A 56552-nucleotide genomic window follows, 5' to 3' on the forward strand; every position below is an offset into this window, starting at 1 on the left:
TGAGATGTTCCTGCGGGTCGAAGAACATCTCGGCATAGAGCACGTTCTGCGAGGCGGCCTTGCTCAGGTAGCCGTAGGCGAGATCGTAGAAATCCTGCTCGGTCAGCAGCACCTGCATGCCGTCGTAGTAGATCTTCAGGAAGCTGGGCAGGTCGTGGTAGATGTAGCTGCGCTTCATCGCCTCGACATCCGCATAGGGCAGCGACAGGTTGTTGCGCTTTGCCAGCGCGAATTTCATTTCCGCTTCGAGCGTCCCTTCCAGATGGACATGGAACTCCGCCTTGGGCAGCCCGGCGATGAAGCGTGCCATGGCGACATCATCCGTGGGCGGTGTCGCCGCGCGAGCCCATCCCGGCAGGGCGCAGGCCAGAGGAGCCGCGATGGCGGCGCGGATGATCTGTCGTCTGTCGTGCATGAGCGATCCCCGTTTGTGCCGGAATTCCGCCGGGCGGTCCGATCCGCGGCACTATCCGGTTTCGCGAGGGGGGATGTCCATCGACGAAAAGTCTACGCCGCGTTCCAGAAATTGCAGCGGTCCGAATCTGGTGTTTATTCGTCCCGTCAGGGGTTTTCCGTGCGTTTTCCGGCTTGCGGGATGGGGGGCGTCCTTGCCATAATGTTGCGATGCACAATTCTACCGATGCCAAAGCCTCTCCGGAGCGCACGATCATGGAGGCCATCGTTCGCCGGCGAACGATCTGTGCCGAATACAACGGCGGCGAAATGCTGCTGGCGCCGCACCGGATGTTCACCCGGCATGGCGATCTCTTCGTCAGCGCGCTCAACCTGCGCAAGAACTGGCGCAGCGAGGAGGAGCGGCGGCTCGGCCATTTCAAGCTCGACGGTCTTTCGAACGCCGCGCTGACCGCCGACGAGTTCGAGCCGCTGCCGGCCAACGAAAACTGCCTGCCTCGCGAGACCGACCAGGAAGTGCTCTCGGTCTACGCCTGACGCCTGTCAGGCGGCGGTTTCGGCCGGCTCCATGCCGTCGAGCGGAGTCTTTCGGCCGGGGCCGCCGCGCACCTTCACCGTCATTTCGCCAAGACCGTCCATTGCCGCATGCATGACGTCGCCGGGCACGACCGGCCCGGTGGAACGCGGCGGCGTGCCGGAAAAGATCACGTCGCCCGGGTGCAGTGTCATCACCGAGGCGGCATGTTCGACGAGGTCGGCAATGCCGAGCACGAGACTGGCGGTGCTGTCGACCTGCCGCTCCTCGCCATTGACCTTGAGGCAATAGGACAAGGCGTCGGGATCGGCGATCTCGTCGCGCGTGGTGAGCCAGGGCCCCATCACGCCGTAGGTGTCGAAGCTCTTGCCGAAGCTGGGAAATTCGCTCCCCTGCATCGTCATGTCGAGGCCGATGCAATAGCCCGCCACGTGGTCGAGCGCCTCGCTTGCCGGGATTTCGGTGCCTTCCTTCCCGATGACGATGGCGATTTCCATCTCGTGGAAGGTGGTCCGCTCGGGCCAGCGCAAGGTGACGCCGTCGGCGGGACCGGCGGCGGCATTGGTCATCTTGAAGAGCAGCCCCATGCGGCGTGGATGGCCGCCCATGTCGAGGACGATCTTGTGGTTGCCCGCCCCGCACAGGAACTTGCCCGGATTGGCCACCGGACATTTCAGCCGTACCGAGTCCGCGGGAATTCCCGGCGCCATGTCGGCAAGGTCCTCCATCGCCGGCCGCAGACGGTCGAGATTGGCGATGAACAGGTCGCCCGGCGGGTAGGGCCAGCGCACACCGGGCAGCATGTCGGTGACTGCCGTCACGTCATGGACCCTGTCGTTGCGCACGACCCCGAGCCTGACCGGGCCATCGGGCGCGTCCTGGTAGCGGCAGATCTTCATGCGGCATCCTCTCCCAATATGTTTGGGGAGGATCATCGGCGCTGCCGGTGCCGGCTGCAAGAACCGGCTGTCCGGCAGGATTGCCCGAGCGTCCAGCGAGGATCCCTCGCCGCCGAAATCAGACCGGATTGATGCCCATGCAGAGGTACTTCACCTCCATGTAGTCATCGAGACCGTAGTGCGAACCTTCTCGGCCAAGGCCAGACTGCTTGACGCCGCCGAAGGGGGCGACCGCGGTCGAGATCAGGCCGGTGTTGATGCCCACCATGCCCGCCTCGATGGCTTCGGCCACGCGCCACACGCGCGACAGGTCGTTCGCGTAGAAGTAGCTGGCAAGGCCGAACTCGGTGTCGTTGGCCATGCGGATCGCGTCGGCTTCGTCGGTGAAGCGGATCACGCCGGCGAGCGGGCCGAAGGTTTCCTCGCGCGCGAGCTTCATCTCGGGCGTCACGTTGGCGACGACGGTCGGGCAGAAGTAGGTGCCGCCAAGGTCGCTGCGCTTGCCGCCCGCGAGCAGGGTGGCGCCGCCGCCGAGGGCATCCTGAAGGTGTTCCTCGACCTTCTCGACCGCCTTCTCGTCGATCATCGCGCCGATCTGCGAGCCCTCGTCCATCGAGTAGCCGACCTGCATCGCGCTGACCCGCGCGGCCAGCTTGGTGACGAACTCGTCGTAGACGCCGTCCTGCACGTAGAAGCGGTTGGTGCACACGCAGGTCTGTCCGCCGTTGCGGAACTTGGAGATCATCGCGCCTTCGATCGCGGCGTCGACATCGGCATCGTCGAACACCAGGAACGGCGCGTTGCCGCCCAGTTCCATCGAGCACTTCTTGATCGTCTCGGCGCATTCGCGCAGCAGGTCGCGGCCGATCTCGGTCGAGCCGGTGAAAGTGACCTTGGCGACCTTCGGGTTGCGGGTAAGTTCAGAGCCGATCTGGCCCGCGCTGCCGGTGACGACGTTGACCACGCCCGCCGGAATGCCCGCCATCTCGCACAGCCGGGCGATGGCGAGGGCCGAATAGGGCGTGGCCGAGGCCGGCTTGATCACGGCGGTGCAGCCCGCCGCCAGCGCCGGGCCGAGCTTGCGGGTGATCATCGCATTGGGGAAGTTCCATGGCGTGATTGCGGCGACCACACCGACCGGCTGCTTGAGCACGACGATGCGCTTGTCGCCCTGGTGGCTGGGGATCACGTCGCCATAGGCGCGCTTGCCCTCTTCGGCGAACCATTCGATGAAGCTGGCGCCGTAGACGATCTCGCCCTTGCCCTCGGCGAAGGGCTTGCCCTGTTCGCGGCTGAGCAGTTCGCCCAGTTCGTCCTGGTGTTCCATCATCAGGTCGAAGAGCTTGCGCATCATTCCGGCACGTTCACCGGCCGTCTTCGCGCGCCACGCGGGAAGCGCGGCTTCGGCGGCGTCGATCGCACGCGCGGTTTCATCCGCGCCCATCTTCGGAACCGTGCCCAGCACCTTGCCCGTGCCCGGATCGGTGACGTCGAAGGTCGCCCCGGAATCGGCATCGCACCACTTGCCGTCGATGTAGCACTGCTGCTTGAGGAAGTCGGTGTAGGCCATTTCTTGAGGGTCCTCTTCTGATTCCTGCCGGGCCACCTCGTTGGGATGGCGGTTCCGCAATTGGCATAGGGATGACCCTCTGCCCTGACAACTGCCCAACTGGCGCGCGCCGCTGCTCCTGTATCCTCGCACAAGCGTGAGGTTCGTCGATTGACGTGCGGTTGCTGCTAGGCTAGTCTCAAAATAGAATAAAAATTCACAATAACGAATTATTGTGGGAGAGGACCTCTGGACTACGCAGCCTATATCGACGGCGCCTTCCTCAAGGGCGAGGGTGCGCGCTTCATGGTCGAAAATCCGTCGGATGAATCGGTCGTCGCCGAAGTGCAGGGCGTGTCCGCCGCGCAGGCCGACGCGGCGATCGGCGCCGCCCGCCGGGCTTTCGACGATGGCGGCTGGTCGGGCCTGTCGATGAAGGAGCGCGCGGCCTACATGACGCGCTACGGCGAAGCGCTGCGCAAGCGGGCCGACATGCTCAGGGAATGCGCGATCAACGAGGCGGGGTGTCCGGCAAGCTCCACGGTGATGGGCGCGCAGGTCCACGCACCGCTGCGCATGACCGACGAGATCATCGAGCTGTTTCTGCGCCTGCCCGAGCAGGAGGAAAACCCGCTGCCGATGCACGAGCGGGTAAACCCCTATTTCGTCGTCCAGAGCCTCAAGCGCTGGTCGCCGCTCGGCGTGGTCTCGGCGATCAGCGCCTACAACGTGCCGTTCTACACCGCGTTCTGGAAAGTCGTGCCCGCGCTGATGGCGGGCGACACGGTGATCCTGCGGCCCAATCCGCTGACGCCGATTTCCTCGATGGTCTTTGCCGAGGCGGCGGACGAGGCTGGCCTGCCCAGGGGCGTGATGAACGTGATCGTCGAGCAGGGCCTTGAAGGCGGCCTTGCCATGACCACCGACGAGCGCGTCGACATGGTCAGCTTCACCGGATCGTGCACCGTGGGCGCCAGGGTGGCCGAGCAGGCTGCGCCCACGCTCAAGCGGCTGGTGCTCGAACTGGGCGGCAAGTCGGCGCAGATCTACCTGCCCGATGCCGTGGCGCGCGCCTCCTCGGCGGCCTTTACCGTGTGCACCTCGCACGCCGGGCAGGGCTGCGTGCTGGGCACGCGCGTTTTCGTTCCGCAAGAGAGCAAGGCCGAAGTGCTCGAAGGCATGGCCAGGATGCTCTCGGGCGTAAAGATCGGCCCGGCGAGCGATCCGGCCACCCAGCTCGGCCCCGTCATCAGTGCCGCCCAGCGCGACCGCTGCGAGCATTTCACCAGAGCCGCCGTAGAGGCGGGCGGCAAGGTGGTGTGCGGCGGCAAGCGGCCCGAGGGCATCGACAAGGGCTTTTACTGGGAGCCCACCGTGCTCGACCTGCCCGACAACAGGAACCCCGCCGCGCAGGAGGAGATCTTCGGCCCGGTGGTGGGCGTGATCGGTTACCGCGATCTCGACCATGCGGTGGAGATGGCCAACGACAGTAAGTTCGGCCTGTCCGGCTGGGTCCACGGCGCGGACAAGGTGAAGTCGCTCGAAGTGGGCCTGAAGATCCGCAGCGGCGCGGTCAACGTGAACGGCGCGGTGATGTCGAGCTACGCCAGCGGCGGGGGGATCAAGATGAGCGGCATCGGCCGCGAACGCGGGATCGAAGGCCTGCGCGAATTCCAGATGATGACGACCCTCAATATCGGGGGCTGAACACCGGCGGGTGAATGTCATGAGGTTCGTCATTGCGAGCGCAGCGAAGCAATCCAGGGCGGCTTGAACCGGCTCTGGATTGCCGCGCAACCTGCGGTTGCTCGCAATGACGAAACGGAGGTGAGAGAGGAAAGAACATGGAAGGACTGGTTCAAGGCAAAGTGGCGCTCATCACCGGCGCGGGCTCGGGCGTGGGGCGTGCTGCCTGCCTGCTGTTCAGCGAGCATGGCGCCAAAGTGGTCGCTGCAGACATCAACGGCGAAAACGCGGAAGAGACCGCCGCAATGGTCCGCGATGCCGGGGGCGAGTGTATTGCGGTTGCCTGCAACGTGGCCGATCCGGCCTCGGTGGATGCTGCCGTAGCCATGGCGGTCGAGACGTTCGGACGGCTTGACGTCATCTACAACAATGCCGGCATCACCATCAATCCGATCCCCGGCAAGGGCATGAAATCCCTGGCCGAATGCGAACCGGACGAGATGAAGCGCGTCGAGGATGTCAACATCAACGGCGTGATCTACGGCAGCCAGGCGGCGATCCGTCAGTTCGAGAAGCAGGCCGAAGAAGGCAAAGGGCTTGGCGGATCGATCGTCAGCACCGCCTCGGTTGCCGGGCTCATGGGCTACGGCGGAGTGCTCTACGGCACCACCAAGGGCGCTGTCGTGCAATTCACCCGCGCGCTTGCCATCGAGGTGGCCGACAAGGGAATCCGCGTCAACGCGGTCTGCCCTGCGGGCATGCTCACCCACTATGCGGGCATGAACCCGGACAGCGAGCACCGCGAGCGCATCCTTCAGGGCATGGGCGCGGCCCATCCGCTCGGCAAGGCGATCGACCCGCGCGATACGGCATCGGCGGCGCTGTTCCTCGCATCCGATCTCGCATCGAACATCACCGGCGTGAACCTGCCGGTCGACGGCGGTCTCTATGCCGGCCGCAAGGTAGGAGGCTGACGTCATGGCAAGCTGTCCGGTAACGGGAGGAAACTCCAACGCTCTCGCCTCGCTGATGAGCGACAATCCGCGCTATGCGGAAATGTTCGACGTCAACAACGAGGCGGCCAACGCGGGTGTCGACAACAATCGCGACTACACAGACGACATGAACGCATTGCGCGACAAGGCGGCGGTGCAGAAGGGATCGCTGCGCGAACTGCTGGGCGTGCCCGAACTGCCGATGTCGATGGGCACGGCGCGTGATTCGATGACGTTCTTCTCCTATCGGGCCTGCGAGATCGGCTTTCGCGAGAACCTGATCTTCTCGTCCGAAGGCTATAACGAGAGCCCGGGGGTGCGCACGATCGGCACGACGATCCTGTCGATGGTCGGCAAGCCGCACAAGCGCCTGCGTTCGGCCGCCCAGCCGCTGTTCAAGCGCCCCAAGGTGATCGACTGGTGGAACAAGCGCTGGATCGAGGGGACGGTGGATGCCCTGCTCGACCGCCTGCTGGAAAACGAGACGGCCGATCTCAACATCGAACTGTGCGCCCGGCTGCCGATGGCCACCGTGACCCGCGCCATCGGGCTCGAGGGCGAGGACGTGATCGAGTTCCGCTACCAGCTTACCCGCGCCACCTTCGGCGCCGCCAAGCTGCCCCCGGAGGAAGCGGCCGAATCGCGCGCCATTGTCGACAGGACGCTGCGCGACCTCATTGCCGAGAATACCCGCACCCCCGGCGACAACCTGATCGCGGGCCTGATCGCGGCCGAGATCGTCGACGAGGACACGGGCGACAGGCGCCCGCTCACCGAGGACGAGATCTTCGGCTACTGCAAGCTGGCGATCTTCGCGGGCGGCGGCACCACCTGGCGGCAGCTGGGCATCACCATCGATGCGCTGATGACGCATTACCATTTCTGGGAGGCCTGCCGCGAGGACCGCTCGCTGGTGGAGGCCGCCGTCGAGGAATCGCTGCGCTGGCGCTGTACCGATCCGATGATGCCGCGGCTGTGCGTCGAGGACTACGTGGTGGAAGGCGTGATGGTCCCGGCAGGGACCAGGGTTTACTTGTGCTTCGGTGCGGCGAACCACGATCCCGCTGTCTATGAACGGCCCGAGGAATACGACATCTTCCGCAAGAAGAGCGCCGCCAACATGGGCTTCGGCTTCGGCCCGCACCGCTGCCTCGGCATCGAGGTCGCGCGGCAGGAAATGATCGTTGCCATCAATGGTCTGCTCGACCGGTTCCCGAACATGCAGTACGATTCCACGCGTCCGCGGCCCGAATTCCGCGGGCTGGAACATCGCGGCATGACGTCGGTTCCGGTCATTCTCAAGTGACCGGAACGATGAAGCAGGTCGTCCTGGCCTCCTATGCAAAGGGCAATCCGAAGCCGTCCGACTTCCGCATCGAGGACGTGCCCGTGCCCGAAGCCGGCGCGGGCGAGATCCTGCTGCAAACGCTCTACATCGCCGTCGACCCGCTGATCCGCTTCTCGCTCGATGAAAAGCTGCTCTCGGGTGCGAGCCGGATGGAGCTGGGTGCGACGATGGTCGGGCCGACGGTCAGCAAGGTCGTGGCTTCGAACCATCCCGACTATGCACCGGGCGATTTCGTGGAAGGCCGCACGTTCTGGGCGGAATATGCCGTCGTCGCGCCGGACCGGTCGGACTATCGCGGTCCGCCGCGCAAGCTCGATCCCGCGCTGGCACCGGTTTCTACTGCGCTGGGCGCGCTCGGCGGGCCGGGCCAGACCGCCTACGAGGGCGTGGTCAATGTCGGCCGGCTCAAGGCGGGCGAGACCATCGTCGTTTCCGCCGCGGCAGGCGCCGTGGGCTCGATGGCGGGGCAGATCGCCAAGGCGCTCGGCGCACGCGCGGTCGGCATCGCCGGGGGCGAGGCCAAGTGCAGGGCCTTGCTCGATCTCGGCTTCGATGCCGTGGCCGACTACAAGGCGCCGGATTTCGCCGATCAGCTCAAGGCCGCCCTGCCCGAAGGCGCGGACGTCTATTTCGAGAATGTCGGCGGCGATGTGACCATGGCGGTGCTGCCGCTGCTCAAGCGCGGCGCGCGCATGCCAATGTGCGGCTTCATCGCCTATTACGGCATGGGCATGGAAGGACCGGGGCCGGATCACCTGCCCGGCTTCTACCGGCACATCATGTCGAAGGGGCTCGAGATCAAGGGCTTTGCCGGCATCTTCGCCGGTCCCAAGGCGCTGGAGGACATCGCCGGGTGGATGAAAGAGGGCAAGGTGCGCTTTCCCGAATCCGTCGTCGAAGGCATCGAAGCGGTCCCGCAAGCCTTCTCCAGCGTGTTTTCGGGGCATGACCATGTCGGCAAATTGCTCGTGCGTGTCGCGCCCGAGACTTGATTGACCCTCGTCTAGGGGCCAGCTTGGCACCATGGAAATCGAGACTCTGCCCCCACCGCCGCGTTCGACGGCCAATCCGGCGCCGAAAAGGCCCGCCAATTCGGTGCGCCGCACCACCAGCATCGACGTGTCCTGGCCCGACGGGATCGAGGGGCAGCGTCTCTTCGTAGGCGCCGCGCGCGACGTGGTCACCCCGGCAGACGGCGGCGCACCGCGCCTCGTTGCCGAGGGCAGCTACCGGGCGCGGCTGAAGGAAGACAAGACGATCACCGAGATTTCGGCCGATCTCGAACCCGAAGGCTTGTCCAAGCTGGTCGGTGCAAGGGCGGGCGGCCACTTGCGCATGCTGCTGGGCGAGGTCATGCCCGATCTCATCGCGCAGACGCATCCGCTCTATCTCGTGCTCGACGATCTTTCCGGATCGGCGCTGGTTTCCGCTTTCGCATGGTCGCAGTGGTATCCCGACTGGGCCGAGAAGCTGCGCCAGCGCATCGGCGAGGAAGAGCATGCCAAGCTGATGACCCAGCGCGTCAACGTGTGCTGGGGCCTGCAGGAAGGCCATAGCGGCCTGCAGCCCGGTGGCCCGCCCTCCAATGTCGCCGATGCCGATGCGGGTGACGTGCGTAACCCGGAGGATCCGCACGGCTGGCATGCACTGCCTGAGCACGAAGGCCCAGGCTTTCGCCGCGCGCGCCGCATCGACGTGGTGCGTGACGAGGCGGCGGGGGTGATCCGCATCGATTCCGCCTTCCAGGACAGCGCCTCGAAGCCCGACGGCGGGCGCATCGCCATCCACGAATACCTGCTGCGCGCGACGGCCGACATCGACACGCTCGAAGTGCTCTCGATTGAGCCGGAAGCGCGCATCCTGCCGTTCTCAGAATGCCCCGGCGCGATTGCCAACACTCAGCGCCTCGTCGGTCGCAAGCTGCCCGACATCCGGGCCGAGGTTCTGGCGCAATTGCGCGGTCCCGAAGGGTGCACGCATCTCAACGACGCCCTGCGCGCGCTGGCGGACGTGCCGGAACTGGTGGCCGAACTGGCGGCATAGCCTTCTGTCCTCCTCGTCCCGGGGAGGACAGAGACCCGTCCCGCACCATCGGCAACCGCAATTGACCGCTGCGGCGCAAGCGGCGCGCAGCGCTTGCACGTGGCGGAACCATCTGAAAGGCCCCAGGAGAACCAGAAACATCCGGGGGAATGCGTTGACTAGATCGGTCGTCACGCTCGATGACAAGTACACGCAAGGAGCGGGGCAGGTCATGCTCTCGGCGCTGCAAGGCGTGGTGCGTCTGTTGCTTGATCAGGCGCGGCGCGACAAGGCGGCGGGGCTGAACACGGCGGGGTACATCACCGGCTATCGTGGTTCGCCGATCACCACGCTCGATGCCCAGCTCTGGGCTTCGGAAAAGCTGCTCATCCAGCACGGCATCCGCTTCGAGCCCGGTCTCAACGAGGAACTGGCGGCAACCTCGGTGCGCGGCACCCAGCAGCTCGACTGGTACGGCAAGCCGCGCGTCGATGGCGTCTTCGCGCTCTGGTACGCCAAGGGCGTAGGCGTCGAGCGCGCGGGCGAGGCGATCAAGGCTGCCAACTTCGAAGGCACGCACAGGAACGGCGGCGCGCTGCTGCTGTGCGGCGACGATCACGCCGCCAAGTCCTCGCTCACCGCGCACCAGTCCGAACACGTGCTGGTCACGGCGATGACGCCAGTGCTCTATCCAGCGACGACCGACGAGATTCTCTCCTTCGGCCAGTACGGTTGGGCGCTCTCGCGCGTCAGCGGGCTCTACGTCGGCATGAAGACGGTGACCGACACGCTTGACCTGACGACCACTGTCACCCTGCCGGGCTACCAGTTCCCGATTGCGCTGCCCGAACTGCCCGCCGGCACCGCGCCCAACCTTCGGCTCGCGATGTCGGCGCTGCAGCAGGAGCAGGCGGTGATCGAGCAGCGCCTGCCGATCGTGCCGCTGTTCACCGCGCTCAATCCCATCGACCGAGTGAGCCACGACGCGCCCGAGCGCAAGCTGACGGTGGTGAGCGCGGGCAAGGCCTGGCTCGACTTGTGTCAGGCGCTCGCCGATCTCGGGCTGGACGAGGAAAAATGCCGCGCGATCGGCCTGCGCGTGGTCAAGCTCGGCCTCGTCTGGCCGCTCGATGTGGCCTTTGCGCGGCAGGCCTGCGGCGGCAGCGCCGAGATCATGGTGGCGGAGGAAAAGCGCGCCTTCATCGAGGAACAGCTTGCGCGGATCTTCTACGGCACGGTGAATGCCCCGGCGATCTCGGGCAAGCATGAGCCGGACGGTGCGAAGTTGCTCTCGGAAATCGGCGTGCTCGATCCCGGCTCGGTCCGCCGTGCGCTGGTGAAACGGCTGGCCGCGCTCGACATCTTGCCCGACGAGGCGGCGGCGCGCGATGCGGCGCTGCGCGATCTGGAGGGCAGCGCCAAGACGCTGGCCATCACCGCGATCCGCCCGGCCTATTTCTGCTCGGGCTGCCCGCACAACACCTCGACCGTGGTGCCCGAAGGCTCGGCGGCGATGGGGGCGACCGGGTGCCACGGTCTCGCCCACTACATGCCCGAGCGGCACACGATGCAGACCGTCTCGATGGGGCAGGAGGGCATGCCCTGGGTCGGCGCGCAGACTTATGTCGATACGCCGCACATGTTCCAGAACCTGGGCGACGGGACCTATACCCACTCAGGCCTGCTGACGATCCGCGCGGCCGTGGCGGCGAAGAGCAACGTCACGTTCAAGATCCTCTACAACGATGCCGTCGCGATGACGGGCGGGCAGCCCGCCGAAGGCTCGCTGACGGTCGAGCAGATCGTGAACGAGCTGGTGACCGAGGGCGTTTCGCCGGTGGTGCTGCTGAGCGAGGACCCGGACCGGTTCTCCGCCTCCGATCTGCCCAAGGGCACGCGGGCGCTCTACCGCGACGAACTCGATGCCGTGCAGCGCGAACTGCGCGAGCTGAAGGGCACGACGGCGATCGTCTACGACCAGACCTGCGCCAACGAAAAGCGCCGCCGCCGCAAGAAGGGCAAGTTCCCCGATCCCGACAAGCGGCTCTGGATCAACCCGGCGGTGTGCGAAGGCTGCGGCGATTGCTCGGTGCAGTCGAACTGTCTCTCGATCACCCCGATCGAGACCGAATTCGGCCGCAAGCGCGCGATCGACCAGTCGACCTGCAACAAGGACTATTCCTGCATCAAGGGCTTCTGCCCCAGCTTCGTCGAGGTCTCCGGTGCTGCACTCGCCAAGCGCAGCATGGACGATGCGGTGCTGGCGGACATGGTGGCGAAACTGCCGGTGCCGCCCGTGCTCGACGTGTCGCAGGCGCCGCGTGCGATGCTGGTGACGGGCATCGGCGGCACCGGCGTTCTCACGGTTGGCGCGATCCTCGCCATGGCGGCGCACATGGAGGGCAAGGCCGCCAAGGTGCTCGACCAGACCGGCATGGCTCAGAAGGGCGGCGCGGTGACCAGCCACTTGCGCATCGGCGCCGATACCGATGCGATCCCCTCGGCCCGTCTCGGCACCGGGCAGGCGGACGTCATCATTGCCTGCGATCTTGTCGTCGGTTCGGGGCCGGACGTGCTGGCGATGGCGCGGTCCGATACGCAAGTACTGGCGAATGAGGATGTCGTTCCCACCGGCGAATTCCAGCGCAACCGCAATCTCGATCTCACCGCCACGCGTTTCCTCTCGGCTATCGGCAAGCGTGTCGATCCGGCCAATATCGCCTCGCTGCGCGCCGGGGCGCTGGCGACGCGGTTGCTGGGCGATTCGATCTTCACCAACCTGATGATGGTCGGCTTTGCTGCGCAGAAGGGGCTGCTGCCGGTCGGGCTCGATTCGATCGAGGAAGCGGTGCGCCTCAATGGCGTTGCCGCGAAGGCGAACCTTGCCGCGCTCTCGCTCGGGCGGCTCGCGGCGGCGGGGGCTGACGATCTCTTCGCGCTGGCCGATGCCTCTGCCGAGGGACCGGCCGTGCCGCATTCCTACGCGGAGATCGTCGAAAGCCGCTCGCGCTTGCTGACGGCTTGGCAGAACGAAGCTTATGCTGCGCAATATCGGGCGTTCCTCGATGGCGTTGCGGGCAAGCTGCAAGCGCGCGGCCTGGGCGACAGCGAGCCGCTGATGGCGGAGATTGCGCACGGGCTCGGCAAGCTCATGGCCTACAAGGACGAGTACGAGGTCGCCCGGCTCTACACCGATCCGGCCTTCCGCAAGGGGCTGGCCGATACCTTCACCGGAAGCCCCAAGCTCAAGCTCCACCTCGCGCCGCCACTGCTGGCTTTCCGCAAGGACCACAAGACCGGCCGCCCGCGCAAGATCGCCTTCGGTTCGTGGATTTTCCCGGTCTTTACAGTGATGGCAAAGCTCAAGGGGCTGCGCGGCACGCCGCTCGATCCGTTCGGCTATACGGCGGAGCGCCGCATGGAACGGGCCCTGATCGGCGGATACCGCGCGCTGGCTGAGGAGATCGCCGACAAGGTCACGCCTCAGTCCATGCCGGTCGCAATCGAACTGGCCGCTGCTGCCGATCTGATCGCCGGGTACGGCCCGGTCAAGGACGCGGGCGTGGAGGCCTATCGCGCGCGGGTGGCCGAACTCCTGCCCCGGTTCTCCAAAGCGTCCATCGCGGCCAAACGAGTCACCGAACGGGCCTGAGCACAAACCTCTCCGCGGGGGCGGTATGTGGGCGGACGGGTTTGTCCGCCGCGCAAATTTGCCTCACCCTTTTCGGGAAGCGGGCGATTCCTCAACGATCGCCAGACTGGGGAGAGACGATGGACAAGGCGCAATTCGCACGGCGTTACGGCCCCTGGGCGCTGATAGCCGGGGCCTCGGAAGGAACCGGGGCGTCGTTCGCAAGACAGCTTGCCGAAATGGGCCTGAACCTCATTCTCGTCGCGCGCCGACAAGGCCCTCTCGATCGGCTCGCATCGGAACTGCGCGGGGCCCATGGCGTGGAATGCGGGACGGCCTCGATCGACCTTTCCGCTGAGAATGCTGCGCAGCAATTGCTGCAGGTCGCGGGCGATCGTGAGGTCGGCTTGCTCATCTTCAACGCCGGGGCCGATCCCAACGGATCAATGTTCCTCGACAACGCGGTCGCCAACTGGGACGCGCTGGCCATGCGCAACGTCATGACGGTGATGCGCGCGCTCCATGCCTTCGGTGCGCCCATGCGTACGCGCAAGCGCGGCGGGTTGATGGTGGTGGGTTCAGGCGCCTGTTACGGCGGGCTTCCCGGCATCGGCGTCTACGCCGCGACCAAGGCTTTCGATCTCGTGCTGTGCGAAGCGCTCTGGTCCGAGCTGGAGCCGCACGGGGTCGATGTGCTCAGCTTTGTCATCGGCCGTACCGATACGCCGGCCCACCGCGAACTGATGGAAGCGCGCGACATGCCGATCCCGGAGGGACTCGCCGATCCCGACGATGTTGCGCGTCTCGGCCTCGAACGCCTGCCTTTCGGGCCCATCTGCAACTGGGGCGAGGGGGACGAGGAAGCGATCATGTCCGCTTCTTCCGCCGCGCAGCGCCGCGAGCGCATTCGCCAGATCGCCGCCGTATCCGCCGCCTACGCGAAGAAGGGATAGCGCCATGACCGACAGCAGCTTCGAACAAATCGCCGAGAAGTTCGCGATCACCGAGCAGATCTACCGCTATTGCCGCAGTGTCGACCGGCTTGACGTGCCGCTCGGCCATTCGGTGTTCCACGAGGACGCCACCGCCGATTATGGTCCGACCGGCTATCGCGGCACCGGACGTGGCGCGATTGACTGGATCTGCGAGGCGCACAAGTACCTGCTCGCCCATTCGCACCAGGTCACCAACATCAACATTGTCCTCGATGGCGAGCGCGCCGGGAGCGAGGCCTATGTCACCGCCACGCTGCGCATGGAGCGCGAGGGCAAGATGATGCTCATGGAAATCTGGGCGCGCTATTGCGACCGCTGGTCGAAGCGCGACGGCACATGGCGCATCGATCACCGCGACACCGTGATCGACTACGATTCCATCCGCGAAGTCACGCCCATGAACCGCCACGAATGGGCGCGGCGTGATCCGCAGGATCCTTCCTACGCTGCCCTGGGAGCCGGCCGGTGAAAGACGTCACGATTTCCGTCTCGTTCGACATGCGCTCGCCCGACTGGGCCGCGCCGACGCCCGATCTCTATCGCGCGGCTACCGCAATGGCGGCGCATGCCGACCGCATCGGCGTCGACCAGATCGGCCTGATGCAGCATCACGGCTCGGACGACGGCTATCTGCCGCAGCCTTTCGTGCTGGCGGGCGGCATGGCGGCGGTGACCGAGCGTATCCGCTTCCTGCTCGGAGCGGTGATCCTCCCGCTGCACGATCCGGTCGAACTGGCCGAGCAGATCGCGGTGCTCGACAACATGTCGGGCGGGCGGCTCAGCGTGATCTTCGGGGCTGGCTATGTGCCCGGTGAATTCGCGATGTTCGGCAAATCGCTCAAGGACCGCGCGAAGCTGATGGACGCCGGACTCGAGATCATGCTGCGCGCCCTGAAAGGCGAGCGGTTCGAATACGAGGGACGCCCGATCTTCACCCGGCCGCTGCCGGTGCAGCAACCGGAGGACATCATCATGGTCGGCGGCGGCGTGCCTGCCTCGGCGAAGCGCGCGGCGAAGTTCGGCGTCGGTTTCGGGCCGATGAAGGGCGAACTGGTCGATCTCTACCTCTCCGAATGCGAACGTCTCGGCCACGCGCCGCGCCGGCACTTCCGCCCGGTGCCCGGCATGCCCATGGCGATCCACTTGTGCGAGGACCCGGACGCGGGCTGGGATGCCATCGCGCCCCACGCCGTCCACGTCATCACCGAATATGCCAAGTGGGCCGAGCAGGAAGGCAAGGCTTCCAATTCGCCGTTCAAGGGCCTGACCGATCCCGCCGTGCTGCGCCAGGCCGGGCTGTTCGCGGCCTGGACGCCGGAGATGCTGCTCGAGAAGGCGCGCAGCATGCAAGGCGGCAATATCGGGTTTCAGCCACTGCTCGGCGGGTTGTCGCCGGACGAGGGCTGGAAGAGCCTCAAGCTGCTCGAACAGGTCATGCCGGAGCTGAAAGCTGCTATTTCCGGCGAGACACTCATCCTCCCTCGTTCGTCATTGCGAGCGTAGCAAAGCAATCCAGAGGCGGTTAGTGCTCACTCTGGATTGCCGCACGGCTTCGCTGTTCGCAATGACGAAGAATAGGATCCTCAGTCCGCCGTCACGCCTGCATCGATATTGATGCACGCACCGTGATAGGATCGCGCGGCCGGGGTGGCGAGGAAGGCGACGGTTTCGGCCACGTCCTCGATCTCGCACAGTCCGCGCGGGGAGCCGATGCGGCCGATCAGGTCGCGGTCGCATTCGGCAAGGGCCGCCATGCCGCCGACGAGGCCGGTCATCATCCCGCCCGGGGCCACTGCGTTGATGCGGATCGGGGCCTTCATGTATTCCATGGCCAGTGCCTTGGTCATGTTGGTGAGGCCTGCCTTGGTGGCGCAGTAGGCGGCGAAATAGGCCTGCCCCTGGAAAGCCGCGCAGGACGTGACGTTGACGATGGCGCCGTGGCTTTCGAGCAGATGCGGCAGGCTCGCGCGGATCAGGAAGAACGGGGCCTCCAGATTGACCTTCATGGTGAGGTCCCAGGCCTCGTCCGTAAACCTGTCGCTGGGCCCCGGCTTCATGACGCCGGCCACGTTGCACAGGGCGTCGATCCGTCCGAAGGCCTTGATGGTCTCTTCCACCGCCTTGGCGCAATTGCTGCGCACCGACAGGTCGAGCGGCAGGACAAGTGCCTCGCCGCCTGCCGCACGGATGGCCTTGGCGGCTTCTTCCAGCCCTGCCTCGACGACATCGACCAGTGCGACTTTCGCGCCCAATCCGGCCAGCCTCTCGGCAGTGGCGCGTCCCAGACCCGCCGCGGCGCCGGTGACCAGCGCGACTTTTCCGCTCATGTCCGAAGGTTGCAACGTCTCTCTCCTCGCATCTCTCTTCGCGCGCTTCATGCCTTGCCGTAGTGGCGGCGGACAAGGCCGATGAAGGGGCTGGCGAGCGCCGGAGCGATATGCGCTTCGCTGGCGTGGAGCAGGCCTACGTCGCGGGTCAGCTCGAAGTCCTTCACCGGCACGAAGCGCACTGCGGGTTCGGCGAAGCATTCGGGCATCATGCCCACCCCGGCCCCGGCGCGCGCGACCGCCAGCACGCGCTCGTCGCTGGTGGTCTTGAGCACGAAGCGCGGGCGCACGCCGCGTGCGATGAAGAAGCGGTTGATCTCCGGCAGGCCCTCGCAGTGGCGGCGCAGCGCCATGCGGTCGCGCGCGAGCTGTTCGGCCATCACCTCGTCCTCGTCCGCCAGCGGATGATCGAGGGGCAGCACCATCATGTAGCGTTCGCGGGCCATGACTTCGGGATGGAAGCGGGCGTGCTGCGGGCGCACCACGGTGAGCGCCACGTCGATGCGGCCGCGTTCGAGCCGCTCGGTTATGTCGCGTTCGTTGCCGTCGAGGATTTCCAGCGCCTCGCTGGAGCCGAGCGCGCGGTGCTGCTGCAGCAGGTCCTCGATCATCGGCGTGGGGATCGTGCCGAGCACGCCGATGCGCAGCAGGGTGGGGTCGGAGACTTCGGAGAGCTCCACCAGCGCGTGCTCGTATTCCGCCGCGATTCGCCGCGCGCGCACGAGGAAGCGGCTTCCGGCGGGCGTCAGGGCAACGCCCTGGCGATCCCTGTCGAAGAGACGGGCGCCCAGTTCGCGCTCCAGCTTGGCGATTCCGGCGGAGAGCGAGGGCTGGGTCACGCTGACCCGCTTGGCGGCACGGCTGAAACTGCCGGTTTCGGCGACGGCGAGGAAATAGCGCAGCTGGTACTGGTCGATCATAGAGATTGTCTATGACGTACCGACGAAACTTTCAATTTCCTCTGGTCGCGCGGCTTCGTTAGATAGGCGGTGTAAATCGAACTCCTGCGGGATGAGGCTGCGGCACAGTGCGGCCGGAAAGGAATTGAGGGCATGAGCGCGCCGGTGCTCCAGACCAACGTAAACCTCGAAAGCCCCGAGGCGAAGGCGCGCGATGCGCACAACCGCGCTCTGGCGAAGGAACTGCACGACAAGGTTGCGCAGGCCGCGCTGGGCGGCAACGAGAAGTCGCGCCAGCGGCACATCAGCCGCGGCAAGCTGCTCCCGCGTGACCGCGTCGAGCGCCTGCTCGATCCCGGCTCGCCGTTCCTTGAGATCGGCCAGCTTGCCGCCGATGGTCTGTACGGCGACGAAGTGCCCGGTGCGGGCATCATCGCCGGCATCGGCCGTGTCTCGGGCCGCCAGTGCATGATTTTCGCCAACGATGCGACGGTGAAGGGCGGCACCTACTTCCCGTTGACGGTGAAGAAGCATATCCGCGCGCAGGAGATCGCGGCGACCAACCGGTTGCCCTGCGTCTATCTCGTCGACAGCGGCGGCGCCAACCTGCCCAATCAGGCCGAGGTCTTCCCCGATCGCGACCACTTCGGCCGGTTCTTCTTCAACCAGGCACAGATGTCGGCGCAGGGTATCCCGCAGATCGCCAGCGTCATGGGCTCGTGCACCGCGGGCGGCGCCTATGTGCCGGCGATGAGCGACGAGACCGTGATCGTGAAGGAACAGGGCACGATCTTCCTTGCAGGCCCGCCGCTGGTGCAGGCCGCGACTGGTGAAGTGATCTCGGCCGAGGATCTGGGCGGTGGCGACCTCCACAGCCGCAAGTCGGGCGTAACCGATCACCTCGCCGACAACGACGAGCACGCGCTGACGATCGTGCGCGACATCGTCTCGTACCTCGGCCCGGTCCACCAGCATGGCTTGCCGCTGCAGGAACCGCGCGCGCCGAAGTACGATCCCGAGGAACTCTATTCGATCATCCCCGAGGACGTGCGCGCGCCCTACGACGTGCATGAAGTGATCGCGCGCATCGTCGATGCCAGCGAATTCCACGAGTTCAAGGCGCTCTACGGCACCACGCTGGTCTGCGGCTTTGCGCATATCCACGGGATGCCGGTGGCGATCCTCGCCAACAACGGCGTCCTGTTCTCCGAAAGCGCGCAGAAGGGCGCGCACTTCATCGAGCTCGCCTGCCAGCGCAAGATCCCGCTGCTGTTCCTCCAGAACATCTCGGGCTTCATGGTCGGCGGCAAGTACGAGGCGGAAGGGATCGCCAAGCACGGCGCCAAGCTGGTCACTGCCGTGGCGACCGCGCAGGTGCCCAAGCTGACCGTGCTGATCGGCGGCAGCTTCGGCGCCGGCAACTACGGCATGTGCGGCCGCGCCTACGACCCGCGCTTCCTCTTCACCTGGCCCAACAGCCGCATTTCGGTGATGGGCGGCGAACAGGCCGCCAGCGTGCTTGCCACCGTCCACCGCGACGCGGCGAAGTGGGACGAGCGCGAGGCCGAGGCCTTCAAGGCGCCGATCCGCCAGAAGTACGAGGACGAAGGCAACCCCTACTACGCCACCGCGCGCCTGTGGGACGACGGCGTGATCGACCCGGTGCAGACTCGCGACGTGCTGGGGTTGGCTCTGGCGGCGGCGCTTGAGGCGCCGATTCCGGAGGCACCCCGCTTCGGGGTGTTCAGGATGTGATGAGGGTGAAGACGGTGTCTTCCTCATTCCTCCCCGAGCTCGTCTCGGGGAGGGGGACCGCCCGGCGCAGCCGGGTGGTGGAGGGGCAGCCGCGCCTGCGCTTCGGTAACGATCAAGGTCGTGACCGCCTCAAGGTCATCCAGAACCGCGCGCGCCGGAATGCGCAAGGTCGCAATGCCCGCGTCACTAAACCATCGGTCCCTGGCCTCATCTCGGGCCGGGTTGTCACCCATGCCGTGCGCCATGCCATCCACTTCGACGGCAAGCCGCGCATCGGCGCAGTAGAAATCCAGAACATAGGCGCCGCTCGGATGCTGACGGCGGAATTTCAATCCACCCGGGCGCTTGCGCAGCTCGCGCCAGAGCAGGCCTTCCGGCAGCGACATTGCGCTGCGCAGCTTTCGCGCTCGGGCGATTCCGCCGGCTTTCGGCTTGGGTGCCACGTCTTTGAACATCGCATTTCCCCCTCCGTCTCGCTTCGCGAGCCACCTCCCCGAGACAAGCTCGGGGAGGAATGGGTTTCCGGCATTCGGGTGGGGATTGGGAGTTAAATCATGATCAAATCCCTCCTTATCGCCAACCGTGGCGAAATCGCCTGCCGGGTCATTCGCACCGCGCGCAGCCTCGGCATTCGCACGATTGCCGTCTATTCCGATGCCGACGCGCAGGCGCTGCATGTGCGCGAGGCCGACGAAGCCGTGCACATCGGCCCGGCGCCAACGCGCGAGTCCTATCTTGTCGGCGAGAAGATCATCGCGGCCGCCAAGTCGACCGGCGCCGAGGCGATCCACCCTGGCTATGGCTTCCTGTCCGAGAATGCCGCGTTCGCGCAGGCCGTCATGGATGCCGGGATCGTCTGGGTCGGGCCGAATCCCTCGTCGATCACAGCGATGGGCCTCAAGGATGCGGCCAAGAAGCTCATGGCCGATGCCGGGGTGCCGGTGACGCCGGGCTACATGGGTGAGGACCAGTCGCCGGGCGTGCTGGCCGACGAGGCGGGCAAGATCGGCTATCCGGTGCTGATCAAGGCCGTCGCGGGCGGCGGCGGCAAGGGCATGCGTCTTGTCGAGAGCGAAGAGGACTTCGCCGACGCGCTGACCTCGTGCAAGCGCGAGGCGGCATCGTCGTTCGGCAACGACCACGTGCTGATCGAGAAGTACATCGCCTCGCCCCGCCACATCGAAGTGCAGGTCTTCGGCGACAAGCACGGCAATGTCGTTCATCTCTTCGAGCGCGACTGCTCGCTGCAGCGCCGCCACCAGAAGGTGATCGAGGAAGCCCCGGCACCGGGCATGAATGCGGCGACGCGCGAGGCGCTTTGTGCTGCGGCCGTGCGTGCGGCACAGGCGGTCGACTATGTCGGCGCGGGCACGATCGAGTTCATCGCCGATGGCTCGGGCAAGCTTGCGGCGGACAAGATCTGGTTCATGGAAATGAACACCCGTCTGCAGGTGGAACACCCCGTTACCGAGGAGATCACCGGGGTCGATCTGGTCGAATGGCAGCTGCGTGTCGCCAGCGGCGAACCGCTGCCGATGAGCCAGGAAGACCTGACCATCGACGGCTGGGCGATGGAAGCGCGCCTCTATGCCGAGGACCCGGCCAAGGGCTTCCTCCCCAGCATCGGCACGCTCGAATTGCTGCAGTTCGGCGATGCCGAGGGTGGGCGCATCGACACAGGTGTTTACGAAGGCGCGGAAGTTTCGTCGCACTACGATCCGATGATCGCCAAGGTCATCGCCTGGGGCGAGGATCGCGACGAAGCGCGCGAGCGCTTGGGCGAAATGCTGCAGGACAGCGCGGTCTGGCCGGTGAAGACGAACGCCTCGTTCCTGGTGAAGGCGCTGGAGCATCCGGACTTCGCGGCGGGCAAGGTCGATACCGGCCTGATCGGCCGCGACGGTGAAGCCATGGGCGAGCCGCCGGTCCCGTCGGACGATGTGCTGCAGCGTGCCGCCGATGCGCTGGTTCCGGTCACCGACATGGCGGGCTTCCGTCTCAACGCCGCGCCCCGGCGCGCTGCGTGGTTCCTGCTCGATGGCGAGAAGGTCGAGATCGAACTGACCGGCGAAGGTTCAGAAGAGCCCGCCACCGGCGTGCTGGTCACCGAGCAGGGGCAGGCCTGGCTGCTCTCGTCCTGGCGTCACGACGCCGCGCATGGCGCGGCCGATGGATCGGGCGCGATCGTCGCGCCGATGCCGGGCAAGGTCATCTCGGTCGAGGTCGAGAAGGGCGACACGGTCACCAAGGGCCAGAAGCTGCTCACGCTCGAGGCGATGAAGATGGAGCACACGCTGACCGCGCCGTTCGACGGCACGGTGGCCGAACTCAACGCCAGTGCGGGCCAGCAGGTGCAGGTCGATGCGCTGTTGGTGAAGATCGAGGAAGACGCCGAACAGGAGGCGTGAATGAAACAAGAGCCGGAGGCATACGCCCATCACTATGCCGGCCGTTGCCACTGCGGCGACGTCCGTGTTGTCCTGCATAGCGACAAGGCGCCCGACACGTTCACACCGCGCGCCGACCAGTGCGGCTTCTGCGTGCGGCATCGCGTGGCGGCGGTGTCCGATCCCGCGGGGCTGGTGGAGCTGAGCGCGCCGCGCGATCTGGAGCCTTATCGCTTCGGCCTCGGCATCACGGATTTCTTCGTGTGCGGGCGATGCGGTGTCTTTGTTGCGGCGGTCTGGCACAAGGACGGCGGGACATGGGCAGTGGTCAACATGCCCGCGCTTGATGATCGCGACGGCTTCTCCGCCGAGGCCGTGCCGATGGATTTCGATGGCGAGGATGTCGCGGCACGCGAGGCGCGGAGGCGGCGCAGCTGGACTCCGACACGGCTGACGCTGACGGCGCCGGAGGCGCGCGCGTGACGGGCCTCGTCATGCGCGATGCGCGCGAGGAGGATCTGCCGGCCATTGTCGCGATGCTGGCCGACGACGAATTCGGCCGGGCGCGCGAGGATGCCTCGCTCCCGCTCGATCCGGGCTATGTTGCGGCCTTCCGCGCCATCGACGGGTCGGACCGGCAGCGGCTGATCGTCGCGGAGCTGGATGGCCGGCTCGTCGGCACGCTGCAGCTCGGTTTTCTCGCGGGCCTTTCGATGCATGGCGCTTGGCGCGGACTGATCGAGGCGGTGCGCATCGATGGCAGCCTGCGCGGCCGGGGGCTGGGTTCGCAGCTCGTCGAATGGGCCGTCGGGGAATGCCGCGCGCGGGGCTGCATGCTGGTGCAGCTGACGTCGCACCGTGACCGCGCCGACGCACACCGTTTCTACGAACGACTGGGCTGGGAGCAGAGCCACGCCGGCTTCAAGCTCAAGCTCGATTGACAGGTAAAGGATGCAAGGATGCCCGGAAGGTTTTTCGACGAATGGAACGTGGGTGACAGGCTCGTCCATCAGCCCAGCCGCACGGTCACTGAAACCGATAACCTGATGTTCTCGGCGATGACGCACAACATGCAGCCGCTGCACCTCGATGCCGAGGCGGCGAAGGCCAGCGAGTTCGGTCAGATCCTGGTGAACTCGACTTTCACCTTCAGTCTTGCGGTGGGCCTGTCGATCGCGGACACCACGGTGGGCACGCTGGTCGCCAATCTCGGTTTCGACAAGGTGGTTACACCCAAGCCGACCTTCATCGGCGACACGCTCACCTGTTCGAGCGAAGTGGTGGAGATGCGCGAAAGCAAGTCGCGCCCGACGCAGGGCATTGTCGTGTTCAAGCACGAGCTGACCAACCAGCGCGGCGAAACGGCGCTCTCGATGCTGCGCACCGTGCTGCTGAAGAAGAAGGGGGCGTAAGGCCCTCTCAGAGACCGGACGCAAAACCTCCCAATCGTCGCCCCAGCGAAGGCTGGGACCGCTTTCGGCCTCGCGCCATGCCCGCAACGATCCCAGCCTGCGCTGGGATGACGCTTTTTCCTAGATCCCGCCTCGCTGCTTACCCCGACATCTGCTCGCTGAGCATGCGCGCCGCGTTCTGCAGCGCGGCTTTCAGGCGCGGCAGGTTCTCGCCGCGCACCCCGGCGCCGAGGCCGATTGCGACGAGTGCGTGACTGGGGCGGACACCGTCCTCGCGCCCGCCTTTCCAGACTGGCGCGGCGATCACGGTGACGCCCGAGATATAGTGCCCGGCATCGACGGCCACGCCCGTCTCGCGGGCATCCTCGACTTGCGCCTTCCACTCTTCCCAGCTGGGCGCTTCTTCCCAGCGCAGCTTCTCGAAGCGCGGCTTCAGCTCGCTGTCCGGGTAATTGCCGAAGGCCGCGATGCAGCGGCCGGTGGCGGAAACCAGCGCGGGAAAGCGGCTGCCGACTTGTGTGGAAAGCTGAAAGTTCTGGTTCGACTGCGACATGGCCGTCACGATGATGTGATTGAGGCCGAAGACCTGCACGCCCAGCGTGGTCAGGCCGAATTCCTGGCTGATGCGGTCGAGCGCGGGCTGGGCGAGATCGTTGAACCGGTCGCGCCGCAGCCAGTTTCGCGCCAGCGTCAGGACCCCGGAATCGAGCGTGTAGCGCTTGGTCGAGGGATCGAAGGCGACCAGTTCCTCCGCCACCAGCGCCCGCAGGACATAGAGACAAGTGCTCGGCACCAGTCCGAGCTCGCGGGCGATGGCCTGTACGCCGAGTGGCGCGTCGTTCTTTCCCAGCAGGCGGAGGACGGCCGCTGCGCGCGAAATGGCAGGGGCCTTGCTGGCCTTCACGGGGTCCGTGGGCAGGGTGTCGGGCGTGTCGATCATTCAATATGTTGAATAGCATTCAATATTTGCAATAACAAGCCGAATATGCCATTGCGCCCTCCAACAAGTGGACAGGGCGCGAATCGTTCACCGCGGTGCGCTCCGAAACGGGAGAGCCTTTGGTGAAGCTGACCGATTACACGAGCTATGCCGACGCGCAGGCGCACGCCTCTTCGGCCGCGCTCTGGGAGCTGTTCGACGGCGATCGTGAACACCTGAACATCGCGCACGAGTGCATCACGCGTCATGCCGATGGCTCGGGCCGTCCGGCGGTGCGCATTGCCCATGCTGATGGCCACGACGAGATTCTGAGCTTCGATACGATTTCGGCCGGCGCCGCGCAGTTCGCGCACTGGCTCGATGCCGAAGGCGTGAAGCCCGGCGAGCGGATCGCCTTCATGCTCGAGCCTTCGCTGCCTTTCTATGTCTGCCTGTTCGGCGCGATGCAGACGGGCGCGATCTCGGTGCCGCTGTTCACGCTGTTCGGCCCCGATGCGCTGCGTCTGCGCGTGGGCGACTGCAATCCCTCGATCCTGATCACCAATGCCGAGAAGGCGGAGCTTGCCCGCTCGGTCGCCAACGAGGACGGCACCCCGCGCGTCATCGTCGCGGACGAGGCGTTCCTCGCCTCGCTGAAGGATCTGCCGACGACCTACACGCCGAAGACCAAGGCCAGTGACATGGCCGTCTTCCAGTACACCAGCGGCACCACGCGCGAACTGCCCGAGGCGGTCAAGCACTCGCACAAGACGCTCGTCACGCTGATGTTCGCCGCGCTTTACGGCACCGGCATCCGTCCCAAAACGGCCAACAGGGCGGGTGACGAGTTCTTCTGCCCGTCCTCGCCGGCCTGGGGTCATGGCCTGTGGCACGGCACGCTCGCGCCGCTGGCGATGGGCGTGACCACCGGCACGTTCGCGGGCCGCTTTGATCCGGTCCGCCTGATGAAGGCGCTGGACGACTTCAAGATCACCAATATGTCGGCTGCCGCCACCCACTACCGCATGATGAAGAACAGCGGGAAGGGCGGCGACTTCACGTTCCATTTCAAGAAGCTGTCGTTCACCGGCGAGCCGATCGATCCGGCCACGCTCGAATGGATCGACGAGTACTTCAAGGTCCCGGCCTGCTCGATGTACGGCACCACCGAAATCGGCGTGGTGCTGGTGAACTATCCGGGCGCCGAGGATTTCATGGTGAAGCCCGGCTCGCTGGGCAAGCCGGTTCCCGGCCAGAAGCTGGAGGTCCACCGCCCCGACGGCACTGTGTGTGATTCGGGCGAGATCGGCGAACTGATGCTCTGGCGCGGCGGCGGCTGGATGACCACCAAGGATCGCGCCAAGTCGGACGAGGACGGCTACCTCTATCACTGCGGCCGTGCCGACGACGTGATCATCTCGGCGGGCTGGACGATGTCCGCGGTCGAGATCGAGAACACCATGCTGCGTCACGAGAACGTGCTCGAATGCGGCGTGATCGGCGTGCCCGACGAGAAGCGCGGCCAGGTCGTGAAGGCCTTCGTCGTCGCCAATTGCGAAGGCAGCGATGCGCTGACCAAGGAATTGCAGGAATTCACCCGCGAGCGGCTTGCCCAGCATGAATTCCCGCGCATCGTTGAATACGTTTCCGAACTGCCCAAGAACCCGGCGGGCAAGGTCCACCGCAAGAAGCTGCGCGACCTCGAAGCCGAGCGCGCGGGGGTGGCACAATGAATTTCGTCATTGCGAGCGTAGCGAAGCAATCCAGGGTGGTTTGCCCGTCTCTGGATTGCCGCGTCGGCTTCGCCTCCTCGCAATGACGATTGTTTGAGATCGATCGAACCTGGAATTTCAAAAGTTTTTGAGGAGCCAAGAAAAATGTCAGCCAAATTCCCCAAGATCACCGAGGAAGGCCTCGACGATCTGCGCAGCCGCATCGGCGTGAAGATCGAGAACACGATCGAACCGTGGAACTACGAAGCCACCCGCGACGCGATCCGTCACTATGCCCACGGCATCGGCGACGATAACCCGCTGTGGTGCGATCCCGAGTACGCCGAGAAGACCAAGTACGGCTCGGTCGTGGCGCTGCCTTCGTTCCTGTTCACCACCAGCCGTATCGTCTCGGGCTACTGCGGTGGTCTCTCGGGCGTCCACGCGATGTGGGCCGGTGCCGACTGGACCTGGGAAAAGCCGGTCCTGCGCAACGACACCATCCGCGCCGAGGCCTACCTCAAGGATCTCGTCGAGCACCAGACCAAGTTCGCCGGTCGCTCGTTCCAGCAGATCTATCACGTCGACTTCTTCAACCAGAACGGCGACAAGGTTGCCGGCGCCGACAGCTGGGTGTTCCGCACCGACCGTGACGAGGCCCGCGAGCGCGGCACCAAGTACACCGAGGCCCGCGGCCGCGTTGAGCCCTTCACCCAGGAGCAGCTCGACGAATTCTACGACATCTACGACCAGGAAGAGATCCGCGGCGCCACCCCGCGCTACTTCGAGGACGTGAACGTCGGCGACAAGCTGCCGCCGATCATGAAGGGCCCGATGACCGTCACCGGCTTCATCTGCTACGCGCAGGGCTGGGGCGGCCTCTATATCCGCGCCAACAAGCTGGCCTACAAGATGCAGAAGGCGCACCCGGGCCTTGGCATCCGCAACCGCTTCAACGTGCCCGACTGCCCCGAGCGCGTGCACTGGGACGAAGCCTTCGCTCTCGAGGTCGGCGCGCCGGGTGCTTACGACTACGGTCCGGAGCGTTGCTCGTGGCTGACGCACCACATGACCAACTGGATCGGCGACGACGGCTTCCTGCACAAGTCGAACTGCCAGATCCGTCGGCACAACCCGGACGGTGACGCCATCGTCATCACCGGCGAAGTGACGAAGAAGTTCGAAGAGAACGGCAAGAAGTACGTCGAGGTCGAGCAGAAGGCGACCACCCATCGTGGTGAGCTTTCGGCCTTCGGCACGGCCGTTGCGGAACTGCCCAGCAAGGGCTGATCGCGCACCGGCGATCTTCGCCGGTACCGGCCTAAAAAAGGGCAATGCGATTTCGGCCCGGGCCTTTACCCAAGGTCCGGGCCGTGTCGTAAATGGCCTGCCAGAAACGTCCGGAGGAGAGGGCATGGAACAGACCGCGCCAGCCAAGCCGCAATTCGAAGCTAACGGGGACGTTCGAGTCCCGGCCTTCGTGTTGCCCGTTTCGGGCCTCGTCAGCGAGCCCGCCGCCGAGGCGCAGCGCCGCCGTGCGGCCATGCCCGCGTTCGATACCGTGGGCGAGAACGTCGATGCCGCCACGCGGCGCGAACAGATCAACGCCTTCATGGCCCCGCAGATCGCGCGTCTGCGCGAGATGTTCGCGGTGAACATCGAGCGCACCGAGATCGGCGGCGTGGAAGTCCTCGACGTGATGCCTGCCGATGGGAGCCACGATCCGGGCCGCGTGCTGATCAACCTGCACGGCGGTGCCTTCACGGTCGGCTGGGATGGCGTGGCGCTGGTCGAATCCATTCCGATGGCGGTGCTGGCCGGATACCGCATCGTCAGCGTCAACTATCGCATGGCGCCCGAGCACAAGCACCCGGCGGGCGTGGAAGATGTGGCGGCCGTCTATGCCGGACTCCTCGAAGACTATGCGCCCGGCCGGATCGGCATCTATGGCGGCTCGGCCGGCGGTGCGCTCACCGCGCAGGCGGCGGCCTGGCTACCCGCGCATGGTTTGCCGCAGGCAGGCGCGATCGGCATCTTCGGGGCAGGCGGCGTGCCGTTCCATGCGGGCGAATCCGCCTGGACCACCGGTTACATCGATGGTTCGTTCCCGCCGCCGCCCGCCGATGGCAGCGAGCCGGAAGACATCACCCGCGGCTATTTCGACGGCATCGACGAACGCAATGATCCCAGTGCCTGGCCCGGCTATCACCTCGATACGCTGGCGACCTTTCCGCCCACGCTGATCATCACCGGCACCCGCGCGCTCGATCTCAGTCCCGCGATCTATACCAATTCGCAGCTGCTCAAGGCCGGCGTGCGTTCGACGCTGATCGTCGGCGAGAGCATGGGCCACTGCTACCACTATCAGGTGACGATGCCCGAGGGCCGCGATGCGGTGGACCAGATCATCGCCTTTTTCCGACACAACCTGAACTGAGCTTATGCCCGAGACAGAAGAAATCGTCTGGAAAGGCCCGCTCGCCGGTGTGCGCGTGCTCGATTTCACGCGCGTGCTGGCCGGGCCCGCGGCCAGCCTCGCACTGGCCGATCTGGGCGCGGAGGTGTTCAAGATCGAGCCGCCGGGCACCGGCGACGAGACCCGCACCTTCCCGCCCACGCGCGACGGGGAAAGCCACTATTACCTCGCCGTCAACCGCGGCAAGAAGTCGATCGTCGTCGACCTCAAGAGCGAGGAAGGCCTTGCGCTGATCAAGGACCTCGCCGCGAAATGCGACGTGGTGGTCGAGAACTACCGGCCCGGCGTGATGGACCGGCTGGGGCTCGGCTACGAGACGCTGAAGGCGATCAATCCGCGCCTGATCTACTGCTCGATCTCGGGCTATGGACAGACCGGGCCGCTGAAAGACCGCCCCAGCTTCGACATCGTGCTGCAGGCGATGAGCGGTGCGCTCTCGATGAACGGCGAGCCCGACGGCCTGCCGATGAAACTGGGCATTCCGCTCGGGGATCTCGTCGGCGGGATCAATGGCCCGATCGGCATCCTCTCCGCGCTCTACGAGCGTGAGCGGACCGGGGTGGGGCGGCATATCGACGTCAGTCTGATGGACGGGCTGATGGGCATGCTCGGCTATATCGCGCAGCTTGCTTTCTTCACCGGCAGGGATCCGCAGCGGGTCGGTTCGCAGCATCCCAATCTGGTACCTTACGGCATCTTCCCGGCCGCTGACGGCTCGATCGTCATCGCCTGCCTGACCCCTGCTTTCTGGGGCAAGGTATGCCATTCGATCGAGCGGCCAGAGCTGACCGGCGATCCGCGCTACGACACGCTCGAAAAGCGGCGCGACGCGCGCGAGGAGGTCAACGCGATCGTCTCCGCCTTCACCGAGCAGCACAGGGTCGACGATCTGGTCGAAATCTTCACCCGGCATGAAGTGCCGCACGCGCCGATCCTGGGGGTGACCGAGGCGCTCAGTCAGCCGCAGGCTGTCGCGCGCAATATGGTGGTCGAGACCGAGCACGAAACGCTCGGTTCCATTCCCATCGTCAACCGTTCGATCCGCTTCACCGATGCCGAGCAACCCGTGCCCGAGGCGCCGCCCGTGCTGGGCCAGCATACCGATGCTGTCCTGGGCGCCGTGCTCGACCTTTCGCCCGAGCGGATTGCGGCGCTGCGGGCGGCGGGAGTGATTGCGTGAAGCCCCAACCTTCGTCATTGCGAGCGTAGCGAAGCAATCCAGAGCGGTTTGCCAAACACTGGATTGTCGCGCCGGCTGCGCCTCCTCGCAATGACGAAGAGGGGGGACGAAGAGGGAAAGTACAGGAGAGAGCCAATGACCGACCTGCGTTTTGATGACCGCGTTGCCGTGATCACCGGCGGCGGGCGCGGGTTGGGTCGGGCCCATGCGCTGCTGCTGGCGAGCCGGGGCTGCAAGATAGTGGTCAACGATCCGGGCGTTTCGATGGCGGGCGATGCCACCGGGGAAGGCCCTGCCGAGGGGCTTGCCGTCGAAATCCGCGCGATGGGGGGCGAAGCGGTCGCCAATACCGATTCGGTTGCGACGCCCGAAGGCGGCAAGGCGATCATCCAGAGTGCGCTCGATGCCTTCGGCCGCATCGACATCCTGATCCATTCGGCAGGCAACGTGCGGCGCGGCAAGCTGACCGAGCTGGCCTACGAGGACTTCACCGCCGTGCTCGATGTCCACCTCAAGGGTGCCTACCACGTCGTGCGCGAGGCGTTCCCGCTGATGATGGCGCAGGACTTCGGCCGCATCGTGCTCACCAGCTCGATCAACGGCCTCTACGGCAAGTCCGACAATGTCACTTACTCGATGTGCAAGGCCGGGTTCATGGGCCTTTCCAACACCGCCGCGATCGAGGGGCAGAACAACAACGTGAAGTCGAACCTGATCGTCCCGGCAGCGGTGACCCGCATGTCCGACGGGATCGACACCAGCCAGTTCCCGCCGATGACGCCCGAACAGGTCGCGCCGATGGTGGGCTACCTGTGCCATGAGAGCTGTGCGGCGACCGGCGAGATGTACGTGGCGATGGGCGGGCGTCTGGCGCGGGCCTGGGTGGCCGAGAATGCCGGCGTCTATCAGCCGGACTGGACGCTGGAAGATGTCGCGGCGCAGATCGATGCGATCCGTACCGGCGGCGAGGAGCTGGCCTTCCCGCCTGTTCCCGACGGGCAGCTCGAACACCTGCTCCATGGCTTCGGCATGATCCGCAAGGCGCAGGAGGCCTGAGGCGGCTTATTTCGTTTCCGGCGCGACGGTGAAGCAGGCGCCCTTCTCTGACGGCGCAAGGCGTATTTCCAAGTGGTGGCGTTCGGCGATGGCGCGGCACAGCGCCAGCCCCAGCCCGGCGCCTTCGGCCTCGGGATGCCGTTTGCCGCGGCTGAACTTCTCGAAGATCTTCGCATGCTGTTCTTCGGGAACGCCGGGCCCGTCGTCGCTAACGATCAGCGTGGGGCCTTTGCGCAGGACGAGCCAGACCGTGCCGCCGGCTGGCACGAACTTGAAGGCGTTGTCGAGCAGATTGGTGATCAGTCGCATGAGGGCCATTTCCTCGCCCTCGATCCTGACGCCCGGCTCGATATCGCGCTTGAACGTGTGCCCCGATTCCTCGGCGCTGTCGGCATAGAGTTCGCACAGGCGCGCGGCCATGACACTGAGGTCGACTGGCGCGAGGCCGTGCCTGTCGCCGCGCCGGGCCTCGCTCGCGGCGATGTCGAGCAGCGATTCGAGCATGCGGGTGATGCTGCGGATCTCTGTGCGGGCATCGGCGATGCGCGATGCGGTCTCGGAATCCGGAGTGGCTGCGAGTGCTTTGACCAGCCGGTTGTCGAGATGCATCAGCGGCGTGCGGATCTCGTGCGCGACATGGTCGGTAGTGGCGCGGTGTGCGGCGGCGAGTTGCTTGAGTTGGGCCAGGGCATTGCCGGAATGCCTCGTCAGTTCGTCGATTTCGTCGCGGTCGCCGGAGCCCCGGGCCAGCCTTTCGAGGGCGGCGTCGTCCGGCTGGCGGAAGGCGGCATTGATGCTCTCGATGCGACTGGCCAGCCGGTGCGCGGCCATCCAGCCGCCGAGGGCCACGGCGAGCACGGCGAGCATACCGCCGATGAGGAACGCAAGGGCGACCTGTCGCAGCAGGACGTCGAGGTCATGGTGTTCGTGTGCGACCAGCAGCCGCAGGTTCGGCCCCAGTTCGGTAGCGCGCACGAAGGCCTTGGCGGCGTTGTCCAGCTCGATCTCGGTCGCTTCGGAGGCATCGGCCTTTATCTTCGGCCATTTCCCGATGTCGCCGGCGATGCGGTTGCCGTTCGCGTCGGCAAGCAGGTAATGGGCCGAGTTGCCGTTACGCGGCTGCAGCGCCAGGCGGTCTTCGATGCGACTGGCCAGCTGCTCTGCGCCACCGCTCGCATAGATGTCGACCATGCCGGCCAGATCGAGGTCGATGGCCCGTTCCAGCGCAAGGTGATTGGTGCGCTGGATCGTGGCGTCGGTCAGCATCCATAGTCCGAACGTGATTTCCGCAGCCGTGAAGATCGCCCAGAGCACGATCTGGGCGAAGATCGAATGGCGGATTGCCCCCAGGCGGATCACTGGCCATCCAGCAGCCGATAGCCCGATCCCCAGATCGTTTCGAGCGCGGGCCTGTCAAAGCCCTCCTCGAGCTTGCGGCGAAGGCGTCCGATGTTGACGTCGACGACATTGGTCTGGGGGTCGAAATCCATTTTCCACACATCGCGCAGCAGCATTTCGCGGGTCAGGACTTCGCCTCCGTTCTCCATGAAATAGCGGAACAGGTCGAATTCCTTGGGGCTGAGCGAAAGGTGCCGGTTGTTGCGGAAGGCAGTGCGTGCCTTAACGTGGCATTCGAAGGCGCCGTAGAGGATCACGGCGCTGTGCGTGCGGCCCGAAGCGCGGCGATGGAGCGCCCGCAGGCGGGCGAGCAGTTCTTCCGCCTCGAACGGCTTGGCAAGATAGTCGTCGGCGCCGGCATCCAGTCCTTCGGCGCGATCGCTCGTGCGGCCAAGGGCCGACAGCATGAGCACCGGCGTGCCGACCCCGCTTTCGCGCAGGCGCGACAGGATGGTGAGGCCGTCGAGATCGGGCAGCATGCGGTCGAGGATGATGACGTCGAAGCATTCCGTCCCCGCGCGCATCAGGCCGGCATTGCCGGTGGCGGCCCAGGTTACCGTGTCGCCGGTCTGGAGGGCCAGTTCCTGAACTCGCGATGCCGCGCGCGCATCGTCCTCGATATAGAGGATGTTGAGCCCGCTCATGTCACCAATTGCCCCCTAGTGAATGCCTGCAAAACGATTGCAGCGCGCCTTGTCGTCAACTCTATGTGGAGAATTCCCCGCCCGCAATCCGCAACGGACCGGCCCTTGCGCATCGCGGGCAGGGCTGCCTGTCGCGGATGGCGGAGCTGCCCGGCTCGCACGTCCTCCCGAAGACGAACCCTGCAGATCGGTAACCCGCTACGAGGCGGGGGTCACGGGGCGCCACCGAAGGGGACTGGGATGGGGGCGTCCGTTTCCCCGAACCGACTGGTGAGTATGCGCGGCGGGTCTTCGGGACGAACCGGACCTGCGCTTCGTGCCATGGCACGGATACGCAGCATTCCGTTTCGAAAATCTCACCCCCGGACGCGCGATACGCGACAGATCGATCGGTTCCGGGAATAGAGAGAGGGCTGGAAGAAGTCGCCTGACAATAGCTGTTAGGCTAGAGCAAGTCATCTTGCACAAGATCCGGTTTCGAAAAGACAGGCGGGTGCTGGGCCCCGCCCGCCGTCAATCTTGCCGGTTCGTCAGGCCGCGGGCCTTTCCGTGTGCATCACTTTGCTTCCGGTGCGGCAGCCGCTGCATCTTCGGGCAGGCCGCCGAGCTGGGTAACCAGCTTAGTATAGGCGTCGAGATAGGCCAGCACGATGATCTGGCCGATCTCCGTATTCTGGTAGCCGCCGCCGCCAACGCCGCCGAACGTGCCGCCGAAGAAACCACCGCCGCCGGCGCCGAAGCTGACATCGGACTTACGGGCATAGCCTTCGACCAGCGCTTCCTCGACGGTCGTGCGGGCATTGACGATCGAGAGCGTCACGTTGGCTTCGCCCTTCTTGACCTTGATGCCGCCGGCAATGGCGCCGAACCCGCGACCGAACAGGCCGCCACCGATGCCGCCGAGCACGCCACCGACGCCGCCGCCGCCCGAATTGTTGTTGGTCGAGACGATGTCGGGCTGGAGGAAGTAGTCCGCCGCCTTGATCTGGCCCTTGCCGATGTTCGAACCGGCCTGCAGTTCGCCCTGTTCCGCGAGCGCGCGTTCCATGGCGCTGCTCTGCAGCGAGCGTCCGCGGTTGACGAGCGTAAAGCAGCGGGAGCGCTGGACGAAGACGCGCAGGATCGCTTCCGGGCTGCCGAGGTTGAATTCACGCCACCACTTGGTGTCGGGCTCGACGATGGCCACCGTGCCCAGGTTCTGCGTGCAGACGGGGATCTCCCGCATGCCGCTTTCCTGCTGCTTGCGCGCGGAGGACTTGCTTTCGGCAAGCGCAGAACTCGCAGTCAGCGATACTGCCAGCGCGCCGAGCACGCATGCGAATTTCTTCATGAAGAGTAACCCTCCTTCTGCCGCACGAGGATGTGCGGACTACCCAGTCCCAGGACGCGCAGGACCCTAATTCGTGAACGAACTTGGGGCAAATGACGATTTCTGTGAGTTTATTTAGCAGGTTCGGGGCGTCACTGCCATGTTATCTATCAAGCGGGCCTTGCCGATACGGGCGGCGACGAGCAGGCGCATGGGGCGCGCCGCAGGCCGGTCGAGCGGGGTGAGATTTTCCGCGTCGCGCAGCTGTGCATAGTCGATCGCGGCGAACCCGCCGGCAAGCAGGGCCGCTTCCAGTGTCGCCAGGGCATCGTTCACGGGCTCGCCGGCCTCGATGGCGGCGATGGCCGTTTTCATCGCGGCGGGCAGGGCCACGGCCTGCGCGCGCTGTTCGGGCGTCAGGTAGGCGTTGCGCGAGGACATCGCGAGGCCGTCGGCTTCGCGGACAGTGGGCACGCCGATGATGTCGTCCGCGCAGGGGCGGGTCAGGTCGAGATCGCGGGCCATGCGGCGAATCACCGCCAACTGCTGCCAGTCCTTTTCGCCGAACAGGGCGATATCGGGCAGCACCTGGTGGAAGAGCTTGCATACGACCGTGGCGACACCGTCGAAGTGGCCCGGCCGCGCGGCACCGCACAGCCCTTCGCTCACGCCGGTCACGGAGATGTTGGTGGCGAAGCCCTGCGGATACATGGCATCGACGGTCGGCGCCCAGATCAGGTCCACGCCCTCGGCCTCGAGCAGCGCGGAGTCGCGTTCGAGCTGGCGCGGATAGGCGTCCAGGTCCTCTCCGGCACCGAACTGCAGCGGATTGACGAAGATCGAGACGGCGACATGCGCCGCGCGCGCCCTGGCTTCGCGCACCAGTGTCAGATGGCCTTCATGCAGGGCCCCCATTGTCGGGACGAGAGCCAGCGTACCCGTCTTGCGCAATTCGGCGACTGCACTGCGCAGTGGATCAAGGCTGTGGACGGTTTGCATTGCGGGTTACTGCTCCGATATGATGCGGCTTGACCGGCACATGCGCCAGCCATTAGCCGCGGCGCGCCCTGTGCGGCAACGAGTTTGAACATATAGGGGGCCGGTGAACGGGCCCAAAGCAGGAAAGCGATCACAGTCCGTGGCAGCGCATCGTATCGTCTTCGCCAATGAAAAGGGTGGCACCGGCAAGTCCACCACCGCCGTGCATGTGGCCATCGCACTGGCCTATCAGGGGGCGAATGTCGCCGCGATCGATCTCGATCCGCGCCAGCGCACCTTGTTCCGCTATCTCGAAAACCGTGTCGAGACCGAGCGGCGGCGCGAAATCGCCCTGCCCGGGGCGCGTTTCGCGGTCTACGACGGCGACGACATCGCCGAACTCGACGATCTCGCTGAGCAGATCGCGGACGGATACGACTTTCTCATCTTCGACACGCCCGGCCGCGACGATGCCTTCGCCCGCCATGTCGCGACGACCGCCGATACGCTGGTGACGCCGCTCAACGACAGCTTCGTCGACTTCGACCTGATCGGCCAGGTCGAGGGCGAGAGCTTCAAGGTCAAGAAGCTGTCCTTCTATGCCGAGCTCATGTGGGAAACGCGCAAGAAGCGTAGCATGAAGACGTTGAACGAGGGCCGCCGCGAAATGGACTGGGTGGTCGTGCGAAACCGCGTGCAGCATGTCGAGGCACGCAACATGCGCCGTCTCGAGGGGGCGCTGAAGGAGCTGTCGCAGCGGGTCGGCTTCCGCGTGGCGAGCGGTCTTTCGGAGCGCGTTATCTATCGCGAGCTGTTTCCCTCGGGGCTGACCCTGCTCGACAAGGGCCATCTGGGCGAGCTGGGCACCAGCCACCTCGTGGCCCGTCAGGAACTGCGCGGCCTTGTTGCCGGGCTCAACCTGCCGGTGCCGGCGCGTGGCCAGCAGGACCTCGCCTTCGCGGCGGAATGACGATGTCCGCCGCATGAAGCTGATCTGGCTGATCGTGCTGGCCTGCGTGGCCTGGCGCGTGTTCATGGGCCGCTGGCCCTGGCAGAAGAAGCTGCGGGTTCGCCAGACCTTCGCCCTGGCCCACGCGCGCGAAGTGCTCGGCGTGAAGGCTGGCGCGGACCGCAAGGACATCCTGGAAGCGCATCGTCGGCGCCTCGCCGCCGTCCACCCCGACCGCGGCGGCAGCAACGAGCAGGTGCACGAGGCCAATGCCGCGCGGGATCTGCTGCTGGCGGAGCTGTCGCCGGAATCCTCTACCTGAGACGGGCATGAGCGTCGGCCATGGCTTCGATCCGTCGATCCTGCGCGAATACGACATTCGCGGCGTGGTCGGCCAGACGCTGGGGCCGAAAGACGCCTATGCGCTTGGCCGCACCTTCGCGACGGTTCTGCGCCGTGGGGGCGGCAGCAGGATAGCGGTCGGCTACGATGGCAGGCTCAGTTCGCCGGTGCTGGAGGAGGCACTGGTTGAAGGGCTTCTCGCCAGCGGGATTGACGTCGCGCGGATCGGGCTGGGGCCGACGCCGATGCTCAACTTCGCCGAGGCTTCCGCGCAGGACGTGGATGGCGGAATCCAGGTCACCGGCAGCCACAATCCGCGCGACCACAACGGATTCAAGATGGTGGTCGGCGGTCGTCCGTTCTTCGGGGCAGACATCCAGCGGCTCGGGGCCATGGCGGCCGTGGGCGACTGGGAGGAAGGAAGTGGCCGGTGCGAGAGCCGCGCGGTGTTCTCCGCCTATGTCGACAGGCTGGTCGAGGGGCTTGCAGGAATCGCGGACGGGGATCTTGCCGGGCTCCGGATCGGCTGGGATGCCGGGAACGGCGCCGGCGGCCCCGCGGTCGAACTGCTGACATCGAAGCTGCCCGGCGAACACCATCTGCTTTTCACCGAAGTGGACGGGTGCTTCCCCCATCATCACCCGGACCCGACGATCGAGGCTAATCTGGCCGATCTCAAGGCACTCGTCGCGCGCGATAAGCTCGATTTCGGCGTGGCCTTCGATGGCGATGCGGACCGGATCGGCGCGGTCGACGGTACCGGGCGGGTGATCTGGGGCGACCAGTTGCTGTCGATCTTCGCCGAGGACCTGCTGCTGCGCCATCCCGGCGCCACGGTCGTTGCCGACGTCAAGGCATCGCGCACGCTGTTCGACGGGATAGCCCGGCTCGGCGGCTACCCTGTCATGTGGAAATCGGGGCATTCGCTCATCAAGTCGAAGATGCAGGAAACCGGCGCGGCGCTTGGCGGCGAGATGAGCGGCCACGTGTTTTTCGCCGACGACTATTTCGGCTTCGACGATGGCCTTTACGCCGCGGTGCGGCTGATGGCGGCTACCGTGCGGCTGGGCAGATCGCTGACCGAAATGCGCAGCGCCATGCCCGCCATGTTCGACACGCCGGAACTGCGCTTCCCGGTGGACCCGGCCCGCAAGTTCGCGGCGGTCGAAGAGGTGCGCATGCGGCTGACCGAAACCGATGCGCGGGTGGTCGATGTCGATGGCGTGCGCGTCACCGACGACGATGGCTGGTGGCTCCTGAGGGCCTCTAACACGCAGGACGTGCTCACGGCCCGCGCCGAAAGCGATACGGCCGAAGGGCTGGAACGGCTGGTCGGTCGTATCGACGCGCAGCTGGCGCTCTCGGGCCTCGCGCGCGCCTAGTTTCAGAACGCCATCACCAGGGCGCCGGCGGTCACGACGGCGGCGCTGGCTGCAAGGGGGAGGGCGCCGTGCTTGCCCTTGCTCCAGCCGCCCACGCTGGCTGAAACGAAAGCCTTGAACAGCGTGTTGAGCGTGACCGAGACGGCCAGCACGATCGCCGCGGTGACCTGGTGCAGCGTACCGGCGGGCAGGTTGCCCATGGTGATGATCGTCGAATCGACATCGACCGTGCCGGAGACCGCAAGCACCAGCGCCAGTTCCTTGTCGCCGAACTGTTCGAGCACCCACCGCGCGGCGACGGTGAGCGCCATCACGAGGCCGGTGAGCAGGAAGGCGGGGCCGAGGTCGAAGGGGTTGCGCATCGGCATGTCGCCCTGCGGTTCGGAAGGTGGGCCATCGGGCACCTTGCGCAGGTACCAGGCGGTCAGCGCCAGGCTGACCAGGAACCCGGGCACGATCAGGCGCACGAGCGGGCCGAGCGTGAAGGGGGCAAGGGCCGCTGCCAGCACGATGACACGCAGGTACATGACGACCGAGGCCGCAGAGATCCCGGCGGCAAGGATTGCCGTGCTTTCGGTCCCCTGCTTCATCCGGGTGGCCAGCGAGGCCGTGACTGCCGTCGAGGAAACCAGCGAACCGGCCGCCGCCGTCGCGATCACCGCGCGTGTCGGCCCGAGCAGCCGTGCCGCGAAGTAGCCGACGAAGGAAAAGCCCGAGACGAGCACCACCACCATCCACAGCTTGCGCGGGTTCCACGCTTCGTAGGGGCCATAGGGGTGGTCGGGCAGCAGCGGCAGGATGACGAGCGCTATCAGGGCGAAGCGCGCGATCGAGAGCATTTCCTGTTCGCTGAGATGGCGCACCCAGCGGTGAAGCTGCGCGCGCATAGCCAGCAGCAGCACCATGACGACGGCCACTGCCGTGCCGGTCAGGCGTTCCCCGCTGCCGACCAGAAAGCCGGCGGCCAGAGTCAGCAGCGCGACCATGCCCGAAGTGCCGTCGATTCGCCCGCTGGTCCGGGAGGTCCGTTCGTATCCCAGCAGGACCAGCACCATGGTCGCGGCCAGAAGGCTTGTCGCCGGGCCGCGCGCGTCGCTGTAGAGCACGCCGGCGATGCCGCCCGCGAGGCCCATCAGCGCGAAAGTGCGGATGCCGGCGAAGCGGGAGCCCGCGGCCTGCTCGCGCAGCGCCCAGCCGCGCTGCAACCCCACCAGAAGCCCCAGAGCCAGGCCCATGGCGATGTTGATCAGGTGAGCATATCCGGCAAGCGCGTTCATCGGGCCCTTCGCAATGTTTGCGTTTCGCGCTCTTCGGACATGGCGGGTGACACTGCAAGGTCCGACAGCAGTGTGGCGGTGCGCGCGACCGGACTTTTCCCGCGCGCGATGCTATGCTCCGCCGCACCCATGGTCTTGTTCTCCTCTTTCTCCATCAGGTCCTGCCGATGACGGATCGGGGCGGTGTTCCCCCAGAGATCGCCGCGTGGTTCGACGCGCGCGGATGGCGCGTGCGGCGCCATCAGGCGGAGATGCTCGCGGCGGCCGATGCGGGACGCCACGCGCTGCTTGTGGCCGATACCGGCGCGGGCAAAACGCTGGCGGGGTTCCTGCCCACGCTGGCGGCGTTCTGTGCGTCGCGGTTGGCAGGGGGCGGGCCGCCCGAGGGGCTGCACACGCTCTATGTCTCTCCGCTCAAGGCGCTTGCGCATGACGTGCAGCGCAACCTGATTGCTCCGATTGAGGACATCGGTCTGCCGATCCGCGTCGAGACGCGAAGCGGCGATACGCCCTCGGATCGCAAGGCCCGCCAGCGCGCGCGGCCGCCGCACGTGTTGCTCACGACGCCCGAATCGCTCTCCTTGCTGCTGAGCTATCCCGAAGCGCCGGATCTGTTCGCCGGTCTGCAACGGGTCGTCATCGACGAGGTTCATGCCTTCGCCACCGGCAAGCGCGGAGACTTGCTGGCATTGTCGCTGGCGCGCCTGCAGGCGCTCAGTCCCGGCCTCCGGCGCGCCGCTCTGTCGGCCACGCTGGCCGATCCCGATGCCTATCGGGGCTGGCTCGCACCATGGGGAGAGATCGACACGGTCGCGCTTGTCGAGGGTGAGCCCGGCGCCGATCCGCAAGTCGACATCCTGCTGCCCGTAGAGGAGCGCATTCCCTGGAGCGGCCATGCGGCGACATGGGCGATCCCGCAACTGATCGAGCAGATCAGGGCGCACCGCACCACACTCGTCTTCACCAACACGCGCTTTCTGGCCGAATATATCTTCCAGGAGCTGTGGGATGCCAACGACGACAATCTGCCGATCGGCATTCACCACGGTTCGCTCTCGAAAGAGGCGCGCCGCAAGGTGGAAGGCGCGATGGCGCGGGGAGAGCTGCGCGCGCTGGTCTGCACCGCCAGTCTCGATCTCGGCATCGACTGGGGCGACATCGATCTTGTCGTGCAGATGGGGGCGCCCAAGGGTTCCTCGCGCCTGTTGCAGCGTATCGGGCGCGCCAACCACCGGCTGGATCAGCCCAGCGAGGCCTTGCTGGTGCCGGGCAACCGTTTCGAATTCCTGGAAGCCTTCGCGGCTCGGCAGGCAGTGCGCGAGGGGCAGCGCGACGGCGAGGCATTCCGTCCCGGCGGGCTCGACGTGCTGGCCCAGCACGTCATGGCCGTCGCCTGCGCCGGGCCGTTCCGCGAGAGCGTGCTTCTCGCGCAGATCCGGTCTTCGTTTGCCTATGCCTGGGTGGACGAGGCGATCTTCGCGCGCGTGCTCGATTTCGTCGCCACCGGCGGGTACGCGCTGCGGTCCTATGACCGGTTCCGCCGGATCGTGCGCGAAAGGGATGGCGGGGCGGACGACGTCTGGCGGCTGACCCACCCCGAACATGCGGCGCGCCATAGGATGAATGCGGGGATCATCGTCGATGCCGAAATGCTCGACGTGCGCTTCCGCAACGGCCGTTCGCTCGGCAAGGTCGAGGAGGGGTTCGGGGCCAGCCTGCAGCCTGGCGATACCTTCCGCTTTGCCGGGATGGATCTTGAGGTCGAATCGCTCAAGGATCTCGAACTGGTCGTGCGGGCGGCCAGGCGCTCGGCGACGATTCCCAGCTACATGGGGCAGCGCATGCCGATCTCGACGCACCTTGCCGATCGCGTTCGCGCCATGCTTTCCGACCGCGCCGGCTGGGCGCGTTTCCCCGACGACGTTCGCGAGTGGCTGGAGGTGCAGGACTGGCGCTCGCACCTGCCGGCGCCGGGACGGTTGCTGGTTGAGAGCTTCCCGCACGAGAAGCTCGCCTATACGAGCTACTTCACCTTCGAGGGATGGAACGCGAACCAGTCGCTGGGCATGCTGATCACCCGGCGCATGGAAGACCGCGGACTGGGGCCGCTCGGCTTCGTCGCCACCGACTATACGCTGGTGGTCTGGGGGCTGAAGCCGGTCGAGGACCCGGCCGCGCTGCTTTCACCCGATATCCTGACGCATGAATTCGTCGACTGGGTGCAGCAAAGCTATCTGCTGCGCCGGGCCTTTCGCGAGGTGGCGGTGATTTCCGGCCTCGTCGAGCGCCAGCATCCCGGCAAGCGCAAGTCGGGCCGCCAGGTGACCTTCTCGACCGACCTGATCTACGACGTGCTGCGCAAGTACGAGCCTGATCATCTGCTGATACAGGCTGCCTGGGCGGACGCCCGCGCGCGCATGACCGACGTCGCGCGCGTCGCCGACGTGCTCGATCGGGCCGCGCGCGAGATCGATCATGTATGGCTGGACAGGATCAGCCCGCTTGCCGTTCCGGCCTTGTCGATGATCGGGCGGGAAAGCCTGCCGTCGGGCGCCGCGGACGACGAACTGCTGGTGGAAGCGGAAAGTCTCGCGGCCATGGCGATGCGGATCGATGCGCCGGAAGAGGAAGGAGAGGGGGACTGATCCCGGACGGCGGCGCCCGGGATCACGCGGGCCCTGTTTCCCGAAATTCCGGTGCCTCTCGGTTCCGACGAGCCCATGTGGTTCTTCCGACAACGAAAAAGGGGCGGATTTCTCCGCCCCTTTGCTGGTTCCCTTACGGGACCCGATCGGTTTTCGGCTTACTTGCCGAATTCCGAGAACTGTTCGTTGCCGACGAAGCCGAACTTCGTGACCTTCGAAGCCTTGATCAGCTGCAGCACCTGTGCCGAGAGATCGTAGCTTGCGTTCGGCTCGGGCTGGAACTGCAGTTCCGGCTCGACTGCATAGCTCAGGGACTGCTGGAGCAGGTCCCTCAGCATCGGCCCGCCGATCGGCTGACCGTTCCAGAGGATCTGGTTGTCGACAGTGAGCACGATCTTGTTCTTGATCGGGTCGACCGGCGGAGGCGTGTCCGTCGGAGGAGTTGCCACCGGCAGGTCGATATCGATCGAGTGGGTCGCAACCGGGATGGTGATGATGAACATGATGAGGAGAACGAGCATGACGTCGATAAGCGGCGTCGTGTTCATTTCCATCATCGGCGAGCCATCATCCTTGCCGCCTGACATTGCCATGGAAGTTTACTCCTGTTCCTGCCGTAACGTCACGCGTTCGGATCAACGGGGTTGGTGATGAAGCCAACCGTCGGATAGCCCGAAATCTGGACGTTATAGATCGCACCGGCCACACAGCGCCAAGGCGCGTTGACGTCGCCACGGATGTGAACCTGCGGGATCAGTTCCGGGTTCTGCATCAGGGCTTCCGGGCCACCCGCGCGCTTGACGATCGCGTCGAGACGCTTGAACGCCATCTTGCGCAGTTCTTCCGAAGTGACTGGCGTGATGTTGTTGAAGTAGATGCGGCAGTCGCCGCCGCGTGATGCCCCCGTGTAGCCGGGTTCGCCGGCACTGCGTCCAGCTTCGTCGGTGGTCGAGACGGTGAGGAGAAGGTTTTCGACCTTGTCCTTCGATTCGATGGCCTCGATAACCGGAATGCGCAGCTTTTCGATCGTCTGGATCGCGACAGGGACTGCGATGAGGAAGATGATCAGAAGCACCAGCATGACGTCGACGAGCGGCGTCGTGTTGATGTCGGACATCGGTGTGTCGTCACCGCCTCCGCCCGTGGATATCGCCATAGTCTTATCCTAATCCTTGCATTGCCTTGGGGTGGGACGGCGGCTTGCGCATGCGTCGTGCCGCCGCCCGAAACCCATGCGGGGGACGGATCCGGAAGCCCGGCTCCGTCTTGCCCGCGCTCCTTACGACTTGGCCGGAGCGGCAGCCGGCTTGGCGGGAGCGGTCGGCTTGGCCGGAGCAGCGGCGGGCTTGACGGCGCCGCCCGAAGCGATGTTGGCCAGCACGTCGGTCGAGAAGCCGGTCAGCATTTCGCCGATGCGCTTGTTGCGCGACTGCAGGTAGTTGTAGGCAAGCACGGCCGGAACGGCGACGAGCAGGCCGAGCGCGGTCATGATCAGAGCTTCACCGACCGGGCCGGCGACCTTGTCGATCGAGGCCGAACCGGCAACGCCGATGGCGATCAGGGCGCGGTAGATGCCGACGACGGTACCGAACAGACCGACGAACGGAGCGGTCGCGCCGACGGTGGCGAGGAAGGGCAGGCCACCAGCGAGACGGGCGTTGATGGTCGCTTCCGAGCGAGCCAGCGAGCCGTGCAGCCAGTCGTGCGATTCGGTGGGATCCTTCAGCTTGCCGGCTTCTTCTTCAGCCTGCAGGCCGTCTTCGGCGATCTGGCGCCATGCGCTGTTCTTCTCGAGCTTGGCGGTGCCTTCCTTCAGGGTCGGGGCCTTCCAGAAGCTGGCGCGCATGTCGCGGTACTGGCGCATGATCTTCGACTGTTCGAACCACTTGGTGAACAGAATGTAGAACGAGCCGAACGACATGGTGCCGAGGATCACGACGGTGGCGTAGGCAATGAAGCCGCCCTGTTCCAGAGCTTCGGCAAAACCGAATTTGTTCTGCGGCGCGGCTTCGCCGGCGGCGGCAAGGATATCAACGATAAGCATGCGATTTACCTCTCAAGAAGAATGCAGGATGGTGGCCGGGTCACGCAGGTCCGGCCGAGGCCGTCGGTTTAGTTAAGTCGGTACACGATCGCGGTCGCGTAGCTCCCGGAAGTCGGGTTGCCCGCTGCGTCCAGAGCCGGGTCGAAACGGGCGTAACGGGTCATGCCGTCACATGCCGCCTCGTCCAGGTCGGGACTGCCGCTCGAACTGGTGACGGAGCAAGCCGCCACGCGGCCGTCCGCGCTGATCGTGACACGCACACCGACGCGGCCTTCGCGCCCTTCACGGGCAGCACGGGTCGGGTAGTTCGCCTGAATGCGAGCGGCCCAGCGGTTCTGGCCCTTAGGTGCTGCGCTCCGTGCCTTGGAAGGCGCCGGCGGCGGCGGCGGCGGCGGAGCCGCGGTCGGGATCACAACCGGCGGCGGAGGCGGCGGGGTGATCACAGTCTGCACCGGCGGCGGGGCCGGGGCAATGTTGATAGGCGGCGGCGGCGCCACGATCGGCGGCGGCGGCGCTTCTTCCTTGGGAGGCGGCGGCGGAGGCTCTTCCTCCTTCGGTTTCTCTTCCTTGATGTCCACCGTCGTCACCTTGCTGATGACCTTCTTCGCCGCCTCATAGGCAAGGCCCGTGACGAGCGCATAACCGGCGAAGACGTGGATCAGCGCGACAATGACGAGCGCGGTAATCTTGTTACCGCTCATTTGCTGGTCAGCGTAAGCCATTCAGACCCTTCACTCCATTACCATGCCCCGGACAAGTCCAAGGGCGCCCATGGCCTCCCCCTTGGCTGGAGGAGTCCATGACGAAACTCGAAATTACCCACCCTGACGGCTGACAGTCCCCATATCCGTTGTCGATGACGGGCAAGCGGACCGTGGGGCATTTTTGTTTTTTTGCCCCGTTTCGCGAGTTTCCTTAGCGGTGATGCCCCCCCTGCGCAACGCCTTATCGGTCTTGCGGGGGTTAACGCACAATTCATGGCGCCTGGTGACAAGTACCATACGCACGATTTTGCGCCGGTTCCCTCCCGGTATAATAACCGCCGGCATTTCCACGGAGATTGTCCCTCATGCCTTCGAGATCGAAACACCTTTGGGCGCAATTGGCCGGGGCAATGCTTGCATTTCATGCACTTCCTGCCCATGCGCAGGATGACGTCCAGACCGGGCCGGAACCCACTTATGCAGACATCGCAGACCTGGCCGATTCGGCCGGGGTGGTGGTGCTCGCGCAGGTCAGAAAAATGGTGCGCGTTGATGATGCGCGCGCGCCGGGGCTGCGGGCCGGATACGGCCGGTACTACGTGGAAGCGGATACCAGATCGCTGCTGACGGGCAGCGCGCCCATCGGCGAATCGGTTCGATATCTCGTCGATCTTCCGCTCGATTCGCGCGGCAAGGCGCCGAAACTCAAGAAGAAAGACGTGTTCCTGTTTGCCCGGGCGGTTGCCGGGCGTCCCGGCGAACTGCAATTGGTGTCGCCGACCGCGCAGCGCCCCTGGAGCGCGGCGGGCGAGGCGCGCCTGCGCGGAATCCTCACGTCGCTCGTCGCGCCCGACGCGCCGGCCCGGGTCACCGGCGTGCGCGAGCTGTTCTACGTGCCGGGCAATCTGGCGGGGCAGGGCGAGACGCAGATCTTCCTGTCGACGAAGGACGGTTCGGCGGCCTCGATCACGGTCCGCCACCAGCCCGGACGTCCGCCTGCATGGGGCGTCTCGTTCTCGGAACTGGTTGCGGACCTGGGCAATCCGCCGGCGCGCGATACGCTCGAATGGTATCGCCTTGCCTGCTTCCTGCCGAACGCGCTGCCGTCCGGCGCCAACGTGTCTGACGGATATGCCGCCAGGAGACAGGCGGAAGCCGATTACCGCATGGTGCTGGGCGAACTGGGCGTGTGCGAGCACAACTTGTCGTGAGGCCGTGTGGCCCGGCGGAGCCCGGGTTGCCCCGAATGGCCGGACCGCCCGAATGGCCAGGCTGTCCCGGACGGAAGGTGCTGGAAATTCCTCCGCGCCTGCCCTAGGGCGCGCTCCCGAAAGGGAGCACCATGGTTGAACCGCTCAATATAGCACTTGCAGGTCTGGGAACTGTCGGCACCGGGGTCGTCCGTCTGATCGAGACGAACGCGGAGCTGATCGCGCGGCGCGCCGGGCGTCCGATCCGCATTGCCGCGGTGAGCGCGCGCGACCGCAGCAAGGATCGGGGCGTCGACTTGTCGCGCTATGTCTGGGAAGACGATCCCGCGGCCCTGGCATCGCGCGGCGACGTCGATGTTGTGGTGGAACTGGTCGGTGGTTCGGATGGTCCGGCGCTGACGATGGCGCGCGGAGCGATCAGCCACGGCAAGGGGCTGGTCACGGCCAACAAGGCGATGATCGCGCACCACGGGCTGGAGCTTGCTGCGGCTGCCGAGCAGGCCGGGGTCCCGCTCAAGTTCGAAGCTGCGGTCGCCGGCGGCATCCCTGTCATCAAGGGGTTGAGCGAAGGCGCCGCAGCCAATGCCATCGAGCGCGTCTATGGCATCCTCAACGGCACCTGCAATTACATTCTCTCGACCATGGAAGACACGGGGGCAGACTTCGCCGACGTGCTCGCCGATGCCCAGCGCCTGGGCTATGCCGAGGCCGATCCGACGTTCGACATCGAGGGTGTCGACGCGGCCCACAAGCTTTCGATCCTGGCGGCGATCGCCTTCGGTGTGCGCCTGCGCTTCGACGCCGTCGAGACCATGGGCATTTCGCGGGTCAAGGCCGCCGACATCGAACAGGCGCACGCGTTGGGCTATGTCGTTCGCCTGATCGGGACCGCCGCGATCGACCGCAGCAACGGCACTGCGCGCCTGTACCAGCGGGTGCGTCCGCACCTCGTGCCGTTCGGGCATCCGCTCGCGCACGTCGACGGTCCGACCAACGCGGTCGTCGCCGAGGGCAATTTCATGGGCCGCCTGCTGTTCCAGGGCGCCGGTGCCGGCGATGGCCCGACGGCAAGCGCCGTCGTGGCCGACATCATCGACATCGCCCGCGGCGAGAAGGGTGCGGCGTTCTCGATGCCCGCCGGCGAGCTGGAGGCGATGGAGCCCGCCGAGACCGGGCATCGCGTCGGCCGGTCCTATATCCGCTTCACGGTCCCCGATCGGCCGGGCGTGCTGGCCGACATCACGGCAGCCATGCGCGATGCCAATGTCTCGATCGAAAGCCTGATCCAGAAGGGCGACCCGGACGACGATGGCGAAGTGATTCTCGCCCTCGTCACGCACGAAGTGCCTGAAAGCGCGGTGAGCGAGGCCATGCGCATTCTCGAGGGATCGGATAGCCTGACGGCCCAGCCGCTGGTGATGCAGATCATCGGCGACTGAGGTGCCGTTCCCTGTGGCCGCCCATATAGCGTGACAGCTTCTCTTTTTCTCTTTGAATCGTCATTGCGAGGCCCGTAGGGCCGCGGCAATTCAGAGTGCCGTGGCTCCACTCTGGATTGCCTCGCTACGCTCGCAATGACGAACGCTTCATTCAAAGGTGTCACGCTCCAGGGGACGCAGGCCAGGGGGCTCAGGGCGCGCGGATTTCGCCTTTGGCGATCCTGTCCGCGTCCGAGCCCGCCGGTGCCTCGGGGATCGAGGACAGGTCGATCAGGTAGGGCTGCTCGGGCGGGCACGGGGGCACGAGGCACATGCTGCCCGCAGTGGCCTTGCCCCTGAAAATGCCGGCGCCCGCGACATCCGGCGTGTGCAGCCTGCCGTCGTTGAGCGCCTCGCGCGAATTCGGGTCTGAATCCGCGGTCGAGGGAATACGGAATTCGTCCTCGTCGGGGGCGCAGACGGTGATCTCGCCCTGCTTGATCGTGCGCAGGCAATGATTGCGCGAATTATCGGGCGTGAACCGGCCGCCGGCGGACATCATGCGTTCGGCGATGGCCCTGTCCTCTTCGCTCGGTTCATGCACCGCTTGCGCCATCGCCGGAGCGGGGCCCATGAGGGCGATGGAGAAAAGGACTTTCCAGCTTCTCGACAATTCAACTTCCTCTGTCTAAGCGGTCCGAACCTTTCCTCCCTGGATTAATCCGGAGTGAACATGTCCAAGAAGCCGACTCCCGCAAGTAAAGTACTCGATCGCGTCCTCGTCCTCGAAATGGTCCGTGTTACCGAAGCCGCGGCCATCGCCGCTTCGCACCTAGTCGGACGCGGCGACGAGAAGGCGGCCGATCATGCCGCCGTAGAAGCCATGCGCAAGGCTTTTGACGAACTCTATATGGATGGCACGGTCGTCATCGGCGAAGGCGAGCGGGACGAAGCCCCGATGCTCTTCATCGGCGAGAAGGTCGGCGGCGCACCCGGCAAGGGCCCCAAGATCGACATCGCGCTCGATCCGCTGGAAGGAACCACCATTACCGCCAAGGCCGGGCCCAATGCGCTTGCCGTGCTGGCGGCAGCCGAAGAAGGCGGCCTGCTCAACGCGCCCGACGTCTACATGGACAAGATCGCGGTCGGCCCCGGTTATCCCGAGGGCGTGATCGACCTCGACAAGACGCCGACCGAGAACGTCAAGGCCGTCGCCGCGGCCAAGGGCGTCAAGCCGGAAGAGATCATCGTCTGCGTGCTCGATCGCCCGCGCCATGAAGCGCTGATCGCGGAGCTGCGCGGCCTCGGCTGCGGTGTGGTGCTGATCGGTGACGGCGACGTCGCCGGCGTGATCGCGGTGACCGACGAGAACACCACGGTAGACATGTACATGGGTTCCGGCGGCGCGCCCGAGGGCGTGCTGGCTGCGGCCGCGCTGCGTTGCGTCGGCGGCCAGTTCAACGGCCGCCTGCTGTTCCGCAACGACGACGAGCGCGCCCGCGCCCGCAAGTGGGGCATCACCGACCTCAACAAGATCTACAAGCTCGAGGAACTGGCCAAGGGCGACTGCATCTTCGCGGCGACCGGCGTGACCAGCGGCTCGCTGCTCGAAGGCGTCAAGCACCTCAAGGGCGGCAAGATGACCACCGAAAGCGTCGTCATGCGCGCCAGCTCGGGCACCGTGCGCTGGATCAAGGGCGAGCATCGCGCCTCCTGACCAGTCGCGTTATTGCGCGTAACGGTTTGAAAAGGCCGGTTCCGGGCTGTCCGGGGCCGGCCTTTGCCTTTCCGCTCGCCGGTGAAAACGTTGCACGCTCTCTTGCAATCGCGCGATGCGAGGCTAGACGCGGGCGCGACCAGCCCGCTCCTTCGGGCCGTTTGGGGATTCGCCATGAAGATCATGTCCGGTAACAGCAACCTTCCGCTTGCACGCGCGATCGCGGGCTATCTGGAATTGCCGCTTACCGACGCGAGCGTGCGCCGCTTCGCCGACGAAGAGATCTTCGTGGAAATCCACGAGAATGTGCGTGGCGAGGATGTCTTCGTGGTGCAGCCGACCAGCTACCCCGCGAACGACAACCTGATGGAACTGCTGATCTGCATCGATGCGCTGCGTCGCGCCTCGGCCAAGCGCATCACGGCGGTGGTTCCCTACTTCGGCTATGCCCGCCAGGACCGCAAGCCGGGCCCGCGCACGCCGATCTCGGCCAAGCTCGTCGCCAACCTGATTACCGAGGCCGGCGCCGATCGCGTGCTTTCGGTCGATCTTCACGCGGGCCAGATCCAGGGCTTCTTCGACATCCCGACCGACAACCTCTTCGCGGCTCCCGTGATGGCGGCGGACATCCAGGCCCGCTACGGCGATCAGTCGCTGATGGTGGTCTCGCCCGACGTCGGCGGCGTGGTGCGCGCCCGTGCGCTGGCCAAGCGCCTCGACAATGCGCCGCTGGCCATCGTCGACAAGCGTCGCGATCGTCCGGGTCAGTCGGAAGTGATGAACATCATCGGTGACGTGAAGGGGCGCGCCTGCATCCTGATCGACGACATCATCGATTCGGGCGGCACGCTGTGCAACGCCGCGCAGGCGTTGATGGACGAAGGCGCGACGAGCGTTACCGCCTACATCACGCACGGCGTGCTGTCGGGCGCGGCTGTCTCGCGCGTGAGCAATTCCGCGCTCAAGGAACTGGTTATCACCGATTCGATCCAGGCGACCGAAGCGGCGCAGCAGTCCGATCGCATCCGCATCCTGACGATCGCGCCGCTGGTGGGTGAAGCCATCCGCCGCATTGCCGACGAAAGCTCGGTTTCCAGCCTGTTCGACTGATCGTTTTCGGGGGCGCGTGCGGCCAGCGTCGCACGCGTTCCGTTTATTCCCAGGGCCGGGCCTCGCCGGGGGCGAGCCGCTTGAGCGCTTCGAGCCGCCGGGCCTGCCGTGATTCGAGTGCGAGCGTCATGATCGGCTGCGGCGTCGCGGCGAACTGACGCGGCGACATTCCGAACAGTTCTGTGAACTCGTGGATCAGGTGGCTTTCGTCGTAGTAGCGAAGCGCCATCTCGCTGCCTTCTTCCGAATCGGCAACGCCGCGAAGCTGGCTGGCCATGTCGAGCGCGCGTGCGCGGCGCAGCACCTGCTTGGGGGGCATGCCGAAATCGCGGTTGGCCACGCGTTCCAGCTTGCGGCGCTCGACCCCGCAGCGCTCGGCGGCCTCGCTGACCGTCATGGAGGGGTTGCTGAACGCGATCTCCTCGAACTGCGTTGCGATCGGGTCGGGCAGGCGCCCGTCCATGTGCTCGACGCGCTTGCGGCACAGGCCTTCGAGTATCTGCAGCCATTCCTCGGGCGAGGCATCCAGTTCCAGCATCGACAGGGCCCGGCTCACCGGCGAGGTAACGGTGCCGGTCGGGACCAGCCGGTCGAGAAAGTCGCCGATTCGCGGGCCACGCAAGGCCGTGCAGGCGCCTGGACGCACGACGAACCCCACGCTGATGAAGCTGCCGGTCACGCTGACCGGCATGCGTCTGGTCTGCGGTCCGAAGAACAGCGATGCGCGCCCGAACGCCTCGGGCCCGGTGGCGGTCTCGGCCGTCCAGTCGCCGGCGAGCTGGATGCGAATGCAGGCGGTGTCGTTGAAAAGGCCGCACGACAGCGTGTAGTCGGCCGGCACCTCGACTTTCGTCACGTAGAGCCTGCCGATCCACGGCGCCAGGTCGGGCGCCGGTGCGCGATTATAGGACAGCGGTTGCCCGTCCTTCGTAACCCCCTGTTCCGGCGCGATTGATGTATCGAACGCCGGGCGTTTCCTGCGGTTCATGCCACACTCTTGCCGCGACCTGTCAGGAATGGAAATACGCTGAGGGGGCTGTTCCCGCAACGTGTGAAAACCCACATTAGACGTGTTGGGGGCTGCCATTTTCTTACAGGCCCCGTGTTTTCGCCGGAAAACTTGACCGGATCGGGGGCAGGTAGGCACAGGAAGGCCATGAAGATCGAACAAGACATTGCTCTGGCCGTGAGGCTTGCCGACGCGGCAGGTGACGCGATTCGCCCCCATTTTCGCAGCGGCCTGAGCGCCGAACGCAAGGAGGATGCTTCGCCGGTGACAATTGCCGACCGCGCGGCCGAGGAAGCCATGCGGCGGATCCTGCAGGCCGAGGCGGCACGCGACACGATCATCGGCGAGGAGTTCGGCACCGTCGAAGGGTCATCGGGACGGACCTGGGTGCTCGATCCGATCGACGGGACGGTATCCTTCATTGCCGGGCGGCCGATCTTCGGCACGCTCATCTCGCTGCTGGTCGACGGCTGGCCGGTGCTCGGGATCATCGACCAGCCGATTCTGGGGGAACGCTGGATCGGGGCCAGCGGGCGGCCGACCACCTTCAACGGCAAGCCGGTTCGCACGCGCCCGTGCCGGGAACTGTCCGAGGCCATGCTGGCGACGACAGGGCCGCAGTATTTCGACGATCACCAGGGAGACCATTTCATGGCCCTGGCGGCGCGCACCGATCATCGGCGCATGATGATGGGCGGTGATTGCTACAACTACGGGCTGCTGGCTAGCGGGCAGATCGATCTGGTCTGCGAAGCCGGGCTGAAGTTGCATGACTGGGCCGCGCTGGTGCCCGTCGTGGAAGGGGCGGGTGGCACGATGTGCGACTGGAACGGGGACCCACTCCATGCCGCTTCCGAAGGGCACGTGCTGGCGATCGGCGATCCCGCGCGGCTCGAGGATGTCGTCGAAGCGCTGGCCTGCCACCACTAGGCATGGACCAGCGCAGGCGGCTGTTCGTCTACGGTACCCTGCAGCCGCAGGCCTCTACGCGCATGGGCCGATGGGTCGGGGCGCGGTTGGAGCATGCGCAAGCGGCCACCGTTCCCGGCCGGCTCTTTGCCATTCGTGGCGGCAACGGCTGGTTTCCGGCGCTGGTGCCGGCCAAGTCCGGCGCGCGCGTGCGCGGCACCTTGTGCGACCTCGTGCTCGCGCCGGGCGATCTGGCGCGGCTGGACCGCTACGAAGGGCGTGAGTACAGGCGTATGGGCCTGCCGGTCCGGACGGACGACGGGACCGTCCGGCAGGCGCAGGTCTATCTTTGGCGGATCGCCTTGCCGCCCGCTTCCCCGGTGATCGGGGACGGCGACTTTCTGGACTGGCTGCGTCGCACCCGCCGCGCGTCTTTCACCACGCCGCGCAATGGCGCCTGAGCAGCTCGGAGCGGACGCCGGCTCGAAACCCTTGCCTTTCCGCCCGTCCCGCACTAAAGGCCCGCCCTTCAATCGACACGGTTGAGTCTTTTCACAAAGAGATTCGCGGGTCGGCCTGGCGAAAAGGGCTGCCAGGGCTGACCGGACGTGTCCCTGACAAGGAGACGAAAATGCCCAAGTTGAAGACCAAGAGCGGTGTGAAGAAGCGCTTCAAGATCACCGCGTCGGGCAAGGTGAAGCACGGCGTTGCCGGTAAGCGCCACCGCCTGATCAGCCACAACGGCAAGTACATCCGCCAGAATCGCGGCACCGAGGTCATTTCCGACGCCGATGCCAAGACGATCAAGAAGTGGGCGCCCTACGGGCTCAACTAAGGAGTACTGACCGATGAGCCGTATCAAGAGGGGTGTCACCACCCGCGCCAAGCACAAGCGTATTCTGGACCAGGCCAAGGGCTACCGCGGCCGCCGCAAGAATACGATCCGCGTCGCCCGCCAGGCCGTCGAAAAGGCCGGCCAGTACGCGTACCGCGACCGCAAGGTTAAGAAGCGCAATTTCCGCGCCCTGTGGATCCAGCGCATCAACGCTGCCGTCCGCAACGAAGGCCTCACCTACTCGCAGTTCATGCATGGCGTTAAGCTCGCCGGCATCGAGCTCGACCGCAAGGCGATGGCCGATCTGGCTATGAACGAGGGCTCCGTGTTCTCGGCCGTGATCGCGCAGGCCAAGGCGGCACTGCCGGCCTGATCGCATCAGGACTTCCGTTCGGATGGCAGCATCCGGACGGAAATGATAAAAAGGGGCGCAGACGGAACCGTCTGCGCCCCTTTTTGTTGCGTGTTGAGGAGTTTGTCGTAGTATCTCTTATTTTGAGAACGGTTACAGATGCCCCCGAGCTGTAAGGTCTCAGCGCAATACATGCGCACGGCTCCCGTGTTGCAACGCTATTTCGCGAGCGTATTCTTGATCGAGGTCGAAGTCGCGGACGGTGATTTCGTCGAGGACTTCATGTTTCCGGACTGGGCGGCGATGCGGTTCAATCGCGAGCCCACGGTTACCGGGAACACGCGCGGCGGGGCCAATGTCGGGCAATCGGCGTTTTCCGTATCGGGTCCACGCTCGCAGGAAGCCTGCATCCGGACGGGCAATCTGCGGCAGTGGGGCGTGCTCGTTCATCCGCTGGGCTGGGCGCTGCTGGTGGGCAAGCCCGCGCATGAATATGCCAATGGCCTGGCCGACGGAATGACCGACCCGGTTTTCGCCCGCTTCCGGCCGCTTGCCGAGACCCTGTTCGGTCCCGAACCCGATACGGACGGCGAATTGCAGCGGCTCACGGCGTTTTTCGCCGGCCTGGAGCCGCTCCATGAACCGGCGGAGGCCAGCATCGCCAGGGTCTATGACGCCGTGCAGGATCCGGAGATCGATTCCGTGCCCCAGCTGGCCGATCGCGCGGGGATCAGTCGCCGCACGCTCGAGCGTCTGTGCCAGCGCACTTTCGGTTTTCCGCCCAAGATGTTGCTGCGCCGCCAGCGGTTCCTGCGCAGTCTGATCGACTTCACCGTCGATCCCTCGCTGAAATGGGTCGGCGCGCTTGACGCGACCTATCACGATCAGGCCCAGTTCGTGCGGGATTTCCGCGAGTTCATGGGGATGACGCCGAGCGAATACGGGCAGCGCGAAAAGCCCGTCGTGGAGCCGGTCGTCCATGCGCGCGTGCGCTACTTGCGCGAAACGATGCAGGGCTTCGACAAGGCGGCACGGTTGGCAGGGGCCTAGCCGGGGCCCGGTCTCGTCGGCGCCGTGCCCTCTTCCGTTGCGATTTGCGCACGAGGCTCCTAAGGACCGCCGCGCAACATCGAACAACATTCAGGCAGACGACCAGTGGATTACGCAGCAACCGGCCAGGAAGCCCTTTCGCGCATCGAAGGAGCTTCGGATCTCGAGACGGTAGAGGCGCTGCGGGTCGAGTTTCTGGGCAAGCAGGGCTCCATCTCGGGCCTGCTCAAGACTCTGGGTAAGCTGACCCCCGACGAGCGCAAGGTAGAGGGGCCCAAGATCCACGGCCTGCGCGAAAGCGTCACTGCCGCGCTGGCGGCGCGCAAGCAGGCGCTGGAGGATGCGGCGCTCGAAGCGCGGCTGGCGGCCGAGACCATCGACCTTTCGCTGCCGGCGCCGGAAATGCCGCAGGGTTCGGTCCATCCGGTCTCGCAGGTCATGGACGAACTGGCCGAGATCTTCGCCGACATGGGCTTTGCCGTCGCTACCGGTCCCGAGATCGAAGACGACTGGCACAACTTCACCGCGCTCAACATGCCCGAGAGCCACCCGGCGCGGGCCATGCACGACACGTTCTATTTCCCGGACCGCGATGCCAAGGACCGCGAGATGGTGCTGCGCACGCACACCTCTCCGGTGCAGATCCGTACGATGCTGTCCGACAGCGCGCCGCTGCGCATCATCGCGCCGGGCCGCGTCTACCGCTCGGACAGCGATGCCACGCACACGCCGATGTTCCACCAGATCGAAGCGCTGGTGATCGACCGGGATATCCACCTCGGCCACCTCAAGTGGACGCTGGAAACGTTCCTCAGGGCTTTTTTCGAGCGCGACGACGTGGTCCTGCGCCTGCGCCCGAGCTACTTCCCCTTCACCGAGCCTTCGGTGGAAGTCGACGTCGGCTATGCCAACGAAGGCGGGCGCCGCGTCGTCGGCGGCTCGGGCGATGCGCCGGGCCATGCCTGGATGGAAGTGCTCGGCTCGGGCATGGTCAATCGCCGCGTGATCGAAGCCGGCGGGCTCGATCCCGATGAATGGCAGGGCTTCGCCTTCGGCATCGGCGTCGACCGTCTTGCCATGCTGAAATACGGCATGGACGACCTGCGCGCCTTCTTCGACGGCGATGTACGCTGGCTCTCCCACTACGGATTCTCCGCCCTCGACGTGCCGACCCTTTCGGGCGGCGTCGGTACGCCGGCCTGATTCGGCTGGATCGCGGAAGGAAACAGAAACGATGAAATTCTCGCTCTCCTGGCTCAAGCAGTACCTGGAAACCGAAGCGACGGTCGAAGAGATCGCCGCCAAGCTCAATGCCGTCGGCATCGAGGTCGAAGGCATCGAGGACCCGACCGAGAAGCTGGCCGGCTTCCGCGTCGCCAGGGTGCTCACCGCCGCCAGGCATCCGGATGCGGACAAGCTGCAAGTGCTCACGGTCGATACCGGCGAGGGCGATCCCCTGCAGGTCGTCTGCGGTGCGCCCAATGCCCGTGCCGGCCTTGTCGGCGTGCTCGGCCTGCCCGGCGCGACGGTTCCGGCCAACGGGCTGGTGCTCAGGAAGTCGGCCATTCGCGGCGTCGAATCGAACGGCATGATGTGCTCGACGCGCGAACTGGAACTCGGCGAGGACCACGACGGCATCATCGAGCTTCCCGAGGACGCGCCGGTCGGCACGGCCTTCGCCGAATACCATGGCGCCGATCCGGTGATCGAGGTCGCCATCACGCCGAACCGTCCGGACTGCATGGGGCTCTACGGCATTGCCCGCGACCTGGCCGCCGCCGGCCTTGGCACGCTGCAGCCGATCGAACAGCTCGATCTGCCCGGCACCTTCCCGTGCCCGGTCGAAGTGCGCACCGATGATCCCGAAGGCTGCCCGGCCTTCTATGGCCGCGTCGTCAAGGGCGTGAAGAACGGCGCTTCGCCGCAGTGGCTGCAGGAGCGGCTGAAGGCGGCGGGGCAGCGTCCGATCTCGGCGCTGGTCGATGCCACCAACTACATGATGCTGGCTTATGGCCGCCCGGCCCATGCCTATGACCTTGCCAAGCTCAATGGCGCGGTCGTTGCGCGCCGCGCGAAGGACGGCGAGACCGTGCTGGCGCTCAACGAGAAGGAATATACGCTCGATTCGGACATGACCGTGATTGCCGACGATGCCGGCGTTCATGACATTGCCGGGATCATGGGCGGCGAGCATTCGGGCTGCGGGGACGATACCACCGACATCCTGCTCGAGATCGCCTACTTCGATCCCGAGCGCATCGCCAAGACGGGGCGCAAGCTTAACCTCACCTCCGATGCGCGCAGCCGCTTCGAGCGCGGTATCGATCCGGCCTTCCTCGATACCGGCCTCGATCACCTGACCCAGCTGATCCAGACGCTGTGTGGTGGTGAGGCGTCCGAAGTCGTGCGCGCTGGTGCTGCGCCGGCCACGCCGAAGGTCGTCCATTTCGATCCGGCGCTGACGGAAAAGCTTGGCGGCGTCCGTGTCGATCTGGAGGAACAGAAGCGCATTCTCGCGGCACTGGGCTTCTCGGTCGTGACGGAAGAGGCCGGCTTCGACAAGGCCTGGGCCGTTACCGTTCCCGGCTGGCGCCCGGACATCGACGGTGCGCCCGATCTGGTTGAGGAAGTCGTGCGCATCCACGGCCTCGACAGGGTCGAGAGCGTGGCCCTGCCGCGCGCCGAGGGTGTTGCTCCGCCGACCGCGACGCCGGTGCAGAAGCTGGAACGCCGCGTGCGCCGCGCTGCTGCCGCGCGCGGCCTGCACGAAGCGGTGACCTGGTCGTTCCTGCCCGAGGCCGAGGCGGAAGCTTTCGCCGAGGGCAATGGTGGCCTGTGGACGCTGTCGAACCCGATCAGCGAGGACATGAAGGTCATGCGCCCCTCGCTGTTGCCGGGGCTGCTTTCGGCGGCGAAGCGCAATCTCGATCGCGGGGCGTCCTCGCTGCGCCTGTTCGAGCTGGGCCGGCGCTATCTGCGTGGTGGTGGCGGTGCGAGCGACGAGCGCCTCAGCCTCGCGCTCGTGCTCGCGGGCGACAAAGTTGCGCGCGGCTGGGTGACGGGCAAGGCCCA

At 65.8% G+C, this 56552-nt stretch carries 53 protein-coding genes (2 of these 53 cut by a window edge); 35 read left to right on the plus strand and 18 right to left on the minus strand.

Features of this window, described 5'->3' with window-relative positions; all coding sequences use genetic code 11:
- Window positions 1-415 carry the beginning of an adenosine deaminase gene (gene add, locus NZK81_RS06180; protein ID WP_260044943.1) on the minus strand. The gene continues 713 nt to the left of window position 1, outside the view, so the window shows 415 of its 1128 coding nt (coding positions 1-415); its start codon is at window positions 413-415; its stop codon lies off the left edge, out of view.
- Between the two features lie 209 nt (window positions 416-624).
- Here add and NZK81_RS06185 point away from each other — a divergent pair, with 209 nt between their 5' ends.
- The gene (locus tag NZK81_RS06185; RefSeq protein WP_260044945.1) at window positions 625-951 is read left to right on the plus strand and encodes a WYL domain-containing protein; all 327 of its coding nucleotides are present in this window, start codon (window positions 625-627) and stop codon (window positions 949-951) included.
- A gap of 6 nt (window positions 952-957) precedes the next feature.
- On the opposite strand, the gene NZK81_RS06190 is transcribed toward NZK81_RS06185, so the two are convergent.
- Window positions 958-1848 (minus strand): fumarylacetoacetate hydrolase family protein, encoded by an 891-nt coding sequence (locus NZK81_RS06190; protein ID WP_260044947.1) that lies wholly within the window; start codon window positions 1846-1848, stop codon window positions 958-960.
- 118 nt (window positions 1849-1966) lie between these two features.
- Complete coding sequence (locus NZK81_RS06195; RefSeq protein WP_260044948.1) at window positions 1967-3418, minus strand: NAD-dependent succinate-semialdehyde dehydrogenase; 1452 nt, start codon at window positions 3416-3418, stop codon at window positions 1967-1969.
- A gap of 246 nt (window positions 3419-3664) precedes the next feature.
- On the opposite strand from NZK81_RS06195, the gene NZK81_RS06200 reads away from it, so the two are divergent.
- From NZK81_RS06200 to NZK81_RS06240, 9 genes are all read left to right on the plus strand, one after another.
- Window positions 3665-5104, plus strand: a complete 1440-nt coding sequence (locus tag NZK81_RS06200; protein ID WP_260045329.1) for an aldehyde dehydrogenase family protein — start codon at window positions 3665-3667, stop codon at window positions 5102-5104.
- A gap of 137 nt (window positions 5105-5241) precedes the next feature.
- Window positions 5242-6057, plus strand: coding sequence for an SDR family NAD(P)-dependent oxidoreductase (locus NZK81_RS06205; RefSeq protein WP_260044950.1), 816 nt, complete (start codon window positions 5242-5244; stop codon window positions 6055-6057).
- A 4-nt stretch (window positions 6058-6061) separates the two neighbouring features.
- The gene (locus tag NZK81_RS06210) at window positions 6062-7384 is read left to right on the plus strand and encodes a cytochrome P450 (protein ID WP_260044952.1); all 1323 of its coding nucleotides are present in this window, start codon (window positions 6062-6064) and stop codon (window positions 7382-7384) included.
- An 8-nt stretch (window positions 7385-7392) separates the two neighbouring features.
- Window positions 7393-8418, plus strand: a complete 1026-nt coding sequence (locus tag NZK81_RS06215; protein ID WP_260044954.1) for an NADP-dependent oxidoreductase — start codon at window positions 7393-7395, stop codon at window positions 8416-8418.
- A gap of 31 nt (window positions 8419-8449) precedes the next feature.
- Window positions 8450-9469, plus strand: coding sequence for a DUF2889 domain-containing protein (locus tag NZK81_RS06220; protein WP_260044956.1), 1020 nt, complete (start codon window positions 8450-8452; stop codon window positions 9467-9469).
- 154 nt (window positions 9470-9623) lie between these two features.
- Window positions 9624-13100: an indolepyruvate ferredoxin oxidoreductase family protein gene (locus NZK81_RS06225; protein WP_260044958.1), complete on the plus strand. Its 3477-nt coding sequence runs from the start codon at window positions 9624-9626 to the stop codon at window positions 13098-13100.
- A 119-nt stretch (window positions 13101-13219) separates the two neighbouring features.
- Complete coding sequence (locus NZK81_RS06230; protein ID WP_260044960.1) at window positions 13220-14032, plus strand: SDR family NAD(P)-dependent oxidoreductase; 813 nt, start codon at window positions 13220-13222, stop codon at window positions 14030-14032.
- Between the two features lie 4 nt (window positions 14033-14036).
- On the plus strand, window positions 14037-14543 hold the full coding sequence (locus tag NZK81_RS06235) for a nuclear transport factor 2 family protein (RefSeq protein ID WP_260044962.1): 507 nt from the start codon (window positions 14037-14039) through the stop codon (window positions 14541-14543).
- Window positions 14540-15577 carry an LLM class flavin-dependent oxidoreductase gene (locus NZK81_RS06240; RefSeq protein WP_260044964.1) on the plus strand — a complete coding sequence of 346 codons (1038 nt, stop codon included), beginning with the start codon at window positions 14540-14542 and terminating at the stop codon, window positions 15575-15577. The genes NZK81_RS06235 and NZK81_RS06240 overlap by 4 nt, the downstream gene beginning before the upstream one ends.
- A gap of 80 nt (window positions 15578-15657) precedes the next feature.
- On the opposite strand, the gene NZK81_RS06245 is transcribed toward NZK81_RS06240, so the two are convergent.
- Window positions 15658-16401 carry an SDR family NAD(P)-dependent oxidoreductase gene (locus NZK81_RS06245; RefSeq protein ID WP_260044965.1) on the minus strand — a complete coding sequence of 248 codons (744 nt, stop codon included), beginning with the start codon at window positions 16399-16401 and terminating at the stop codon, window positions 15658-15660.
- Between the two features lie 47 nt (window positions 16402-16448).
- Window positions 16449-17321, minus strand: a complete 873-nt coding sequence (locus tag NZK81_RS06250) for a LysR family transcriptional regulator (protein WP_260044967.1) — start codon at window positions 17319-17321, stop codon at window positions 16449-16451.
- Between the two features lie 132 nt (window positions 17322-17453).
- On the opposite strand from NZK81_RS06250, the gene NZK81_RS06255 reads away from it, so the two are divergent.
- Window positions 17454-19055, plus strand: a complete 1602-nt coding sequence (locus NZK81_RS06255; protein WP_260044969.1) for a carboxyl transferase domain-containing protein — start codon at window positions 17454-17456, stop codon at window positions 19053-19055.
- Window positions 19056-19078: 23 nt separating this feature from the next.
- Here NZK81_RS06255 and NZK81_RS06260 read toward each other — a convergent pair whose 3' ends face one another.
- Entirely contained in the window at window positions 19079-19510 is a 432-nt protein-coding gene (locus NZK81_RS06260; RefSeq protein WP_260044971.1) for an endonuclease domain-containing protein, read from the minus strand.
- 99 nt (window positions 19511-19609) lie between these two features.
- On the opposite strand from NZK81_RS06260, the gene NZK81_RS06265 reads away from it, so the two are divergent.
- The 4 genes from NZK81_RS06265 to NZK81_RS06280 are packed head-to-tail and all read left to right on the plus strand — an operon-like array spanning window position 19610 to window position 22854.
- The gene (locus NZK81_RS06265) at window positions 19610-21463 is read left to right on the plus strand and encodes an acetyl/propionyl/methylcrotonyl-CoA carboxylase subunit alpha (RefSeq protein ID WP_260044973.1); all 1854 of its coding nucleotides are present in this window, start codon (window positions 19610-19612) and stop codon (window positions 21461-21463) included.
- Window positions 21464-21925: a GFA family protein gene (locus NZK81_RS06270; RefSeq protein ID WP_260044975.1), complete on the plus strand. Its 462-nt coding sequence runs from the start codon at window positions 21464-21466 to the stop codon at window positions 21923-21925.
- Complete coding sequence (locus NZK81_RS06275; RefSeq protein WP_260044977.1) at window positions 21922-22383, plus strand: GNAT family N-acetyltransferase; 462 nt, start codon at window positions 21922-21924, stop codon at window positions 22381-22383. Before NZK81_RS06270 ends, NZK81_RS06275 begins: the two co-directional genes overlap by 4 nt.
- Window positions 22384-22401: 18 nt before the next feature.
- Window positions 22402-22854: a MaoC family dehydratase gene (locus NZK81_RS06280; RefSeq protein WP_260044979.1), complete on the plus strand. Its 453-nt coding sequence runs from the start codon at window positions 22402-22404 to the stop codon at window positions 22852-22854.
- Between the two features lie 139 nt (window positions 22855-22993).
- Here NZK81_RS06280 and NZK81_RS06285 read toward each other — a convergent pair whose 3' ends face one another.
- A complete protein-coding gene (locus NZK81_RS06285) occupies window positions 22994-23794 on the minus strand; it encodes an IclR family transcriptional regulator (RefSeq protein ID WP_260044981.1) in 801 nt (266 codons plus the stop codon).
- Window positions 23795-23913: 119 nt separating this feature from the next.
- Between NZK81_RS06285 and NZK81_RS06290 the strand changes: the two genes are divergently transcribed.
- From NZK81_RS06290 to NZK81_RS06310, 5 genes are all read left to right on the plus strand, one after another.
- Entirely contained in the window at window positions 23914-25506 is a 1593-nt protein-coding gene (locus NZK81_RS06290; RefSeq protein WP_260044983.1) for an acetate--CoA ligase, read from the plus strand.
- Window positions 25507-25650: 144 nt separating this feature from the next.
- On the plus strand, window positions 25651-26775 hold the full coding sequence (locus NZK81_RS06295) for an FAS1-like dehydratase domain-containing protein (protein WP_260044985.1): 1125 nt from the start codon (window positions 25651-25653) through the stop codon (window positions 26773-26775).
- A gap of 124 nt (window positions 26776-26899) precedes the next feature.
- The gene (locus tag NZK81_RS06300; RefSeq protein ID WP_260044987.1) at window positions 26900-27922 is read left to right on the plus strand and encodes an alpha/beta hydrolase; all 1023 of its coding nucleotides are present in this window, start codon (window positions 26900-26902) and stop codon (window positions 27920-27922) included.
- A 4-nt stretch (window positions 27923-27926) separates the two neighbouring features.
- Window positions 27927-29141 carry a CaiB/BaiF CoA transferase family protein gene (locus NZK81_RS06305; RefSeq protein ID WP_260044989.1) on the plus strand — a complete coding sequence of 405 codons (1215 nt, stop codon included), beginning with the start codon at window positions 27927-27929 and terminating at the stop codon, window positions 29139-29141.
- Window positions 29142-29276: 135 nt separating this feature from the next.
- Window positions 29277-30197, plus strand: coding sequence for an SDR family NAD(P)-dependent oxidoreductase (locus NZK81_RS06310; protein WP_260044991.1), 921 nt, complete (start codon window positions 29277-29279; stop codon window positions 30195-30197).
- 6 nt (window positions 30198-30203) lie between these two features.
- On the opposite strand, the gene NZK81_RS06315 is transcribed toward NZK81_RS06310, so the two are convergent.
- From NZK81_RS06315 to panC, 4 genes are all read right to left on the minus strand, one after another.
- Window positions 30204-31556, minus strand: coding sequence for a sensor histidine kinase (locus tag NZK81_RS06315; RefSeq protein ID WP_260044993.1), 1353 nt, complete (start codon window positions 31554-31556; stop codon window positions 30204-30206).
- Complete coding sequence (locus NZK81_RS06320) at window positions 31553-32239, minus strand: response regulator transcription factor (RefSeq protein WP_260044995.1); 687 nt, start codon at window positions 32237-32239, stop codon at window positions 31553-31555. The genes NZK81_RS06315 and NZK81_RS06320 overlap by 4 nt, the downstream gene beginning before the upstream one ends.
- A 556-nt stretch (window positions 32240-32795) precedes the next feature.
- The gene (locus NZK81_RS06325; protein WP_260044997.1) at window positions 32796-33569 is read right to left on the minus strand and encodes a CsgG/HfaB family protein; all 774 of its coding nucleotides are present in this window, start codon (window positions 33567-33569) and stop codon (window positions 32796-32798) included.
- Window positions 33570-33683: 114 nt separating this feature from the next.
- On the minus strand, window positions 33684-34547 hold the full coding sequence (gene panC, locus NZK81_RS06330) for a pantoate--beta-alanine ligase (protein ID WP_260044998.1): 864 nt from the start codon (window positions 34545-34547) through the stop codon (window positions 33684-33686).
- A gap of 139 nt (window positions 34548-34686) precedes the next feature.
- Here panC and NZK81_RS06335 point away from each other — a divergent pair, with 139 nt between their 5' ends.
- From NZK81_RS06335 to pgmG, 3 genes are read left to right on the plus strand one after another with little or no spacing between them, the layout of a single operon-like run.
- Complete coding sequence (locus NZK81_RS06335; protein ID WP_260045000.1) at window positions 34687-35496, plus strand: division plane positioning ATPase MipZ; 810 nt, start codon at window positions 34687-34689, stop codon at window positions 35494-35496.
- A gap of 13 nt (window positions 35497-35509) precedes the next feature.
- Entirely contained in the window at window positions 35510-35797 is a 288-nt protein-coding gene (locus NZK81_RS06340) for a J domain-containing protein (protein ID WP_260045001.1), read from the plus strand.
- 7 nt (window positions 35798-35804) lie between these two features.
- On the plus strand, window positions 35805-37199 hold the full coding sequence (gene pgmG, locus NZK81_RS06345; RefSeq protein ID WP_260045003.1) for a phosphoglucomutase/phosphomannomutase PgmG: 1395 nt from the start codon (window positions 35805-35807) through the stop codon (window positions 37197-37199).
- Between the two features lie 2 nt (window positions 37200-37201).
- Here the strand turns inward: pgmG and NZK81_RS06350 are convergent, their stop codons facing one another.
- Window positions 37202-38476, minus strand: coding sequence for an MgtC/SapB family protein (locus NZK81_RS06350; protein WP_260045004.1), 1275 nt, complete (start codon window positions 38474-38476; stop codon window positions 37202-37204).
- Between the two features lie 167 nt (window positions 38477-38643).
- Here NZK81_RS06350 and NZK81_RS06355 point away from each other — a divergent pair, with 167 nt between their 5' ends.
- Window positions 38644-41121 carry a ligase-associated DNA damage response DEXH box helicase gene (locus NZK81_RS06355; protein ID WP_260045331.1) on the plus strand — a complete coding sequence of 826 codons (2478 nt, stop codon included), beginning with the start codon at window positions 38644-38646 and terminating at the stop codon, window positions 41119-41121.
- Between the two features lie 158 nt (window positions 41122-41279).
- On the opposite strand, the gene NZK81_RS06360 is transcribed toward NZK81_RS06355, so the two are convergent.
- From NZK81_RS06360 to NZK81_RS06375, 4 genes are all read right to left on the minus strand, one after another.
- Complete coding sequence (locus NZK81_RS06360) at window positions 41280-41714, minus strand: ExbD/TolR family protein (protein ID WP_260045005.1); 435 nt, start codon at window positions 41712-41714, stop codon at window positions 41280-41282.
- 29 nt (window positions 41715-41743) lie between these two features.
- Window positions 41744-42277 carry an ExbD/TolR family protein gene (locus NZK81_RS06365; protein WP_260045007.1) on the minus strand — a complete coding sequence of 178 codons (534 nt, stop codon included), beginning with the start codon at window positions 42275-42277 and terminating at the stop codon, window positions 41744-41746.
- A 123-nt stretch (window positions 42278-42400) separates the two neighbouring features.
- Entirely contained in the window at window positions 42401-43165 is a 765-nt protein-coding gene (locus tag NZK81_RS06370; RefSeq protein ID WP_260045009.1) for a MotA/TolQ/ExbB proton channel family protein, read from the minus strand.
- A 68-nt stretch (window positions 43166-43233) separates the two neighbouring features.
- Entirely contained in the window at window positions 43234-43887 is a 654-nt protein-coding gene (locus tag NZK81_RS06375) for an energy transducer TonB (protein ID WP_260045011.1), read from the minus strand.
- Between the two features lie 347 nt (window positions 43888-44234).
- Here NZK81_RS06375 and NZK81_RS06380 point away from each other — a divergent pair, with 347 nt between their 5' ends.
- Together NZK81_RS06380 and NZK81_RS06385 are read left to right on the plus strand one after the other, a co-directional pair.
- Complete coding sequence (locus NZK81_RS06380) at window positions 44235-45080, plus strand: hypothetical protein (RefSeq protein ID WP_419181656.1); 846 nt, start codon at window positions 44235-44237, stop codon at window positions 45078-45080.
- A gap of 131 nt (window positions 45081-45211) precedes the next feature.
- Window positions 45212-46519 carry a homoserine dehydrogenase gene (locus tag NZK81_RS06385; protein WP_260045015.1) on the plus strand — a complete coding sequence of 436 codons (1308 nt, stop codon included), beginning with the start codon at window positions 45212-45214 and terminating at the stop codon, window positions 46517-46519.
- A 190-nt stretch (window positions 46520-46709) separates the two neighbouring features.
- Here the strand turns inward: NZK81_RS06385 and NZK81_RS06390 are convergent, their stop codons facing one another.
- Complete coding sequence (locus tag NZK81_RS06390) at window positions 46710-47171, minus strand: hypothetical protein (RefSeq protein WP_260045017.1); 462 nt, start codon at window positions 47169-47171, stop codon at window positions 46710-46712.
- Window positions 47172-47231: 60 nt separating this feature from the next.
- Between NZK81_RS06390 and glpX the strand changes: the two genes are divergently transcribed.
- Window positions 47232-48215, plus strand: coding sequence for a class II fructose-bisphosphatase (glpX, locus tag NZK81_RS06395; protein WP_260045019.1), 984 nt, complete (start codon window positions 47232-47234; stop codon window positions 48213-48215).
- 174 nt (window positions 48216-48389) lie between these two features.
- Window positions 48390-49325 carry a ribose-phosphate pyrophosphokinase gene (locus NZK81_RS06400; RefSeq protein WP_260045021.1) on the plus strand — a complete coding sequence of 312 codons (936 nt, stop codon included), beginning with the start codon at window positions 48390-48392 and terminating at the stop codon, window positions 49323-49325.
- Window positions 49326-49368: 43 nt separating this feature from the next.
- Here NZK81_RS06400 and NZK81_RS06405 read toward each other — a convergent pair whose 3' ends face one another.
- The gene (locus tag NZK81_RS06405; RefSeq protein ID WP_260045024.1) at window positions 49369-50313 is read right to left on the minus strand and encodes a helix-turn-helix domain-containing protein; all 945 of its coding nucleotides are present in this window, start codon (window positions 50311-50313) and stop codon (window positions 49369-49371) included.
- A 168-nt stretch (window positions 50314-50481) separates the two neighbouring features.
- Here NZK81_RS06405 and NZK81_RS06410 point away from each other — a divergent pair, with 168 nt between their 5' ends.
- From NZK81_RS06410 to pheT, 7 genes are all read left to right on the plus strand, one after another.
- Window positions 50482-51264, plus strand: coding sequence for an inositol monophosphatase family protein (locus tag NZK81_RS06410; RefSeq protein ID WP_260045026.1), 783 nt, complete (start codon window positions 50482-50484; stop codon window positions 51262-51264).
- 2 nt (window positions 51265-51266) lie between these two features.
- Window positions 51267-51704, plus strand: a complete 438-nt coding sequence (locus NZK81_RS06415) for a gamma-glutamylcyclotransferase family protein (RefSeq protein WP_260045027.1) — start codon at window positions 51267-51269, stop codon at window positions 51702-51704.
- A 170-nt stretch (window positions 51705-51874) separates the two neighbouring features.
- Window positions 51875-52078, plus strand: a complete 204-nt coding sequence (rpmI, locus tag NZK81_RS06420; protein ID WP_260045029.1) for a 50S ribosomal protein L35 — start codon at window positions 51875-51877, stop codon at window positions 52076-52078.
- A gap of 13 nt (window positions 52079-52091) precedes the next feature.
- A complete protein-coding gene (gene rplT, locus NZK81_RS06425) occupies window positions 52092-52451 on the plus strand; it encodes a 50S ribosomal protein L20 (protein ID WP_260045032.1) in 360 nt (119 codons plus the stop codon).
- 171 nt (window positions 52452-52622) lie between these two features.
- Window positions 52623-53480, plus strand: coding sequence for an AraC family transcriptional regulator (locus NZK81_RS06430; protein WP_260045034.1), 858 nt, complete (start codon window positions 52623-52625; stop codon window positions 53478-53480).
- Between the two features lie 105 nt (window positions 53481-53585).
- Complete coding sequence (pheS, locus tag NZK81_RS06435) at window positions 53586-54683, plus strand: phenylalanine--tRNA ligase subunit alpha (RefSeq protein WP_260045036.1); 1098 nt, start codon at window positions 53586-53588, stop codon at window positions 54681-54683.
- Between the two features lie 31 nt (window positions 54684-54714).
- Window positions 54715-56552: the 5' portion of a phenylalanine--tRNA ligase subunit beta gene (gene pheT / locus NZK81_RS06440; protein ID WP_260045037.1), read on the plus strand. Its footprint extends 601 nt past the window's final position; 1838 of the gene's 2439 nt are visible here — the first part of the coding sequence; it begins with the start codon at window positions 54715-54717; its stop codon lies off the right edge, out of view.

This window comes from Novosphingobium mangrovisedimenti (genome assembly GCF_025153475.1).
GTDB classification, from domain to species: domain Bacteria; phylum Pseudomonadota; class Alphaproteobacteria; order Sphingomonadales; family Sphingomonadaceae; genus Novosphingobium; species Novosphingobium mangrovi_A.

Excerpts from the sequence above, each read along its gene's own strand:
- NZK81_RS06185 (WP_260044945.1), top strand. The coding sequence starts at position 625 with ATGCACAATTCTACCGATGCCAAAGCCTCTCCGGAGCGCACGATCATG.
- NZK81_RS06190 (WP_260044947.1), bottom strand. The coding sequence starts at position 1,848 with ATGAAGATCTGCCGCTACCAGGACGCGCCCGATGGCCCGGTCAGGCTC.
- NZK81_RS06195 (WP_260044948.1), bottom strand. The coding sequence starts at position 3,418 with ATGGCCTACACCGACTTCCTCAAGCAGCAGTGCTACATCGACGGCAAG.
- NZK81_RS06205 (WP_260044950.1), top strand. The coding sequence starts at position 5,242 with ATGGAAGGACTGGTTCAAGGCAAAGTGGCGCTCATCACCGGCGCGGGC.
- NZK81_RS06210 (WP_260044952.1), top strand. The coding sequence starts at position 6,062 with ATGGCAAGCTGTCCGGTAACGGGAGGAAACTCCAACGCTCTCGCCTCG.
- NZK81_RS06215 (WP_260044954.1), top strand. The coding sequence starts at position 7,393 with ATGAAGCAGGTCGTCCTGGCCTCCTATGCAAAGGGCAATCCGAAGCCG.
- NZK81_RS06220 (WP_260044956.1), top strand. The coding sequence starts at position 8,450 with ATGGAAATCGAGACTCTGCCCCCACCGCCGCGTTCGACGGCCAATCCG.
- NZK81_RS06230 (WP_260044960.1), top strand. The coding sequence starts at position 13,220 with ATGGACAAGGCGCAATTCGCACGGCGTTACGGCCCCTGGGCGCTGATA.
- NZK81_RS06235 (WP_260044962.1), top strand. The coding sequence starts at position 14,037 with ATGACCGACAGCAGCTTCGAACAAATCGCCGAGAAGTTCGCGATCACC.
- NZK81_RS06245 (WP_260044965.1), bottom strand. The coding sequence starts at position 16,401 with ATGAGCGGAAAAGTCGCGCTGGTCACCGGCGCCGCGGCGGGTCTGGGA.
- NZK81_RS06250 (WP_260044967.1), bottom strand. The coding sequence starts at position 17,321 with ATGATCGACCAGTACCAGCTGCGCTATTTCCTCGCCGTCGCCGAAACC.
- NZK81_RS06255 (WP_260044969.1), top strand. The coding sequence starts at position 17,454 with ATGAGCGCGCCGGTGCTCCAGACCAACGTAAACCTCGAAAGCCCCGAG.
- NZK81_RS06260 (WP_260044971.1), bottom strand. The coding sequence starts at position 19,510 with ATGTTCAAAGACGTGGCACCCAAGCCGAAAGCCGGCGGAATCGCCCGA.
- NZK81_RS06265 (WP_260044973.1), top strand. The coding sequence starts at position 19,610 with ATGATCAAATCCCTCCTTATCGCCAACCGTGGCGAAATCGCCTGCCGG.
- NZK81_RS06270 (WP_260044975.1), top strand. The coding sequence starts at position 21,464 with ATGAAACAAGAGCCGGAGGCATACGCCCATCACTATGCCGGCCGTTGC.
- NZK81_RS06280 (WP_260044979.1), top strand. The coding sequence starts at position 22,402 with ATGCCCGGAAGGTTTTTCGACGAATGGAACGTGGGTGACAGGCTCGTC.
- NZK81_RS06285 (WP_260044981.1), bottom strand. The coding sequence starts at position 23,794 with ATGATCGACACGCCCGACACCCTGCCCACGGACCCCGTGAAGGCCAGC.
- NZK81_RS06295 (WP_260044985.1), top strand. The coding sequence starts at position 25,651 with ATGTCAGCCAAATTCCCCAAGATCACCGAGGAAGGCCTCGACGATCTG.
- NZK81_RS06300 (WP_260044987.1), top strand. The coding sequence starts at position 26,900 with ATGGAACAGACCGCGCCAGCCAAGCCGCAATTCGAAGCTAACGGGGAC.
- NZK81_RS06305 (WP_260044989.1), top strand. The coding sequence starts at position 27,927 with ATGCCCGAGACAGAAGAAATCGTCTGGAAAGGCCCGCTCGCCGGTGTG.
- NZK81_RS06310 (WP_260044991.1), top strand. The coding sequence starts at position 29,277 with ATGACCGACCTGCGTTTTGATGACCGCGTTGCCGTGATCACCGGCGGC.
- NZK81_RS06320 (WP_260044995.1), bottom strand. The coding sequence starts at position 32,239 with ATGAGCGGGCTCAACATCCTCTATATCGAGGACGATGCGCGCGCGGCA.
- NZK81_RS06325 (WP_260044997.1), bottom strand. The coding sequence starts at position 33,569 with ATGAAGAAATTCGCATGCGTGCTCGGCGCGCTGGCAGTATCGCTGACT.
- panC (WP_260044998.1), bottom strand. The coding sequence starts at position 34,547 with ATGCAAACCGTCCACAGCCTTGATCCACTGCGCAGTGCAGTCGCCGAA.
- NZK81_RS06340 (WP_260045001.1), top strand. The coding sequence starts at position 35,510 with ATGAAGCTGATCTGGCTGATCGTGCTGGCCTGCGTGGCCTGGCGCGTG.
- pgmG (WP_260045003.1), top strand. The coding sequence starts at position 35,805 with ATGAGCGTCGGCCATGGCTTCGATCCGTCGATCCTGCGCGAATACGAC.
- NZK81_RS06350 (WP_260045004.1), bottom strand. The coding sequence starts at position 38,476 with ATGAACGCGCTTGCCGGATATGCTCACCTGATCAACATCGCCATGGGC.
- NZK81_RS06355 (WP_260045331.1), top strand. The coding sequence starts at position 38,644 with ATGACGGATCGGGGCGGTGTTCCCCCAGAGATCGCCGCGTGGTTCGAC.
- NZK81_RS06360 (WP_260045005.1), bottom strand. The coding sequence starts at position 41,714 with ATGGCAATGTCAGGCGGCAAGGATGATGGCTCGCCGATGATGGAAATG.
- NZK81_RS06365 (WP_260045007.1), bottom strand. The coding sequence starts at position 42,277 with ATGGCGATATCCACGGGCGGAGGCGGTGACGACACACCGATGTCCGAC.
- NZK81_RS06370 (WP_260045009.1), bottom strand. The coding sequence starts at position 43,165 with ATGCTTATCGTTGATATCCTTGCCGCCGCCGGCGAAGCCGCGCCGCAG.
- NZK81_RS06375 (WP_260045011.1), bottom strand. The coding sequence starts at position 43,887 with ATGGCTTACGCTGACCAGCAAATGAGCGGTAACAAGATTACCGCGCTC.
- NZK81_RS06380 (WP_419181656.1), top strand. The coding sequence starts at position 44,235 with ATGCCTTCGAGATCGAAACACCTTTGGGCGCAATTGGCCGGGGCAATG.
- NZK81_RS06385 (WP_260045015.1), top strand. The coding sequence starts at position 45,212 with ATGGTTGAACCGCTCAATATAGCACTTGCAGGTCTGGGAACTGTCGGC.
- glpX (WP_260045019.1), top strand. The coding sequence starts at position 47,232 with ATGTCCAAGAAGCCGACTCCCGCAAGTAAAGTACTCGATCGCGTCCTC.
- NZK81_RS06400 (WP_260045021.1), top strand. The coding sequence starts at position 48,390 with ATGAAGATCATGTCCGGTAACAGCAACCTTCCGCTTGCACGCGCGATC.
- NZK81_RS06405 (WP_260045024.1), bottom strand. The coding sequence starts at position 50,313 with ATGAACCGCAGGAAACGCCCGGCGTTCGATACATCAATCGCGCCGGAA.
- NZK81_RS06410 (WP_260045026.1), top strand. The coding sequence starts at position 50,482 with ATGAAGATCGAACAAGACATTGCTCTGGCCGTGAGGCTTGCCGACGCG.
- NZK81_RS06415 (WP_260045027.1), top strand. The coding sequence starts at position 51,267 with ATGGACCAGCGCAGGCGGCTGTTCGTCTACGGTACCCTGCAGCCGCAG.
- rpmI (WP_260045029.1), top strand. The coding sequence starts at position 51,875 with ATGCCCAAGTTGAAGACCAAGAGCGGTGTGAAGAAGCGCTTCAAGATC.
- rplT (WP_260045032.1), top strand. The coding sequence starts at position 52,092 with ATGAGCCGTATCAAGAGGGGTGTCACCACCCGCGCCAAGCACAAGCGT.
- NZK81_RS06430 (WP_260045034.1), top strand. The coding sequence starts at position 52,623 with ATGCGCACGGCTCCCGTGTTGCAACGCTATTTCGCGAGCGTATTCTTG.